The organism is Paenibacillus sp. sgz302115, from assembly GCF_056120445.1.
Window position 1 is genome coordinate 57,672 of the sequence record NZ_JBVYOK010000013.1, and the last position, 57,671, is coordinate 115,342.

A 57,671-nucleotide genomic window follows, 5' to 3' on the forward strand; every position below is an offset into this window, starting at 1 on the left:
CCGACGCTCCCGCAGGCCCGTTTCGCGCGCAGCCAGAGCCGCTGATTACTCTGGATCTGGCGAAGAGGCTTGGGATCGCCATGGGGCAGGCCATTGACCCCTCCATTTATACGGAGGATGACGGCACAGCTTATCTGCTGTTTGGAAATGGACAACCCGCCATCGTGAAGCTCGGCGAAGATATGATAAGCGTCATCGAGAATCCGATGAGAAATCTTGAAGGCCTGTACGACTTCCGGGAGGCAGTTACCGTTCTCAAACGGGACGGGCTGTATCATTTCACTTGGTCCTGTGACGACACCGGCAGCGAGGATTACCATGTAAACTATGGAACGTCGGAGCAGCTATACGGCCCGGTAACTTACCGCTACCCGGTTCTTGCCAAGAATAAGGACAAGGATATGCTCGGTACCGCCCACCATTCGATTCTGCATGAGCCTGACACCGGTCAATATTGGATTGCCTATCACCGGTTTGTTACGCCGCTATCCCGTTTCACAGAAGGAAAAGGCTATCATCGCGAAGTCTGCATTGACCCGCTCTCCTTCGGCGAAGATGGGCTGATGAAGCAGGTTCAACTATAGAAAACTAATTCCGCTCTAAAAGGAAAGGCCCACGCGAGTCGCGTGGGCCTTGTGCATGCTCTTAAATTATAGTTACTCTGGCTTTTACCTTGTGACTGGACGGATCTAGCGTCCAGCCGGGCTTGCCGAAGTATGGCGTACCGTCCGGGTTCCAGAAGAATCGCTGTACCCGGGCGTGGCGGTTAGGATCATACAGCGGCTCTCCGATGATTTCCTTATAGGGACGGGCATGATAGACCAGAAGATCGGCGGAGCCATCCTCCGATACCGTGAAGCTGTTATGCCCGGGTCCGTACTCGGAAGCAGTCTCGTTGCTGACAAATACCGGCTCCTTCGATTTGGTCCATGAAGCAGGATCGAGCAAATCACTTGTCTCAGGTGCCGATAACAGCCCCATGCAATAACGGTCGTCTGTGCCGCTGGCGGAGTAGGCGATAAACACACGCCCATTCCGTTTCAGTACAGCCGCTCCTTCATTCACGCGATAAAGCTGGATCTCCCAGTCGTATTCTGGAGCCGAGAGTTTGACCGAATCGCCTGATATCGACCACGGGTTATCCATCTTAGCGATGTAAAGACAGGAATCCTCGATAATCTGCGCCCATACCAAGTACCTGTGTCCATTATGCTCGAAGGTGGTTGCATCCAGCGAGAAGCTCTCGACCGGGAGCTCGATTCTCCCCCTCTCTACCCACGTTCCGGTAAGAGGGTTGTCATCTGCACACTCCAGAACATACGGACGGATGGCCCATTTGTCTTCCACAGAACCGGCAGCGAAGTGTACGTACCATTTTCCTTCAATGCTATGAAGCTCGGGCGCCCAGATATGGTTGCCCATCTCTCCATGTTCGTGCTTGGTCCAGATAACTGTCTCTTCAGCGGTCGCTAGACCCGCTATCGTGCGGGAGCGCCGAAGCACCAGCCGGTCATACTCCGGTACGGACCCTGTAAAATAATAATATCCGTCCGTATGCTTCACCACATAGGGATCGGCGCGATTCGGAACCAACGGGTTCGGATAATCATCCCTGATCACGGTCCCCTCCACCAAAAAGGTTCCCGGCTGTTCCAGGAGCGACGGGGCGACAGGCTTCCATTCGACCGGAAAACGTCCGGCCCTTCCTTCCGCAAGCCCGACCTCAACCCAGCGGGGGAGCTCCAATGGCTCACCGGCTGTAACGCTAATAGCTAGTTCCTCAATTCCCGTAATTCTCATGATTTATTTTCACCTTTTTAATCGAATAGGATATGTTGATCATGAAAAGTATAGGTCGTTCTTGTAGCGCAATCAATTAACTATCATCGTCAAAAACTGACTTATCGCCCTTTGTTGGACCTTGTTCCCCGCTTAATCGTTGAGCGTGCCGATGTAGTAATGAATGGCTTTGAAATTTTTATCATAGAAAATAATAATATAATCCTCAGGCTGCCCATTCAAAGCTTGGTTGCCTTCAATTAACATCCGGAAGTACGTATCGCTGAAATTGGTCGAATAATAGGGATTAATCTGCTGCACCGCTTGGTCCGCAGTCAAGCTTTTTTTAGCGGCAGCAAGATCAGATCCAGTCGTGAATGAAAAGTAGGCCGCTTCCGGGTGTGCCTTCAGATAATCCTTAAACGTAACATAATCCATTCGCAGACTGTTGTCATATTCCCGCAGCAAGGATACGCCTTCCTTGACCTGAACGGCTGTGCCATCCCATACAGGCGTATTTACAGACATGGTGATCCGCTGAGTAGCATAACGTGCGGGCTGAAGATTCTTATCGTAGAACACTACAGTTACGTAGTAGTCGCCTTTTTTGTCCAGCTTCGGAAGATAGGCCAAATTCGAAAAAGGTTGGATGCCGATCCTATTTGAGTCTTTGATATCCGCCAAGGTAATTGGATTTTCCGTGAGATAGAAAGACATGAATGAAGTATCATTTCTCAAGGTATAAGGATAATCCTGGTTAAACACACTTATAGTTGTCCCATTGAATTCTGAATTGCTTGGCCGAATGTCGGAATAAATCTGCGAAAGACTGCTGCCCAGCGGGCCCGCATGCTTCATTGTCTCCAACTCGTTAAGCGCCTTCTCCAGCTTATCTTTGTCAGTCTGGCTAATCTGCGCCTTCTGTGCATCACTCAGTGCGGAATACGCATTCGAAGCCTTCAGGATGGAGTTCTCTGCCCGCAGCGCGTCCGAGGTGCCCTGAATATCATTAATTCCTCTCTCGGCGGCTTCGATGGCCAGTTGGTCACTGAGATGAACCTTTCCTTCATAATAGCTGATAGCCTGCAAGGTCTTGTCGTAAAAGATAATAGTGTACTCCTGGTCAATATTATTTTTCAGATCCTTTAGCATCTCAACAGCCAACGGGATATCATCTACAGGCTGGGTATAATTATAAGCCTCTGTTACCCGGATGCGCTTTTGGTTATACAGTCTGAGCGAAAAAGAGAGCAGATCGCTCAATTTATGATTGGCTGCAGCAGTGTCCAGGTATTTTGGAGAAATAGTGTAATAAGCCGCCTCTTCATTCTGAGCAAAAACATCCGAAACATCTATAATGTCGGAATATTCTGCGCTTCGGTCAATTATTTGCTTATCCCGCTCAATTGTTACACCGCTTGCAAGCTTTGCAATATTAGCCGCTGAGCTGGTAAGTGACGGGTGCAAATTCACCTTTTGGGTGCTGTAGCCGACTGCCCCATCCTTGCCCCTGAACACAACCGTCACATATTTGTCTCCGCCTGTTCCAATATAATCGCTGATTACTGTCATTTTATAGATCGGATTGGACCGGTACGGAAGGGTGGTCATAGTTAAGATAGCTCTTTTATTGTATAATTCCCAACGCAGATCTCTGTCACTAATAGGTGTGGAAGTAATATAGTAGGAGGCGTTGCCTGCACTTTTGAGAATAGACTCAGGAATCGAACTAAAATCAAACTGCAAATACACGGCATTCGTTACCGTAGCATCTGGAGAAGCAATAATATAGGTTTGAAGCAGCGGGATCTCTTTAACCGGCGTTGTTGGCACTGGTGTGGCCGTTGATGTTGGAACCGGTGTCGCTGTTGATCCCGGGGTTGCCGTTGGCGTTGGAGTTACGGTTGGTGTGGGGGTAGCTACGCTTCCTCCTCCACCGCCGCCTCCGCCAATGATCACTGCCGGTGTTGGCGTGGCAGAAGCCGTCGTAATAACCAAAGAATCTTTTTGCGGACCTTCTATGGTGAGCGGCTTGGTATTAAACGTAGAGCCTTTTGCTCCATCATTTAGCACCGCTGTCTCCACTTGGCCGGCTCCAGTCACTTTGGTGAATGCATCCAGCACGGCTTTTGTTACCTTGGTTCCACTAGTCATATCTACAGAGGAATTACCTGCACCTGTACCGATGCTGAGTGCCGCCACTGAACCTTTAGCCAACTGCATAACGGCTTTAGCGTTAATATTTACAGTATCAAATGCTCCAGACAGAACGAGAGGGCCACTGGAAGTAAAGTCCTGATCAACCGAAACATTGGTGAAACCTGCACCTGTAGCCCCGCTTTCCTCCAGCTTTACCGGGGTCTGCACCTTCACCTGCTTCACAGTAGTTGTGCCCTCAGCCACCAACCGGACTGCTCCGCCGGCTTTGTTCACAACCACATCCCCCAGTTCGGAGTTAATGAAGTGAACAGAGTCACCTCCCCCTCCCTTGATAGTAGTAGTGCCAAGAACGGTTACATTCTTCAAGGTCACGTCTCCATTACCGATTCCGGCATCCAGCAGGAGATCTCCTACGATTCTTATATTCTGGAGTGTAACTCCATCAGCAGAGATAACTACAGTCTCAGAAGTCCTCCGGTTCTGCTCGTCCTCTCCTCCATAGACACCCGCATGATCAAAAATTTCTGCGCCGCCGCTCACTTGAAGCATCGGTTCAATCAGTGTTACCGCTTCCGCCCGGGTCAGTGGCTTCTTGGGTTTAAATGTCCCATCCGGGTACCCTTTCATTAGGTCAGCGTTTATAAGCGCAGTGACACTGCCTGCACTCCATGCCGCAACCTCTCCACGGTCACTGAAGCCCGCCAGAGCCTCTGTTGTATTTTGCGTTAATTCAAACTTCATCAACCTGCTTATAATGACCGCCGCCTCTTGCCGGGTAATCTGAGCATTCGGACGCGCCTCGTTGTTATAGCCCTGAATATAACCTGCCCCAACGGCCATAGCCACCTCTTTGTAGGCCCAACTGGTGGAACTGACATCAGAGAATGTTATTTTAGGGACTTCTTTATTGTCAAATAAACTAGCAATCTCAAAAGAGCGGTTTACAATCGTCATGAACTCCGCTCTGGTTATGGATTGATCAGGTTTTACCGATCCATTTTCAAACCCTTTCAGAAGACCCTTATCCAGCCATTTCTCAATCGTATTCTGCGCCCAGTGGCCCTCATAATCCTTCACCGTTGCAGCCGCTGCTGCACCTGCACGCATCGAGCCAAACAGCATGCCTATTCCCAGCGCACCCGTCAACACTCCTCGAAATATCCTGCCCATTATCTGTCCCTCCTAATTTACGGTTCGTTATGTAGCCCTCATCAAACACAAATGGAAATATTACCATATTATCCTACACAAATATATCAGCCTATTGCAAATTACACAATTAATAGAAAATAGACAGTCATGCCGCTCTTTCGCGGCACTTCAGACGATGAAATTTCATAGAAGGGCCTTGAGTTTGGCTTCTATAACAATGTCCTCTGTACGGACATCGTTATTTCAGGATAGAATTACAGCCAAGCGCCAAAAAAGCCTGCCAAAAGTTAGCAGGCCTGTCCGGTTTATGTTTGATCCGCAAATCCAAAGTCCTTAGTTCAAAAAGCTGCTTAGCCCGCTGTCGGCTTCAGCCTGCTTCAAGGCCTGCGGCTGCGAGGCTTCATTCAAGCCAAGGCGGTTGTTAAGCTGCGTGTTGATGGTCGTCATCTTGGACGTATAATCCTGGCAGCTCTCAATGATGCGGCGGTTGGACTGCTCGGAGGTATCCAGCGCACTCAGCAGATCGCCAATAGCCTGATTGACCGCTTCGAGCGACATGGACGGCTTGGAGAGCAGCTCCGTCGTTTTCTCCGTAGTCGTACGCAGCAGACGTGCATTTTCCTTGAACTGATCTTCAATGGTCTTATTCGTTGCTTCCACCGCAGAAATAACATTCTCCTGATCGGCTAGAGACATCGCAATCATCGCGGATACGGTGATCAGGTTGGAGGTCTTATCAATAGCGTTGTTAACGGAATCAATCAGCTTGTCGTTGTTATCGTTGATAATATCCGTAGCGGCAATCGCCTGGTTGTAGAGCAGAATCATTTCCGTCATGGACTGGATACGCACCATAACCTTGCGCAGTCCGCGCTCCAGATACGCCTTGCGGAACTCATTCTCCGGCTTTGCGATTTCAACCTCGAACAGCTCCTTCAGCTTATTGCCGAAGGCGATTTTGGTCTGGAGATTATAAATCTCCTCCATTGAGGTGCGCTTGAGCTGCCGCATATTGACAATGCTCTCTTCGAGCGTATCGCGGCCATCCCGCAGGCCGGTTACAATGGAGTCGATGTTGGTGCGGACCGACTGATATTTGTAAACGTAATTTTTGAGCGGGCTCTTGCGCAGCATTTTACCGAAAAAGCTGACATTCTTGCTCTGCTGCAAAGTCTCGCACTCATTGCGCAGCTTCATAATCATATTCGGCACTTCCACACGTTTGCCGGACATCAGATCATTCACTGGACGGTCCAGCAGCTTCAGGGTTTGTCCCGCCTTTTCCTGCGTCTTCACCCCAAGCTTGCCGATATCATCCATCAGGGAATCCAGAGCAACGGTATCCGTCTTGGCGACCTTCTCGATCAGTTGCGAGGCTTCCTGGACTACCTTCTGTTCATCTTCTTTTTTAAGCTCAATCAACTGCGTGGACATGGGTTTCCCTCCTCCTATAATTCGGAACTGCTGTACCGCTGATGAATTAGTTCCGCCTTGGTCTGAAGTTCCATCAGGTCTTTATGTTCGATCGTTGAGGCGATTTCCGATATTTTGGAGTCAACATCGCGCAGACCGTTCAGCAGCATTCTCCGGTTTCTTGTCTTGGCTTCTCCTCCCAAGCGCAGGAACGGGTTGATTACTCCATTCAGATCCTTCAGCACCAGCCTGCGGACCGTATGATTAATCTCCGCATTGCCCAGCTCCTGCAGCAGCGGAATCACACGCTGGAGCCTGGCGAAGAGCGCCAGTGACTTCTCGACAATCTCATTGTCCAGTGTATCCTTCTGCCCCTCAGAGATAATCATATCCTCCAAAATGCTCAGATACTCCACCACCGGAGCGAATTCCGCTCCAAGCTTAATCTCGGAGCCACCTCTGCCGGCCAGAGCATGTCCACCTGCGGCGGCGCCTGCATTAGCGGCACGATCCTGTACAGGACTGCCCGCTGCCGGAGCAATGGCCGCAGGCTCCTGGCCGGCGGGAAGAACCTCCGCCGGAATATTAATTTTGTTTCGATTGCCGCCCACAATTGCAGCGCCAGCTCCGGCCACCGGCAGCAGCAGAGAGATCACCTCAGGCACAAAAGCACTTGTCACCAGGGCAACAGCATAACCGGCACCGGCGTACAGCAATACTTTCCATTTCGCTTGCATTGTTCTCACCTCTTGTGAGCGGACTTAAGGACTGTCGCTCAATTCACGGCATCCGTGATCACGGACTCGCCGTTTATTCTCATAATAAGCGGCTGCTCCACATGGCTGGCCAGTACATTGCCCGCGAATTCGGCAGGCTGAACCTCACCGCCGAGCGCGCTTTTGACCGCCAGATAAGGGAAGTTGATCCCGGAGAGACAGGAGATATGCAGTCCGCCGGACATCCGGGGATTGATCTCCAGCAGCTTCGGAACCCCGCCGCTGTATTTCATTTGGATATTGAAATTGAAGGGGATGCGGTAAGTCTCGGCCACCCGGGAAGCGATCTCCTCAAGCTCCGGGATGTGCTCCATCAGCCGCAGGCGCCCGCCGGCTTTACGGCGCGGCACAGCCGCGAGCAGTGCTCCCTTCGCATCCGCCAGACAATCAATACTGTACTCATAGCCCTCCAGCAGCTCCATCACCATCAGGTTCGGAAAGGACTCCACGCTGGCAAGCGTCCGGTGGGCCTCCTCGAAGGAGATCTGCGCCGTAACATGCCCGAACAGCTCCTGTAAGGGACTGCGGCTGTTATTAATAATCCGGAAGCCAAGCCCGCCTTCGGTTTCGGTTGGCTTGAAGCAGACCTGATGCCCTTTGGCAACAAGCTCCTCATAGGCTGCCCGGAATTGCTCCGCTGTACTAACGACATGATAGTCAGGAATCGTCATAATCCCTGTCTGTCTGACACTTTCATAAAATTTGCCCTTGTCCATGATCGTCTCCAGCAGGTCTACGTCGCGGCAGACAAGCACCTTCGTGCCGATGGAATCGAACATTGACGCATGCAGAGCAATATCCAGCATATGAATCCTTGGAATGAAGATATCAATCTCGTTGCGGCGGCAAAAATCAACGCAGAACTGCACATACTCGATCCCGTCGAGCTCCGGCTCCGTTCCCGCAACATCCGCGCCTTGCAGCGACATATGCCGGATATCGGGGTGGGTGGCGAAGATTTGTACCGGGATGCCGTCCTCATTATTGCGGATGAGATTCATATAATGAAAAGCCACGGAAAACCAGCGGTTAAAATATATGTTTACCTTTTTCATTGCGGCCAACTCCCAGTGCCGTTAAATTGTTATAAATCTTCTGCACATATTGCATAATCTCATCCCCGGCAAAAACACCCGACTGCCTCGTAAAGGGATATTCTAATTTTACTAGACCTGCCTGCTGCTCGGCAAATATTTCTCCGTGGCAAGGAGCAATGGCGAAATCAGCGCTTGCAAGCAGGCTCTTGTCCAGCAGGGAATCTCCTGAAGCAACCATTGGCTCGGAATGAACCGTACGGCGCACATGAATAATCGCATCGCTTTTGTTCACAGCCTCCGGCACCACATATAGCTTACGCCCCTGTAAGGAAACCCGCCAGCCCAGCCCATGCAAATGCTCAGCCAGACGCGTAATCTCATCCATAGGTAATAAATCACGATAAACCACAAAGGTATAAAATAGACCGTCGCAATAACGCTCGCTGATGATCCATTCCTCCCGCACGACTGACCGCACCAGACTGCCCGCTTCTTCCGCTGTTGCAGAGCCACGTTCTACCAGCCTGCCAATGGCTGCCCGCCATTCCTCGTCTATTATCCCATTCACAAGTATGTTTCCACCATTGCTGGTAATCGCATAATCAGGAATAATTGTCTCCTGAAAAAGATTAATTCGTCTGTACTGCGCAATGGTGCGCGTAGTTACCGGCATAAAAACAATCTTGGCTGCAAGCTCCTTGAGCAGATCCAGCGCATGCTGCGAAATATAGGAGACCGTCTTGCCGTCCACAATCTCGGCCGGGAGGAGACCCGGGGAATCCTCTGGTACGCCAATCGCACCTGGAGAATAGATCAAAGTACGATCCAGATCGCTCGCATAGATCATTCACTTTCTCCCTTCAGCGGCTTAATGATTCCGCAGCAGGAATAGGTCAGTCCGGGATACACCTCCACCGGAACGCCCCGGTCCTCCGCCAGCAGCAGAATATGGCGCAGATTCGGATTATCTATAGTATCGACGAGAATTTTCCAGGGCACTCTGCGCAGCAGCACACGGGTGGTTTCACCGACTCCGGGCTTGACCAGATTAATATCCTTAATGCCAAACATTTGCTGGATGCTCTCGATATCGCTCAGCCCTTGCCAGGTGATCTCTGGAGGAGCTTTCAGCATTCCTGCCGCGATAGCCTGCGCCTCTTCGATCACTGAAGGATAGTATGGAGTTACCGCATCAATAAACACATTGGAGAGGTCGCTATCCAGCCATTCCTTATAGAATTTTGCCCCGTGGAACTCCTCTGGCCCAATAAGATCATCCCGCAATACGGTACGGCTCATCAGACCCGATACGGTAGAGTTCAGGCAGGCGCTCGGTATCAAATAATCTTCCCTGGTCCCGAAGGTGCCCGAGCAGTTGCCCGGATCGGCGAGAACCGCCAGATCATCATTCAGGAAAATGCCGTATTTTCTATAAAAGCTGCTGCAAGCTTCAATTAATACCCGGCGGATGGCTCCTTTGCCCGTCCAACCGTCGATAAATTGCAGCTCCGCAGCCGCGCCATGCTTCTGGAGCATATAGAGAATCGCATTCTCGTCAATGCCTTTGCCACGGATAATGGAAATGCTGTAATGCGGCAGATCCGCTCCATACCGCTCGGCAATATAACGTTTGATCAATACGCCAATCGGCGTACCGGCTCTGGCCAGAGATACCAGTACTGTATGATCCAGGCCCCGCTTGGCTACAATCATCTCGGAGACAACCGCAACCGCAAGCGCTACCTTTCCGGCAGATTGCCGGAGTGTCTCGTGAAACAGCTCAATATACTGCTCTGTCGGCTGATACTCAACGGGAAGCATTTCCGAATAGTGCACACCGGACTGGATCGCCTCCTCCCGCTCAGCGGTCGCCCGCTCCAGTTGCACATTACTGAGATCCTTAAGCAGGAATGTGACATCGGAAGGGGGATAGCTGCCCAGGGGAACCGGGGGCGTAATTTTTCTGCTCATCATCTCTTCATATCCTGTTCCCTTCATCCGCTCAAGCCTCCATTTCCAGATTCAGCAGCGAGTACAATAAGATGTACCTTGCTCCCTGCCAGCCTTTTCAAAATATCCGTCATCGGCTGAATCCGCCCGCGGGGCACATCACGTTCAAGCAGTACGAAAATATCATCATACTGTCCGGGGTCTACATTGTAGATATAATTTGTAATTCCGGGATCGCCCGCTGAAGGATAAGCAGCCGCGCTGTGTACACCATAATCCGGGCGGCGCTCCGGATGAATCGGGCTGCGGGTGGAAGACTGATAGGACACCCCTTCGCCCATTTCTGCCGCAATCCGCATCGGCAGATACATGAATTCACCCACCCCCAGCACAAGGGTACGGGGCCCTTCACGCAATTCGCGCAGCTTCGCCGCTACCTGTGCCGCTGCCTGATCTATTTTCCCGTTATCACTGGACTCCAGACCAAAGCGGCCGCTGAATTTCACGTAAGGCGATGGATTGATTTCTCCATAAGAATCTGAAGAACTCACCAATAGACGCTCCAGACCATCCTGCACATAAGTCGTGACAACGGGAACTTCAGCAGCCGACTCCTCATATCCTTTAGCTTCAACCGGATTTAAATGAGGGATTCCCTTCACTTCAATACTGCCCTTCAGCAACGATAAAGCTCTGATCCGAATACCCAGCTCCTGCTCCAAGTCATGGTAAGCCTGAATGTTGCCGCTGCTCCGCCAATCGAGAAGAGAGGCCACTACATATTCCTTGCGCGGAAATTTAGACTGGATATCGCGAATCGTATTGAGCGCTGTATTGCCGGTAGTAATCTCATCATCCACCAGCACAATCGGTTCATCCCCGGACAGCAGCTCAGGCTTCAGCGCATAGCATAAATGATCAACCGCATGGGAATGCTCTTCCTCAAAGCTTACCACCGAAGCAAGCTCGGGTATATCCTCACGGGTAGTATGAATATAGGATGTGCCGGCGGCAAACATGTTGTACATACTGTGGCCCAGGGCAGTCGCGGTCTCAGCAAAGCCGATAAACAGAACAGGCTGCGGAAGCACAAGCTGCGCACTAAGCAAATCATGATACGCCTTCTCCGCATGCTCCGGGTGAATCAGACCGTGAACCGCTTGGTCCAAAAGCTTGTCCAGCAGCTCACCGTCTGCTCCCGCTCCACCCATTTCCTGATAGAGCAGCAGCCCCAGAGCGGCTCCACTGAGCAGCGGGGTGTATGGATTGACGGGGATGTGCTTGCCGAGCACCTTGCTGACGAAGAGGAATGAGCGTTTTTTATTAATCCGGGCCGCCATAGCGAATAACGCTTCCACCGGCATATGAAAAGGGTTTGCGGTTTCAGTTACCGTCACCCGCAGATTCTCGACAATATTAAACGTGTGAATATTCGTTTTCGGGAAGTAATCCGACAAAATGCTGTTGTTCATGTAGCACCCCGTATATTTGAGATCGTAGTAAAATACGTTTCGCCCAGTTCAAATGCGGCTTAATTTCATTCATTTTGTTGTAGTAATCGCTTTTGAACACACCGCGGCTGCCATCGTTGCTCTCCACAATCCCCAACGCATCCACATATTCCTCATGCATTACCGTATACATAGCTTGTACGGGTCTGAGGTGGGAAGGATGAATAATCGTTTTGCCTACAATTCCATTTTCCTTATCCAAAAGCACTTCACGGAATAATCCGTCCATAGAGCGGGTAATATATTGGTTGCGTATTTCGATGCCATGCTTGCCGTAAGTATCCTCAAAGGGGGTCTGCCGCAGCTGCGGGCGCAATACCCGGTGTCCTTTGTTCGCGAAATATTCCCACACCGGCCCCGATATTACATACCCTTCTTCCACCCGCCCGAACACGTTGATGATATCGGAGATGCAGTCGCGGATTGGCGTCAGATCATAAATGCTGATATCGGGACTGCGGCGCAGCCCGAACAGACTGGAGAAATCCGTCGCTCCGATCCGCACATTCAGCACATAGTCACGGTATTCGGCAAGTAGATCGCGGATAGCAAGCAGTGTGTCCAGCCGGCTCTCCCGGTAAATGATCGGGGCGCTCTCCAGAATAGGCATGCCATACAGAACAGGGGCGGAATAGCTGCGGGAGCTGTTGTAATCGGCGATAGCCTCGAAATAGTCAGCACCGTTCTCCATAGAAAACTTGGGAAAAACAAAGCCGGTCAGCATTGTAATAAAGGTCCCCAGCCGGAAAATAAGCTGCTGCAGCTGCTCCGGATTGCGCACACGTATGAACAGCAACGGAAGACTGCTTCCCTTATCAGGCTCATTCTCGGTATAAGCAGACAGGAATGCAAGATGTCTTACAATAGACTCTTCAGCATAGTCAACCTCACCGTCGCCAATCGCATCCTCCAGATCCATAATTACCGTTACGAGTCCCGATCCTCTAAGCTTAATAATATCTTCAGCCACACTGCTGCGGGTAGCCGGCATATACAGGGCGGCTCCGACAGCGTAAGCCAGCAGTTCCTTGGGCGTAGAAGGGTCAAACGAAACAGGCGGAGAGTAGAATAAGGACGTTTCTTGTTCTTTGGTCAGGTAATTAAAGTATCTCAAAGCCTTCCCTCCTTGTCGATTTGCAAAGCACACAAAAAGAATAGCCCCTCCTTATAGAGAGCTGTAGAACCGGCTACGCCGTCCTCTCGGGGACGGCAACCGGCTTTCTCAAATACAAGCAAGGGCCATGCTATAGACCTATACGATTACATCTTATGCTTCCGCTTCAGTTATACCTTGCGGTTAGCCTCTCTTCTCTTCTTGCCGTTGCTGTACAGAATCGTTCCCACGAAGACCGCAATCAGGATGGTGAAGAACACCACATGCGGCATTTCATAGCCGAAGGCTCCTGCCAGCATCTTGCCGGCAATAATGGCGATCAGCAGGAACGCCGTTTGCTCGAGTTCAGGGAATCTGCCAATAAGCTTAAGGAACAGCTGTGCCACACCGCGCATCATCAGCACGCCGAGGATACCGCCCATGAAGAGCACCCAGACCTTATCGCTAAGTCCGAAGGCCGCTACAACACTGTCAATACTGAACGCAATATCCATTAACTCTACCATCAGCACCGTTCGCCAAAAAGAGGTGCCTTTGTTCTCCGTGTGATCTTCCTCTCCGCCCTTAAACAACCCTTTATAGGCGATATAGAAGAGGTAGAGCGCACCGAGAACCTTGACGAGCGTAAATTTAATCAGGAACGTTCCGAGGCCAATTGCCAGGAATCTGAATAAATACGCACCAAGAATCCCGTAGAACAACGCCTTTTTCTGCTGCTCCTTCGGCAGATGCTTAACCATGACCGCAAGTACGAGCGCATTATCCGCCGAGAGCAGGCCTTCCAACAGAACCAGACTCCCGATGATTCCCCAGCTTACCGGGTCAGAGAGCGTGCCGACAATGTCGCTCCATGAGAAGAAATGCCCGTAATTCTCACTGATACTCCTAAAAAAATCGCTGAACCAGTTCATTCCAATATGCCTCCGGTAAAATAGTTTATTTGCTGCCTGCTACCCACTGCAGTCCCCAACCAAAAGCCTGATCCATTTCCCGGTGACCGCTGAAATATTGCACAAGCCGCTCAATACTGAACGTTTCATTCCCCACATTCCGGATCATGGCAATCGCGCACATGCCCTTGCGGTTGTTATGCTCGTCCAAATTCACGACAATATCAGGCCCGCCTTCCTGAGTGATGGTAACCACGCCATCCGCTTCGGACCAATGGGTAACGCCCTTATAGATAAAAGCAAAAATCAGAACCCGTTCGATTTCGGCAACCTTACTTCCGTTTATACGCAAGTTCTCTCCGGAGGTTACAGAACCGGTCCGGTCATCGCCATCCAGCATCACATAAGGCGGCTGCTCCAAAAGGCCAAAAGCATTACCAAGCGCCTGAACAACGCCCTTGCGGCCATCCTTCAGCTCATACAGGCAAGCAAGATCCAGGTCCACACCGCTCTTACGGCTGAACAGCCCGCCCTGCTTCTGATTCCAGTTAAGGTTAATCCGCACTTCGCCAATCCCGGAGGCCGATTTCTTCAGATTGATGGAATCGCCTTTTTTCTTCAATTCAATCTTCTTCAGATTAAGATTCAGCGCTGGAGCGGGTGGTGCTTCCTGCACCTGTGGAGGAGGTGGGGCAGGTATAGACGGCGGCCGGACAACAGGGGGCTCCGGTGCTGGCGGTATTGGGGCTGCTGCCTTCTCCTGCTTCTGCCCCGCAGCCGGCTCGTCAGCCACTTCAATTCCGAAGTTGCCGCAGAGCGCCTTCAGCCCGCCGTCAAAGCCGGCCATAACAGCACTGTACTTCCAATCTCCGCCGTATCTATATAATTCTCCTACTACAACAGCCGTTTCCGCAGAGAAATGATTTCCGAGTTTACACCGCAGGATTTCCGAGCCTGTTGCCTGGTCCAGAATCCGGCAATGCGCTTCACTCATTTGCCCGAACATTTGCTTACGGTTTTCGCCGTCATAGAGTGTAAGCGTAAATGCGATTTTCATAACGTCAGAGGGGATTTTACCCAGCTGCACTTCGAAATGCTTGAGGCCCCCGAGGCCATGCCCCGGAACATCCTTATACCGGATATAGGGTGTAGAAGGATTATTGTAAAAGATCAGATCCTCATCCTTGCTTACTTTGCCTTGAGCTCCTAACAGAAAAGCCGAGGCATCAATTTCCATAGAGGAAGGCGCTTGCCAGGCGATCTCCACAATAAGAGATTTAAGTCCGGGGTTGCCCTTCGTCAGGTCAGCCTTCTGCCCTTTTACTACTTCTGTGCTCATGTTTATGCCACCTTTTTCAAGGGATAAGGGTATAAAAAGGGCAGGATCGGTAAGGATCCCGCCTTTGAAGCTTCTATTGCGCGTCCAGTCCGTAGTTCCTGCACAAGGCACTAAGTCCGCCGGCAAAGCCGCTTCCAATCGCCTGGAATTTCCAATCCGCACCGTTGCGGTAGAATTCACAGAAGACAACAGCAGTTTCTGTTGAGAAATCCTCTCCCAGATCAAAGCGGAGAATTTCACGGTCACTTGATGCATCTACGACACGCACAAATGCGTTGGAGACTTGTCCAAAGTTCTGGACCCGGGCTTCGTAATCATAAATAGTTACCGTAATACCAATACGCTGGATATGAGAGGGAACCTTACTGAAATCAACCAGGATCTGCTCATCATCGCCTTCTCCTTCACCAGTACGGTTATCCCCCGTATGGGTTACAGAGCCGGCGCCGCCATTAGGATTATTGTAGAAAACAAAATCATCCTCGCCTTTGGCTTTGCCATCCTCATGGAGCAGGAATGCCGAGGCATCAAGGTCGAAATCCTTGCCGCCGCTATATTTGTTCGTATCCCAGCCGAGTCCCACAACTACCTTCGTCAGACCCGGATTGGTCTTGGTAAGATCAATCCGCTGTCCTTTGGAAAGACTGATCGTCACTGGCAACAACCTTCTTTCATGAATAGTTTCATTTACATCTATTGCAATGCTTATTGCAGGCCGTAATCGCGGGTCAAGCCGGCAAGACCATCCTTGTAGCCGCTGCCGATCGCATTAAATTTCCACTCAGCACCGTTGCGGTACAATTCGCCGACAACTACGCCGGTTTCAATGGAGAAGTCTTCGCCCAGGTCGAAACGGATCAATTCCTCGCTGTTAGCATCATTTACGATGCGCACGTACGAGCGGGAGACTTGTCCGAAGTTCTGGCTTCTGGCTTCTGCTTCATAGATCGTAATGGTGAATGCCACTTTATCCACATCTGCCGGAATGCTGAGCAGGTCCACTTGAATTTGCTCGTCGTCTCCGTCACCTTCGCCTGTGCGGTTGTCACCGGTGTGTACAACGGAACCGTTCTCGTTCTGCTTGTTGTTAAAGAAAATGAAGTTGCTCTCTTTATCAACTTTGCCGCTCGCATTGACCAAAAATACGGAAACGTCCAAGTCAAAATCTTTACCGCCATCATATTTGTTGGTGTCCCAGCCAAGACCTACTGTAATTTTGGACAGGCCTGGATTCGTTTTCGTCAAGTCGATCTTTTGACCCTTGGAAAGATTAATCGCCATGAATAGAAACCTCTTTTCTTATATTGGAATTAGATGTAGCGTTCAGCCAATTGGTTGATATGTGCTGCATGTGCGCCTTCACCGATGGCGGCGAATTTCCATTCCTCGCCATGCCGGTACAGCTCTCCGCAGATTAGCGCCGTGAAGCCTGTGTAGTTGTCCGTCAAATTGAACTTGACCAGCTCACTGTTGCCGGATGCATTAATCACCCGGATGTACGCCGATTTAATCATCCCGAAATCCTGCTTCCGGTTCACGGCATCGTAAATATTGACTACAATCAGAACCTTATGCACATCCCCGGGAATCGCCTTCAGATTCACTTGAATCTGCTCGTCGTCCCCTTCTCCCTCGCCCGTCAGGTTGTCCCCCGAGTGAACAACGGAGTTGTTTGCATTCTGCTTGTTGTGAAAGCACACCAGGTTCAGCTTATTAGTCAGCTTGCCATTCTCATTCAGCAGCAATGCCGAGGCATCACAGTCCACGTTGGCCTGCTTCTTGATCCCGAAGAATCCGCGTGCCGGCTCAGCAGGGTCCCAGCCGAGTCCTACAATGACGCTGGACAGTCCGGCATTTCCTTTGGTTAAATCAATTTTTTGACCTTTTACCAGATTAATACCAGCCAAATTCTTGTACCTCCGTTTCCGAAAAGAATCACAGTCTCTTAGTCATACGACACAAAAACAGATACGTTTCATCTTTCATCCGTTTCAGGGAGAAATTCCTTTTTTGCAATTACAGACTAATTACAGACTGAACTCGCTTGGGCTGAGTCCCAGCACACTGCAAATATTCCGCACAACCGCTTTTTCGTGCTCATCGAAATCACCGTCAGCCGCTCCGATTGCGGAGCATACGCCTACAATTACGCGTCCAATTTCCGGCTTGCTGCTGAATTTGGCGATAGCCTTCAGCGCTTCCTGCTTACCGATCTCCGGGGAGAATTCGAAATTGCTGACATAGAAATTGAACTGGGTAATAACATCTCTCATGTCAAATACCTTCAGCTCATTGCTGAGGTTCATATATCCGGCCATCTTGTTCTTTTCGGCTTCCTCAATTTTTCCATCGGCAGCAGCAACCAGGGCGCAGCCCGCTACTACAGCGTGCATGAAATCTTTGTTTTTAAATTTCTTCACCTGGTCTGTCAGTCCGTTTTTTGTCGTGTTCAACCAATTTTTAAATGTGCTCATCGTATTCTCCTTCTATCACTAAAAATTATGATAAACAAAAGATATCCCCGAGCCTCCTCTCCGTCAATTCGACAGATATTTACTTAATGTTCCATATTCAAACACTTACCCTTCTAATATAACCCATTAAAGCACAAGATTCTACTTTGCCACAATTTCACAGAACTTTGGATAAAAAAGCCTGCGTGCGTTCATGCGACGGATTCCCGAACAGTTGCTCCGGGCTGCCCTCCTCAACCACCACGCCTTGCTCCATGAACAGAACGCGGTCTCCCACCTCACGGGCGAAGCCCATCTCGTGCGTAACCACAACCATAGTCATGCCTTCGCGGGCCAGCTCTTTCATGACTGCCAGCACCTCGCCAACCATCTCGGGATCAAGCGCGGAGGTCGGCTCATCAAACAGCATGATCTTCGGCTCCATCGCCAGCGCCCGGGCAATCGCTACCCGCTGGGCCTGCCCTCCGGACAGCGAGGCCGGATACATCTCCGCCTTGTCCAGCAAGCCGACCTTCTGCAGCAGCTCCAGCGCCTTCTCCCGCGCTTTGTCCTCCGGCCACTTCCGCACCTGGACCGGGGCCAGCATGATGTTCTCGATCACTTTTTTGTGCGGAAACAGGTTGAACTGCTGAAATACCATGCCAAGCTCGGTACGGATATCATTAATCCTTGTGCTTTTGGCCATCAAGGAAGTGCCGTCAATGATAATGTCGCCCTCTTGCGGCTGCTCCAGCAGATTCAAGCAACGCAGAAAGGTCGATTTGCCTGAACCCGAAGGTCCGATCACCACCACAACCTCCCTGCTGCGAATATCAACGTTAATGTCGGTCAGCACCTTATGGGCTCCGAATGATTTATGCAGGTGTCTAACTGAGATAATTGGCTCCATATGAGGCTACACCTTCCGTTCGATATAATTCAGCAGCTTGCTGAGGGAATAGGTAAGAATGAAATAGATAAATGCAGCCGTCAAATACGGCTCCCAAATCCGCAAGTACTGCCCTTTCATCGTGTTGCTCCAGTACATAATCTCCGGTGCGGCAATCAGCGCCAGCAGTGAGGAGTCTTTTACCAGGACAATAAATTCATTCCCAAACGCAGGGATCATCCGCTTGACGGCCTGCGGCAGAATAATAAAACGCATTGCCTGAAATTTCGTCATTCCAAGTGATACTGCGGCTTCCCGCTGACCCAGATCAATCGACTGAATCCCGGCGCGGAAAATCTCGGCGGAGTAAGCGGCTGAGTTCAGCGACAGAGCTACAAATGAAGTCAAGAACACATTGGTAGTGCCGTAAAAGGCCGGAATCACCCCGAAGTGTACGATCAGGATTTGCACATAAAGCGGCGTCCCCCGAAAAAAATTGATATACGAATGAAACGGCCAGCGGAAATACGCCTTCGGAGCCATTTTACCAAAGCCGATGCCCAGCCCCAGTATGGAGCCGAAGATAATCGAGACAATAGATACGCCTATCGTAAACGCCGTTCCCTTTAGCAGCACCGGTAAATAATGAGCGATGATGTCAAATCTGAAATCCATAGAATTCTTCCCTTCTCTTCTGTCTATAAAAAAAGAAGCACGCGCAATAGCAATCATTACGCATGCTTAGTTGTTCGTCCGCTTATTTCGCGTTCAAGAGGGCCCCGGTATCCGGCTCTTCACCAAACCAGTTTTTGTAGATTTCAGCATATTTGCCGTTCTCAATAATTTTCTTGATCGCCGGGTCCAGCTTGGCTTTCCATTTACTGCCCTTAGGATACAGGATGCCGTAATATTCGGAACCAAAGTTCTCTTTGTCGATAATCCCGGTCAGCTTCTCTTTCGGATTGTTCTTGATATATTCGTTGATGATGGCGATATCGGCCACTACCGCATCCGCCCCGCCCTTGTTCAGCTCCAGCAGAGCTACTGCGTTGCTGTCAAAACGTTTCAGGTTGGCGTTATCAACACCCATAATCCCGCTCATCAATTCATCTGCCGTAGTCGCCGCCTGCACTGCAACCTTTTTGTCCTTCAGATCAAGCGCGCTCTTAATGTCGCTGCCTTCTTTAACCATAATCATATTGGTGGATTCAAAATAAGGGATGGAGAAATCATAGGTTTCCTTGCGTTCGTCCGTAATGGATACCGAGGATAATCCGGCTTGATATTCCGTACCTTGCTTGACACTTGTCAGCATCGTATCCCAGCCTGTGTTGGTCACAGTGTAATCAATCCCGGCTTCTTCCATGACCGCCTTGATGAAATCAATGTCAAAGCCCTTGATGGTGTCCGTATCCATGTACTCCATTGGCGCATAGCTCGCGTCACTGGCGAACTTAATGGTCTCACCGCTGGCATTTTTGTCAGAGCCACAGCCTGCCATTGCCAAGATTACAAATGACACCAAAGCTAACATATATAACTTTTTCCCGATCCCCATTTTCCCATCCCCCTACTTATTTGTAAAATAACTTAAAGAGATTTTATCAGATTAAAGTAGTGGTGACAATTAACTTTTCTCATTTGTGTAAAGTTATATTACATAATATCGCTGTATTGTAACATTTCCTGTTTTGTAATCGTAAAAAAAGGCACTGCCGGGAAAAACTCTTCCCTGACAGTGCCTTTTGGCTGTATTCCTGCATTAATTCCGATTCATTTATTATCCCTTAAAATGTCAGATCCCCGTCATAGGATGCAATCATCCGGTACAGCTCCGGCCGCCGGTCGCGGAAAATCCCCCACTCGATCCGCCCCACTTCAAGCGCGTCCAGATCAAATTCGCTGACCAGCACCGTCTGCTCATCCCGTCCGGCTTCGACAATCTTGTTGCCCTGCGGGCCGGCAATAAAGGAGGAGCCATAAAAGTTAATGCTGGAGTCCTCGTCGATTTCTTCGCCGATCCGGTTGGAGGCCACGACAGGAATAAGATTCGCCGCCGCGTGTCCAAGCATGCAGGTCTGCCAGTGGTCCTTGGAGTCAATCGAGCCGTCCTGCGGCTCCGAGCCGATGGCGGTCGGATAGAACAAAATCTCTGCACCCATCAGGCTCATTACGCGGGCAGCCTCAGGATACCATTGATCCCAGCAGACGCCGACGCCAATTTTGGCATAACGGGTGTTCCATACTTTAAAGCCGGTATCACCCGGGTTGAAGTAGAATTTCTCCTCATAGCCCGGACCGTCGGGAATATGGCTTTTGCGGTATTTGCCCAGCACCGTTCCATCGGCGTCAATCACGGCCAGCGAGTTGTAACGGGCGTAGTTCTTTTTCTCATAAAAGCTGATCGGCAGCACCACTTGCAGCTCTTTGGCTACCGCTTTGAAATGATTCACCGCTTTGTTGTGCTCAAGCTCGGTGGCATAAACGTAATAATCGGATTTCTCCTTCTGGCAGAAATACGGAGTCTCGAACAGCTCCTGCAGCAGAATAATCTGCGCGCCCTGGGCTGCAGCCTCTCTCACCAGCGCGTCGGCCTTGCGGATATTCTCATCAATGTCGCCGGTGCAGCTCATTTGCGTCGCGGCTACTTTTACTTTTCTCAAGATTCTGTCCTCCTTCAAGAATTAGCTGATTTCCCCCGCAGGCATCTGCTGGGTGGTGCAATGCACATTGCCGCCTTCGCCGATGACGGCCATCCCGTTCACCGTACGGATTCTGCGGTCCGGGAACAGCTCAGCAAGCTTCTGCTCGGCAAGCCGGTCCGTCTCTGCGGCCGTACCGCCGAACACCGGCAGAATAATGCCGCCGTTTACGAAATAGAAGTTCAAATAGCTCAGCGTCAGACGGCTGTCCTCCACATCCCTGCGCGGGGGCTGCTGAATCCGGACAATCTCCAGCTTCCGTCCTTTGGCATCCACGGCGTTCTCCAGAATCCGCAGATTCTCTAGGGTAATTCCGTAGTTCTCATCCTGCGGGTCGTCGCAGACCTGAATGATCACCTTGCCCGGTGCGGCGAAGCAGGCGATATTGTCCACATGGCCATCGGTTTCATCTCCGCTGAGGCCGCGCTTCAGCCAAATGATAGCTTCTGTACCTGTATATTTACGCACGTATTCTTCAATTTCTTCCCGGCCCAGCTCCGGATTGCGGTTCTTGTTCAGCAGGCATTCCTCTGTGGTCAGGAGCGTGCCTTGCCCATCGGTATGAATTGAGCCGCCCTCCATGACAAGGGGGGCATCGAAGCGTTTGATCTGCACCTGCTCCAGAATCTGCGGAGCCACCTCATCGTCGAGATCCCACGGCGAATATTTGCCGCCCCAGGCATTGAACTTCCAGTTCACACCCGCAAGCGCCCCACCCTTACCCTTAACAAAGGTAGGACCGTTATCGCGCAGCCAGGCATCATTATGCCGGATTGGCAGCAGCGTAACATTATCCCCGAGAGCGAGTGCCTGCACTTGCTCCAGTTCGTCGGGATTCACCACCACGCTTACAGGCTCAAACTCGGCAATAGCCCGGATAATCTCGGCATAACCTGCGCTTACAGCTTCATAATTCTCCGGGAAAACCATGGAAGCCTGGACCGGCCAGGAAATAAAAGTACGCTCATGCGCATCCCACTCCGCCGGCATTGTATAGTTCAAATCTTTAGGATACATTCGTTAGCTACCTCTGCTCGTATATTTTGGAGCTCGCACAACCCTCCAAGCTCCTTACCCATCATACAATAATATAGTGATGTGCTCAATTGCCGCACGCTGAAAATCCCCCTGGGAAAATCCAGGGGGATCGGGGCAGGATTGTATTTTACAGCTTAATTTGTTTCACTACGTTCCCTGCAAAATCCTTAATGATAAACTCCCCGTTATCGAGGATTCCGTAGGAATTAGGGTTATTCTCTTTCGGCAGCGAGATCGAGCCGGGATTCAGCACGGTAATGCCGTCTTTGACTTCAGCCACCGGAAGATGCGTATGTCCCTGGATAAAGACATCCCCCGGCGCGAGCGGTGGCAGATTGTCGATGCTGAAGCCATGCCCGTGAGTGGCATAAATCTTCCGGCCTTCATGAAGAATCAGCACATAATCGCCCATCATTGGAAACTGCAGCAGCATCTGGTCTACCTCGGCATCACAATTTCCGCGCACTGCCACCAGTGATTTGCCATAGGCATTCAGCCTGTCGGCGACTCCCTGCGGGTTGTAACCGTCAGGCAGCGGATTTCTGGGCCCGTGGTACAAAAAATCTCCCAGCAAAACAAGCGTATGCGGCTGCTCCTCCTCCGCTTTAATCAAAACCTGCTCCAGCCAATGCAGTGATCCGTGAATATCAGAAATGAACATTAGTTTCATGTCGCATTCTCCTTTTCTCTTGATATAAGCTGAACTATAGATTTAACAAATCGGCTTTGACCGTGACTGCGGTGAATGTTTGGACTTCCGGCCGCTGTTATGTTTGGATTTCCTGATTTTGTTCCGCTGTCTGCGGTAGAAATTCAAACATAGCCTATGCTTACGATGCGAGCTTTCCTGCGGAAAGCTTTCAGGCGGACGCATTCGCTCCTCCAGTTCCAAACTTCCCCTCCGCCACTTCAGCCTTTTGGTAGTACTTTAGTTCAACTGATATTCGTCAGCTTGTCCTATGTATCTATTTATCTTAACTCGCCTGAGGCTGGAAACGCAAAGTGGACGCCCCGGGGGGCGTCCGTGCTATGCGCTTATATCGGCATGACTTACGGCAGATTCGATGAGCCCATCAGGAAGCGGTCCACCTCACGGGCTGCCTGCCGGCCTTCGTTGATCGCCCATACTACAAGGCTCTGTCCGCGCCGCATATCTCCAGCGGCGAATACGCCTTCGACATTGGTAGCCTGTGCTCCGAATTCTGCCTTGGCGTTAGAGCGCTCGTCACGCTCTACTCCAAGCTGGTTCAGCACCGTTTCTTCCGGTCCGGTGAAGCCCAGAGCCAGCAGCACAAGCTGTGCCTTGATCACTTCTTCACTGCCCGGAACTTCAACCGGAATCATCCGGCCCTGCTCATTTCGGGTCCACTCAATGCGCACAGTGTGCAGCTCCTGCACATGTCCGCCATCGTCCCCGACAAAGCGCTTCGTATTCACAAGGTAACGGCGCGGATCTTCCTTATATAACGCTGCCGCTTCCTGCTGGCCGTAATCGACCTTCAGCACCTTCGGCCATTCCGGCCAAGGGTTGCCCGCCTGGCGGGTAAGCGGGGACTGCGGCATAATCTCCAATTGGATTACGCTGCGGCAGCCGTGGCGGATGGAGGTTGCCACACAGTCGGTGCCTGTGTCCCCGCCGCCGATTACGACGACATCCTTGCCGGCCGCAGAGAGGTATTCCCCGTCCGCGAGGCCGGAATCCAGCAGGCTCTTCGTATTCAGCGTCAGGAACTCCATCGCCTGGTGAATGCCCCGTAGCTCGCGCCCTTCAATCGCAAGATCGCGCGCCTGCGTAGAGCCGCCGCAGAGCACTACTGCATCATGGTCATCCTTCAGTTGCGACGCAGTAATATCCGTGCCGATCTCGGTCCGGGTAACAAAGGTGACCCCTTCCGCCGCCAGCAGATCCACACGGCGCTGCACAGTCTTTTTGTCCAGCTTCATGTTCGGAATTCCATAAGTCAGCAGACCGCCGATCCGGTCGGCCCGTTCATAGACAGTTACACTGTGTCCGGCTTTGTTAAGCTGGGCGGCACAGGCAAGTCCCGCAGGACCGGAGCCGACTACGGCAACCTTCTTGCCCGTACGGCTCAGCGGCGGCTCGGGAACAATCCAGCCCTCGGCAAATCCTCTGTCTACAATAGCCTTCTCAATGGACTTGATTGTTACCGGCTTGCCGTTCATTCCCACCGTACAAGAGCCTTCGCAAGGCGCAGGGCAGACCCGTCCGGTAAACTCCGGAAAATTATTAGTTTTGTGGAGCCGCTTCAGAGCAACCTCCCAGTTGCCGCGGTATACCATATCGTTCCATTCAGGAATCAGATTGTGCAACGGACAGCCCGAGGCCATCCCGGAGAGCAGACGTCCTACGTGGCAGAACGGCGTTCCGCAATCCATGCAGCGCGCCCCTTGCTCCCGCAGCTTCTCCTCATCCATTGGCTGTGAAAATTCATTCCAGTTCTTGATCCGTTCTAGCGGCTCACATTCTGCAGGAGTCTGCCGCTGATACTCCAGAAATCCTGTTGCTTTACCCATACCTGTCATCCTCCGAGTCTCTCTGATTGGCCGCCGAAAAAGATCAAGGGCGGCATTCTTGCCCCATTCGGCTCCAAAAAGACAGTTACTCTCTGTCACCGACTGATTATTTGTCACTGTAAAGCAGCAAAGCAAAAGGCTATAAAGAGGCGGATTTCCGCCTGAAATGATTTTATATTATCATCTATACTCTATAGCCTAAATGAGTAATGTCACATTTTTTAAATAAAATTTCGGAGATGGGCAGAGCCGGTCGGAAGCATTATTTCGCCTTATTTCTTTTCCTTAGAGAACTCGCCTTCCCCAAGCAGGAAGCTGAAGCTTTCTTTGATGCTCCCGTAGTAGATGAACAGGAAGACTGCCAAAGCAACTAACGCAAGCAAGATAACTACACCATAAGCAGTATTGTTATCATTGAACACAGACCAAGCAATAACTGGAACTGGGCTTAGCACACATAAGCATACGCCCATCACCAGAGACAGGTTGTACGTAGAGGCATATGCGCCGCTGCGCTGCCGGATCTCGGTCCGCAACTCATACGGCAGGTCGAAGCCTTTGCGCAAATATTTATATTTCTCCAGCATCGTGCCGCTGAAAATGAACATTCCAACCGCTAAAGCCACCAGTATAAGCAATATGACCACACCAAGGATTGAAGCAGTATCTTCAATAATGATTCCTCTGAGAAAACCGAACTCTGCCAGAGAGCTCAGCAAAATCAGCAATGCGGCGCCGCCAATGCAAAGCGTCACACCAAGCCCCACCAAGAAGCCTGATTTCTTTTTGGCAGCCATATAGCCCCAGGTATCCTCGGGAGCAAGCAGGGGAAGTGGAGGATACGGCGGAAGCGGGCTTTCTGCGCCCTCCACCTGAATATCCAGCTCAGCAATCAATTCATCAATATTGCCGAACTCGGAGATCACGATGCCTATGGCTTCATTTTCAGTTTTGCCCTCCTGCTTCAGTTCATAATATTTCTCTTCCATGCTCGCCAGCAGATCCTGCTTAAGTCCCTGCATTTGTGCAGTCTTAGGCAGAGCGGCAAACATATTGTTTAAATACCCGATGATTGTATCCATCTTATCACAGCTCCTTGATAAATTTGTTTACAACTTCTTGTGTAATAAGCCACTCCGCACATTTCTCATGATAGTAGGCCAGCCCCTCCAGAGTAATACGGTAGTATGTACGGCGTTTCCCCTGAGTCTCATCTTTATAAAAAGAGCAGATATACCCATTCTTCTCCAGCCGGGCGAACGCGGAGTAAAGGGTGGTCTCTTTCATAATATATTTCTCATCCGACAGCCTTCTGATATTCTTCGAGATTTCGTAGCCGTAGGACTCGCCGTTCAGGAGCATATATAGAATAAAAGTATCGTTGTATCCGCGAATCACATCACTGCTGATCAATAATATCCCTCCTTACTTCATCTGTCGTACTACTTCTGTCGTAGTAATTTGTATTGTAGCATGATTACTACGATAGTTGTAGTATTTTTTTAGAAAAAAGTGCCTTTTTTTGCGAGAAATATAAGGATACAGCTGCCATAGCCGTTTGAAAAAATGGATGGATCGCTTCAATGGTGTTGCAACGAAGTATTGTGCGGCAGGTTCGGACTCTAACTGTTTACTTTTCTCATTATTGCAGCTTTTCAACTTCAGCTTATCCGGTTGATTTTTGGCGCAGACGGCAGCATGATAATATGGATGGAAAATCTATGAAATGACAAGCCACAGAGAAAGAGAGGTAGACTGCAATGAATTCTATTTTGCTGGTGGAGGATGATTTGAGCCTGATTGACGGACTGGAGTTTTCCCTGCAAAAAAGCGGGTTTCATGTCGATATCGCCAGAACCGTAAAAGAAACTCTTCCGATCATAGAGCGGCAATGCCACGATCTGCTCCTGCTGGATCTGACCCTGCCTGACGGCAGCGGTTTTGATATATGCAAAAAAGTGCGGCAGTCCTCCGCCGTGCCCATCATCTTCCTGACCGCATCCGACGAGGAGGTCAACGTGGTCATGGGCCTGGATATCGGCGGTGACGATTACATTGCCAAGCCGTTTAAGCTGAACGAGCTGATCTCACGGATCAACGCTCTGCTGCGCCGGTCCGGCCTAAGCCATACACAGCAGACGGTGCTGCAATCCAACGGCGTGACGGTCAGGCTGCTGGAAACCCGCGTGTTCAAGGATGACCGCGAAATCGAGCTGACTCCTGCGGAATACCGGCTGCTGTGCCTGCTGATGCAGCATCCGAATGCGGTGCTGCCCAGAGAAATGCTGCTGGACAAGCTATGGGACAATAACGGCAGCTTTATCGACGACAACACATTGTCCGTCTATGTGCGGCGGCTGCGCAGCAAAACCGAAGACGACCCGGAGAACCCGCAGTTTCTCCTTACCGCACGCGGTCTGGGCTACAAATGGAATGTGACGAAATGAGGGAGCAATTGATGGGGATCATGGCCCACAAAAATATAAAGCTGCTGTTTGCTGCCATCGCGGCCCTCCTGCTCGGCGCGCTGCTTGCCGGGCAAATGACCGTAAAGCTTATGGCCGACGATTACAAGCAGCGCATGCTCGCCCACGATTACGAATTGGCCGGCTATTTGACCGGGAGCGGCCTCCCGCCGCACCGCATCGCCGCCCTATTCACCGCCTCCAAAACCGGGGAACAGGCCGCAGCCGGGCAGCGGCTGCTGAATAGCGCCGCCTATAACCGCGACACTCCAATCAGCCTGCTACCAGAAGTAGCCGGCTTTCAGCAGAAGTACTCGCTGCTGCTACTCGCCCTGTCCGTCTGTTTCGGGCTGGCGCTGCTTACCGTCCTGCTGATGTTCATTCTGCGGCAGAACGCCATGCTGAAACGGGCCAATGCCGCGCTCATCGGCTTTATGGAAGGCGATGTCAAGCTGCGGCTGGACGATCAGGCCGAAGGGAGCTTCTCCCGGCTGTTTACATCCATCAATATGCTGGCCACCTCCCTGACCGCCCATATCAGCAGGGAAAGACAGAACAAGGAGTTTCTGCGCGACATCATTTCCGACATCTCACATCAGCTCAAAACCCCGCTGGCCGCGCTGCTGATGTATGTCGAGATCATTCAGGATGAACGAACCGGAAACGATGTCGTAGACAAGTTTACTTCAAAAAGCCGGCGCGAACTGCTGCGCATAGAGCATTTGATCCAGAGCCTGCTGAAGCTGGCCAGACTCGACGCGGGCGCGATCGCACTAGAGCAGGTTGAACAGCCGCTGCGGGCGGTGCTGGAAGCGGCAATGCAGGGCTTCCGCACCCGCGCGGAGCTGGAAGGCAAGACGGTGGTTCTCACCTGCCGTGAGGACATCCGGCTGAACTGCGACAAGGAATGGCTGCTCGAGGCGGTCAGCAATATTGTCAAAAATGCACTGGATCATACGGAAACCGGGGACAAGCTGGAAATCACCTGCGATGAGACCCCGCTATTTACCGGAATCACGATCACCGACAACGGAATGGGCATTCATCCCGAGGATATTCATTCCGTCTTCAAGCGCTTTTACCGGAGCCGATTCTCCAAAGACAAGCAAGGCGCCGGCATCGGGCTGACGTTGTCCAGGTCGATTGTGGAAAAACACGGAGGGACCATTACCGTAGAAAGCAAGCTCAGCAAAGGAACGGTTTTTCGCATCGTTTTCCCCAAGCTTACAATTCTGTAAGCCGCCGTTCACCGGGGTGTAAGGCAGCCATGCTATCATCTCATTAAATCAAGCGAATGAGGTGTTTATGTTGGATATACTGGTAACCGAACGGTTATGCAAAACCTACGGCAAAGCCGAGACCAGGGTCGATGCCCTGAAGGAAACTTCCTTTACGGTAGCCAAAGGAGAATTTGTTTCGATTGTCGGGCCGTCCGGCTCAGGCAAAAGCACACTGCTGAACCTGCTCGGCGCGTTGGATGTACCGACATCCGGCAAGGTGCTTCTGGATGGCCGCGACATTTATGCGATGAATGAAAATGAATTGTCGGTGTTTCGCAGACGCAACATCGGATTTATTTTTCAGGCCTACAATCTGGTACCGGAATTGAACGTGGAGGAAAATATAGCTCTGCCGCTGCTGCTCGATTATCAGAAGCCGGATAAACGGCATATCGGTGAGCTGCTTGATATTCTCGGGCTGGCGGAGCGCAGGCATCATCTGCCGAACCAGCTGTCCGGCGGCCAGCAGCAGCGGGTGGCTATCGGGCGGGCGCTGGCCACAAAGCCGGCGCTCATCCTGGCTGATGAGCCGACGGGCAACCTTGACAGCAAGAACAGCAGTGAAGTCATGAATCTGCTGCGGCTGTCCGTTGCCAAATATCGCCAGACCTTGATTATGATCACCCATAATTCCAATTACGCCACCTTTGCCGACCGTGTGCTCGATGTAGAGGATGGGGTCGTAACCGAGCTTGGAGGCGAACGATGATCGGCCATTACCTGGGCCTGGCCCCCAGGTATCTTGCCGCCCACCGGAAGAAGACCCGCCTAACCATCACCAGTGTGGCCATTGCTGTTGCACTCGTGACTGGTATTTTCTCCATGCTGGAGGTATTCCTTCAATTTTCCAAAACCCAGATCATCCATGATAGAGGCAACTACCACATTGCGATTATTCAGCCTTCCGAACAAGAAATCAATATGCTGTCCAGCCGTAAGGATGTCAACAACGCCGGAAGATGGCTGGACTTCGGACAAGTGAAGGCGAACGAAATAAACGGCTCGGCAGGTGCGATAGACACCTCTTTTGCCAAAAATATGAACATCACTCTGGTTGAAGGCCGCTACCCGGCCAGGGACAACGAAATCATAATTGAACAGTGGGCAGCAGACAAGCTGTACCTGAATACCAAGCTGAACGGGACGGTCAACATCGCTTTTTCCGACAGGATCGTGCGGAAATTCACCGTAAGCGGAATATACAAAGATTTCGGCAACATGAAGGCGAGCGGCAATCCGGGCATCTTTATGTCTATGGCGGGAGCGGATAAGCTGAAAAAAAGCCTTCCTACTATTGAGATGTACATGATCGAATTCAAAAACCGGGTCAATATTGCTGCTGCAGAAAAAAACATCACCGAGACACTCGGAATCGACAAAGGCAGAATCGGCCGCAACAACCGTCTCCTGGCCGCGATCGGTCAGAGCAAAGGCGGGGCGGCAACACAGCTTTACGTGACCGGCGGTATTTTATTCTGCATCGTCCTGATCGCCGGAGTCATGATGATCTACAATGCGTTCAACATCTCGGTGATGGAGCGGATACGACAGTTCGGCCTTCTGAGATGTATCGGCGCTTCTCCAGCCCAGATCAGAAAGCTGGTCAGACGGGAAGGGCTGGCCATCACCGTCAGGGCCATTCCCATCGGAGTGCTCACCGGAATGCTGCTCACTTTGGGCTGCTCGGCCCTCCTGAAATATTACAATGCCCGTCTGTTCGCCGATATTCCGTTGTTCACATTCAGCGTTATTGGTATCGCCACTGGTACCGCTGTCGGGTTCCTGACCGTGTTCTCAGCCATTCTGCTGCCCGCCCGCAAAGCCGCCCGCGTCGCTCCAGTCCGTGCTGTAACGGGCAGCAACGACCTGAAAATTTCCACCCGCAGAAAAAGAGGCTGGTTGACCAAACTGTTCAAGGCGGAGATCGCAATGGGCATTGGCAATGTTGCCGCCAAAAAGAAAACCTTTATCCTGATGGTCTGCTCCATCACGGTCAGCATCGTTATGTTCATGGGATTCCAGGTCTTTGTTGATTTACTCCATTCTCAACTGTCAACGACCAAGCCGTACACATCCGACATTTCGCTGGTTGCCAAGCAGGGCGATCTGGACGGCGCGCTGTACGGCAAGCTGCAACAGCTGGAAGGCATAAAAAAAGTATACGGAAGAATGTTAGATGATGTTGCCGCCAGTTTTGACGCCTCAAAGCTGAGTGAAGCCTATAAGAAGGAAATGGGCGGGATCGATGTTACAGCGGATGGACGTTTTGTTCCGCCTGAGAAGTCCTGGCTGATTTCCTACGATCAGGCGCAGCTGGATTGGGCCAAGGAGGAATTGCTGGAAGGCGAACTGTCGGAGGAACAGCTTAACGCCCGGAACGGAATCATTGCGGTATCTCTTCATTACAGGAATGGACGCAGTGCAAATACGGCGGATTCGACTAGCTTAAAGCTCGGCGACAAAGTAACCATTGAGACTAAGGCTGGCTTAAAGGAAATGACCGTGCTGGGAATTGTGCGCTCACTCCCTTTCAACAACAAGGAAAAAACATTGACCAGTTTCATTACGACCGAAAAGCTGTTCCGCGAGCTGACCGGAAAATCGGCCTACCAGGTGATTGATATCCAGTTGAAGAAGTCTGGCCAGGAGCAGTCTGTGAATGAAATCAAAGCGGTGCTGGACAGCGGCACTACTTTTCATGACTATCGCCAGCGAAACGCTGAGCTGAATCAGACCTTTTTTACGATGGCCGTGTTTATTTACGGATTTGTAGCAGTCATCGGCTTGATTAGCGTGCTGAACATCATCAACACCATGAACACCAGCATCGCCGCCAAAACCAAATATTTGGGCGTTATGCGGGCGGTAGGCATGTCCGGCGCCCAGCTTAGCCGGATGGCACTGGCCGAAGCCGCCGCCTACAGCCTGACCGGCGGGATCGCCGGCTGCCTGCTCGGCACCGCCTTGCAAAAGGCACTGATTGAAAGCCAGCTCTCCTGGTTCCAGATTATCTGGGAGATTCCTTACCTGCAGATCGGCCTCATCCTCCTACTCGTCCTGGCAGCAGCGGCAGTTTCCGTCATCACCCCGTTGAAACGGGTGAAAAAACAGGGCATCGCCGAGGTGATCGGCTCGCTTTAAGGAAATGATAACCTGATTCGACTTGGGTTATTAGGTCAGGATCCTTTTTGCTGGAAATGTGAATGGTAAAAACCCAATAAATTTTAACCTTTCAGACTCCCATTCTGCATTTCAGCCTAATGCACAAAGTCATATAAATTATGAGTTGGCGTGTTATACTTTGGTCATAAATCAACAATCTAATTTAACATAGCCATTATTAAAAAAAGACCGTCCTGCAGGCAGAAGGCTCTACCCGCAAGACAGTCCAATTATTGACTTACCCTCATCTTTTCTGCGTTAGTCCGGCTAAGCTTGGATCGCCAGTACCACCATGCCGATGCCCTGAACCGTCAGCCGTCCATCTGCTTCCATTAACGCCAGCTCTTCACCCAGCAGCGGCTCCCATGCTCCGAGCGCAGGCAGCTTAAGCGTTGATCCAGACGGATTAGAGTTGTATACCACGTACAGATGCTCGGCTGAATCGCCTCCGGCATGGCCGCGCAGGGTATATGCGAGCGCGCCGGCCGGAGCCTTCTCGAAGATCAGGTTCGCACGGATTTCCTCCGCGCTGTGCATACGGAAGGCCGGATGCTCCCGGCGGAGGGCGATCAGTCTTTTCATATAAGCTACATCATCCGCATGCCCGGCACAGCGCTCCCAATCGAGCCAATTGATCTCAGTCTTTGATTTGAAGCTGTTGTCCACACCGTTCTTAGTACGCATAAACTCTTGTCCTGCATGAAGGAAAGGAATTCCCTGGCTCGTCAGCACCATCGCCGAAGCCAAGCGGTGCATCGCTCTGCGCTGTTTGTCGCTTTGTCCCGGGGAGGACAGGACGATTTTATCCCATAAGGTATGGTTATCATGGCATTCCACATAGTTCACGCACTGCTGCGGCTCATCGGCGAATTGGCCGCTGGTCTGTCCGAACACCACTCCCCCGGTAATGCCTGTCTTGACCCACGGCTCCAGACCTGATCCTCCGCCGACAAACCCCGGCTCCTCAAAGCGGAAAATATTGCCCTTCACCGCATCGCGGAAGCCGTCGTTGAACTGCCCGATCCCCGGCAGCACATCTGCGTTACTCTGATTGGCAAGCCTTTCCGGGGCAAGCTCCGTCTCCATAATCCAGCCCTCACCGATGGTTATAATTGAGGAGTCAAGCTCATCCAGACGGCGGCGGATTTCCGCCATCGTATCTACATCCATAAGCCCCATTAAGTCGAAGCGGAAGCCGTCGAGATGATATTCCTTGGCCCAGTAAAGCACCGAATCCACAATGAAGCGGGACATCATCAGACGCTCGGTGGCAGCGTCATTGCCGCAGCCGGAGCCGTTGGACAGGCTGCCGTCCCGCTTATAGCGGAGGTAATAGCCGGGAACCAGCTTGGTGAAATTAACGCGGTAACCGTCATACACATGATTGTAGACAACATCCATGATCACACGCAGGCCGCGGTCATGCAGCGCTTGAATCATTGTCTTCAGCTCTGTAATGCGTACTCCCGGGATGAATGGATCAGTAGCATAAGAACCCTCCGGCGCATTGTAATTCTTCGGATCGTAACCCCAGTTATACTGGGGCTGGTCCAGCCTGGTCTCATCCACGCTCTCGGTCGCATAGTCGTAAACTGGCATCAGTTGAACATGCGTGACTCCAAGATCGGCAATATGATCGAGCCCGGTCAGAATCCCCCCCGGACCGCGCGTGCCTTCTTCGGCCAGGCCGAGGAACTGGCCTTTGTGAGCAATTCCGCTGGCTGGATGAATGGACAAATCACGCAGATGAAGCTCATAGATAACTGCATCCACAGGATTGCCGAAAGGCGGCTTATCCCCGGTCCACCGCTCGGGATCGGTCTTGCGCAGATCAATAATTGCGGCTCTGTCCCCATTCACTCCAACAGCCCGCGCATAAGGATCAGCCGCCTCATTCCACTGATCCTCAATTCGCACACGGTACGTGTAGAGTTTTCCTTCCAAATCACCCGGAATCGTCAGTCTCCAGGTCCCCCGGACGTCACGAGCCATCGGCAAGCGGCGTCCTTCAGCCTGCTGCCACGAATCATAGAGCACAACCTCCGCCTCCAGAGCGGTCGGCGCCCATAGACAAAATGCAGAAGAAACAGGTGTATAAATAATGCCCAGATCATCGCCGTCATAGCTGAACAGCTCGTCAAAATCCTGCTCGAATACAGAGATGCCATTTGTAGCCGCAGGATCGCCATAATAAATGGCTTCTTCCATTTCCCTTTGTACGGACAACGCAATCGGTCTCCTTTACCCTTTAATAATTGGATATTATAACTTTATTTCCGGATTTGTGCAAACGTTTGAATTGGATTAGACTGATGATATTCTAGGCACTTCAGCTATATTCAGCGCTACCATCGTGATAATATCCTGATTGGGCTGATAAGGGATACGGCGTTCTTTCCCGGGTGTAAAGCCGCCGGTCTTATGGCGTATCCCATTGTCTTGAACAATAAGCACCGGTCCGGTACCTTTATCCGTCTCATCATAACCGATGCCCAGCACCCAATGATAATCATAGGCATATCTCTCCCGCCACCGGAAGCTGAACCATTTGTCGAATTTGACTGCTACGGGACGTGCCGCATCAATTTCGGCCTTATACCTCTCCATCCCGTTAAAAGCGGATACCCGAACCGGCTTATGCCTGCGTTCTTCATACGGAAGAGCTGCCTTGAGGTAAGCCTCCACTCCCCGGGTAAAGCTGCGTACACTCATGCCCCAAGGAGCTCCGCCATGATGGCTGTATATATAATTAATATGCGCTGCCTTGGAGTCAAAATGACCTGTGCCCGGGATGAACCCACGGCCGTTATGCGTATGCCAATATTCCATTAATGCGGCCATAGTAGCCGGTCCGCAGGCGGAGCCTGGAGAGGATACTCCCGGTTCCCACTGCGTGTACGGCTCCACCTTCAACTGATGCTTAGACTGTATCGTTCTCATGAGGGTTCTAACCAAGCCTCCTCCAGCGTGATCCGGCGCTGCTCCAGACTCTCCGGTGTCCTGTGATCACAGTATACGACAAGTGACGGAGGGAAAGAAAATGAACAAGCCTTTTCCAGCAAAAAAATTAAAATGAAAATATTGACTTATATAGGAAGGATCATCTATAGTTTAAATAAATATTTTATTCGTAACCTGTTACGACGGAAGCACCCGTAATAAAGGCTTATTTGCCTTTACTGCGGGTGCTTTTTTTGTTGTCTTCAGCGCTGCGGATAACAGAAGGAGGAGAATAATGAATATACTTAAGACCGCTGCGCTGACACTGCTGTCGCTGCTGCTCATGCTGCCGCTGTCAGCCGTTCCTGCAAGAGCTTCCGGGACGGAGCTGACCCCTTCTATTCAGGCCGCTTTTGAGCTGACCGCCGCAGTCGCGGATTCTTCCGCAAGAGCAAACCTGAAGAGCCAATACAGTGATCTAGCGGCCTTGTCAGCGCAATACGACAGCAGAGAAGAGCAGCTTCGCAAGCTTCATGACAGCAACGCACAGTCACTCCTTGTGGTGAAGGAACAGATCAAGACCATTGATCAGGCCACTGTGACCAAGCTTACCGCTGTCGTTGCCAGCACCAAGAACCGCTATCAGCCGCTTTTTGATCAATACAGTGCGCTTAATAACCGTATTTCCCTGCTTAAAGGAATGAAGGACAAGACACTGAATTCCGTACTGCGGACCCAGGCAGATGCAATGAAAATTCTCGTCCAGCTCGCACGGCAGGATATCCGCGACAAAGAGGCGCAGCTTAAGGCCGCCAAGGAGACCCGGACTAAGAAGATGGCTGCAGTACGCAAGACATTGGCCGGGATTGAAAGTCCGCAGGCGGCAATCAAATCCCAGAAAAGTGTTGCCTCGGCCCTGAACAAGCGATTGTCTGCAGATTGGAGCGGCTTCAAAACCGCCATCCGCAAGAAGAATCCTGTCCTGGCCGGACCGTCCTTGTCTGCACTTGTCTCCGGCCACCGGCAAATTGCGGCCAGCAAGCAAAAGCTCATTGAGCTTGAACAAAAGGTTGCCGGGATCATCGCTGCCTCCGCTAAGCAAATCGCCGCCTGATTCCACTAGCGGCTGTGTCTTCCTCCTGCCGGCTGGCATATGGTAGGTAAAGAGCAGACCAAGCGGACGGAGGAGGCTTGTACCATGCATATCTGTATTGTTGCGCCGGAGAAGTTCCCGGTGCCGGGAGACGGCTCAGTAGAAATCTGCATTTGGGCGATTGCCCGAAAGCTGGCCCGCCAGCATAAGGTCACTGTATTGAGCAGAAAGTCACCCGGACTGCCTGAATCCGCAGAATTAGAGCAGGTACGCATCATCCGTCTGTCTTCAGGCAGTCCTGCGCGTTATCTCGCCTCCGTTCTGGGCTTTCTGGAAGAAGAGCGCTTCGATGTGATTCAGGTGGATAACCGCCCGCTGCTGATGGCCGCCCTAAAGCGGCGGCATCCGCACACGCCGGTGCTCCTGTTCCTCCACTCCCTGACCTTTGTCCCGGCGGACTCCAGAATCGCCCGCAGCTTGACCAAAGCCGATCTTATTGCCGCCAACAGCCGCTCTTTGCAGCAGCGGCTCTCCCGGCGCTTCTCCGGCCTAAGCAAGCGCATTCGCGTTGTGCCGCTGGGTGCCGACCTGACCCGCTTCTCCCCTCTGGAGACTTCAGAGAAGCTGCATATCCGTAACTTGTGCCAGCTTCCTCCTGTGTTCACCGTACTTTTCGTCGGCAGGGTGATTCCCCGCAAGGGGGTCCCTGTGCTGATTAGAGCTGTGCGCCTGTTGAACACAAAATTACCGGCCCAGCTGGTAATTGCAGGCGAAGGCAAACCGCCGTATATCCGGCGGCTTAAGCTATTGGCACGCCTGCTGGGGGTTTCCGTGTATTTTACGGGAAACATTGCCCACGAAGAGATTCACCGCCTGTATCAGGCTGCCGACTGCTTCGTCTGCCCGTCCCAAAGACATGAATCCTTTGGGCTGGTGAACGTGGAGGCGATGGCCTCTGGTCTGCCGGTCATAGCCTCTAATATTGGCGGCATCCGGGAGATCATTGTATCCGGCCACAACGGATATTTGGTGGATCGCTATCGCGAGGCGGCACCCTTCGCCAGACGTCTGCTGCAGCTTGGCCGCGAACCGCAGCGCGCAGCCGGGATCGGACTGCAGGGGCGCAGCGATGCGCTGCAGACCTTCGGGTGGGAGCATACGGCGGCGGCGCTGGAGGAGCTGTACCGTTCTCTTTTGCCGCAATCGCAATAGCAGGTGGTTGTTCCTCCTTCAGCCGCCTCCCTGCTATGCGACAATCTGTAACAAGGAATTTGTGATTCTTATCGCTGGATACAGCCTCAGTTAAGCTTATACTCGAAATGTAAGCGTTGCCATAAAGGCAACCCCCTACAACACATAATTCGCTGTAGAAAGGGTGCATCATTATGTTAATGATCAAAGCTATAGTCAGACCCGAGAAAGCGGATGAAGTCATGGCTGAATTGCTCCTCGCCGGCTTCCCCTCCATCAGCAAAATGGATCTGCTCGGCCGCGGGAAGCAAAGAGGGATTCAGGTGGGAACCAATCATTACAACCAAATTTCCAAGAAGCTGCTGATGATTGTCATCAATGATGATGAGAAGGACGATGTAATCAGCATTATTATGAGAACAGCAAGAACCGGTGAGCAGGGGTCGTTCGGAGACGGTAAAATATTCGTGCTGCCTGTACAGGAAGCCCACACAATCAGCAACGGCAAAAATCAATTATAAGCTCGCACTGCAAATAATAATAAAGAGGCAGCAAGTTGCCTGCCCGGATACAGGATTCCTGTCCAGCGGTGCAGCTTGCTGCCTCTTCATGTTCTAATCAATCTTCAAAACATCTGAATAACGGTAAGCACAAGCCCCACGACAAAGCCGCATACCGCACCGTTGACCCGAATCCACTGCAGATCCTTGCCCACCTTCTCCTCCAGCATCTTCACGAGACTGGCATCATCCATCTGATCCAGATTCTCCTTAACCAGAAGTCCCAGCCGGTAGTGGTTAGCCTCTACGAAGGCGATTAGGGACGCGCGAATCCGCTCCTCCCAGCCCTGAATCCATTGCTGCTCCTTGGCGACACGGCGGGCCAGCTTGGCATATAACCCAAACAGCTTGCGTCCGCCAGCAGCTTGCTCCTCTTCCAGCAGACTAGCGGCCTTGCCGCGCAAATGCTCAAGCTGCTCCTGCAGAAATGCTGTGACGGCCTCGCCCTGAAGCTCGTTCAGCGCCCACTCTTTAATCTTTGCAATCCGCGCCTCATCATTTACCAGTTGGAAGATGGCGACGCGGATTTCCCGGATAATCTCATCGCGGTACGGGCTGTCCTCTTCGCGGAAATCGCGGATGCCGGACTGCAGCATGCCCTGCAGCATTTCCCCCAGCATATCGGCATCCACAAATCCGACAAAAGCTTGAAAAGCCATACCCTTAAGTCCACCGAGCTTCACCTCGGCCAGCTTCTCGCTGGCGATCTTGCCGAGCATGGCCCGTGTGGCGGGACGGGCGGCCCAGCCGGAGATCCCTTCGAGCGCATAATCCAGAGCGGCGAGATCCTTGCCGTCGTTCATGAGTCTGGTGGTTATTTTATCAGCGGTAACCCCTAGCTCAGCTTCGCGGATATAATCGGCCACAGCCGTCTGAAGATACGGAACAGCCTGTTCTACCGGAAGCTTCCGTACGAAGCCGCTAAGCTGCTCCAGCAGCTCGGCCCGCGCTTTTTTTCTGGCGAACAGCCGGGTCAGCATCTTGCCGCCCAGTGATACAATGCGGACTTTGCGCAGCTTGTTCTCGATACTCGCCTTGTTCAGCAGCTCATTTTCCATCGCGGAAATCAATGACTGAATAATTTTATCCCGGTTCTTCAGCAGCAGAGAGGTATGAGGAATCGGCAGACCGAGCGGGTGGCGGAACAGCGCAGTAACCGCGAACCAGTCGGCAATCCCCCCTACAAGCCCGGCCTCAAAGCCGCCCCTAAGCAGCACAACCGCCAAATTTTCCGGCAAAAACAGTGTAATCAGAAAACCGCAGGCCATCACAGCCAGCGAGATTGTGGCTAAATTCCTGGATTTCATTCGTTGTTCCCCCTTGCTTAATAACGTGAGACCATAATCCAATATAATCAGTACTTCAAGCCTACCTCTCATTGTACCACGACTGAACTCCTTTCTGAAAATCGCCCGCAGCCTTTGTCACGCCGGGGCAAAAGTCCCTTTCATGAAAATGGATTTTTAACTTTCAGAGATAAAATGATAAAATACAGACAACTCTAGTACAGGAAAAGGAGAACAACAACATGCTGATTGCACTGGATATGGACGGAACACTGCTGAATGAGGAAGGCATCATTAGCCCGGAGAACCGCGAGGCCATCGTGCACGCCCAAAGCCTAGGTCACATTGTGATGATCGCTACCGGACGCTCGTATATGGACGCTGAACGGCAGCTGCGGCTCGCGGATCTGGAATGCCCGGTGGTCAGTCTGAACGGCGCGGCTGTTATACTGCCGGACCGTACACTGGCGGGAAGCACACCGCTGGACAAGGAGGACATTATTCCCGCCATGCGCTGGATGAATGAAATTCCTGAATTGTATTATGAAGTATACACACAGGATACCGTGTATGTTGAGCTAGACAAGCGGGTGTACCTGGAGAAGCTCGCGACGCTTAAGGATGAGGAGGTCCCGGAAGATCTGCGCTGGCTGCTGAAGGCAATAGTGGGCAAACAGTTCCGGCAGGCTGCGGTAACCTATGTGGAGAAGATGGAGGAGGTCTGGAGCAAGGAGGAGAACGTGATCTATAAAACGTTGGCTTTTTCTCTGAACCTTGATCTGCTGAAGGAAGCCTCTACGCGATTTGCAGCGATTCCCGGGCTGATCATTACCGCTTCACATGAGAATAATATTGAAATTAACCATAAGGATGCCAATAAAGGCGCTGGTGTCGGTATGCTGGCGGCGTATTACGGTATTCCTGCTGATCAAGTGGCGGTCATGGGCGACAGCTACAATGATCTGCCGATGTTCGAGATGGCCGGCTATAGAATTGCCATGGAGAATGCCGCACCGATTCTCAAGGAAACGGCCGACTTTGTTACGCGGAGCAATGCGGAGAATGGTGTGGCTGTGGGGATAAGACATCTTTTGGAGAGGAAATAGTTCAAACAGTTCAGCGGCGTCCGGCGCGGCTGCGGCCGATGTAATAGATCCCGCCTAAATTTACTGCCAGGAAAACAAGAACAGCTACTTTTTCATCCATTGTCAGGGCATCAAGTATGGGAATAAACACGTGATTCCTCCAAATCTCTTTACGATGGGTAACCTGCCGCAATCAGCAGATATTTATTTTTATACAAATTAATGCTTTGTGTAATATTTTAGAACAAACTGTCAAAAAAATGAATATGCAATATATCGCGCGCAGCTTGTTTTATTTAAGTTTGAAAGTTTTTACGATTTTGGGGACATCGTCATTCACCATACTTGAGAGTATGCGAATGGGTCTGCCGTATTTTTTATAATCGTAGTCATACCCCGTTTTATCGAGAAACTCTTCAGGAAGCTCTTCAGGAACCGTATAGGCAAAAATCCGCCCATTGCGCGCAGCCAGCCGGGTGATGGGAGATTCATCATACCCCTGATCACGCCACTGCTTCAGAGTCATGTGGTACACAAGAAAAGTGAGTGCTGATTCGTACACCTTGCCTTTATACTTAAAAAGGAAAAAGACGCCGTATTCCGCATCGCTCAGCCGTGTTCTTCTTTTGATGACAGTGTAGCATTTCCACCTGCGGGGCAGCCTGATGCTGAACCCGTACTTCGGATCGCTGTACAAAAAAGATTTCTGCGGACCCGCAAGCGGGACAGAACGGTTCATTTTTGCTGCCGGTTTCCTGTTCCTGACGATATTGCCCATCACGATCGCTCATTTCCAAATATTGGATTTCTGATCACAAGGATAATAGTTAGACTATTCAATGAACCCAGGGTGTGACACCACATCTTATTTGAAAAAGTGCAGACCTGCCGCAAGCTTCGGGATGCATACATAAACGAAGGTGAATAGAATGAACAAGCTTTTATTTCATAACATACCGCTGGGCGCTACCGGCGAGCGGATTCCGCAGGCGAAAATCGCCTCCGCCCGGACAAGCCGGGAGACGGTGAAGCCGGGGGATAGCGATGCTGCTTACTTCCGCAGGCTGGAGGAGGGCGGAATTCTGCTCAACCTCCCGCAGATCGCTGCCGTGCGGCATCATCAGGGGCCGCTGCTGACGCTGGCCGGGGCAGGCTCAGGCAAAACCTCGGTGCTGATTTGCCGTGCCGGGTACTTGATGTCAGTGCGGGGGATCTCCCCGAGCCAACTGCTGCTGCTGACCTTCTCCAATAAAGCGGCTGCGGAAATGCGCGAACGGATTGCCCTGCTGCCGGGAGTCAGCGAGAGTGATGCCGCCCGCCTGCAGACCCGCACGTTCCACTCTTTTTGCCTCTATTTCCTGCGCCGCCAGGGAGTCCAGCAGGAGATCTTCAATGAAACGCGCCGCCAGCATATTCTGCTGAAGCAGATCATGCGTGAGCTGGGGCTGCCGAAGGATGCCTATCCGCCGGAAACACTGCTCGCCCTGCTCTCCTCCTGCAAGATGAACCTGAGCGAGCCGGATGCTCTCCCGGAAACGTCAACAGCCGAGAAGGAGATGAAAGCTGTACTGCTGCTCTACGAGCAGTGGAAGACCGACAATTTCAAAATCGACTTCGACGATGTGCTGCTGATCGCCTACCGGATGCTGCGGGAGAAGCCGGCGCTGCTGCAGGAGCTGCAGATGAGATTTCTGTACGTGATGGTCGATGAGTTCCAGGATACCAATGCGCTGCAGTATGAGCTTGTCAAAATGATTGCCTATCCGCAGCATAATCTGATGGTCGTCGGCGATGATGACCAGACGATCTATTCCTTCAACGGAGCACGCAGCGAGTTCATTCTTGAGTTCGAGAAGCTGTATCCGAATGCCAAGGTGATTACGCTCGATATCAATTACCGCTCCGGCCCCGCGATTGTCGGCCTCGGCAACGGAATTATCCGGCACAATTCGCGCCGGAGATCCAAAACGCTGCAAGCCGCCAAAGGCAGCGGCAGCCAGCCCCGCTATCTGCGCCCGCAGACGGCGGACGAGGAGGCCGAGCAAATCGTGGACCATATTGTGAGCGAGGTCGGGAGCGGAGCAAGGGAATACAGCGATTTCGCCTTGCTGTACCGCGCTTCAAGCAGCAACCGGGCTCTGCTGGAGCTGCTGCTCCTGCGGGATATTCCCTACGTTGATTACGGTGAAGGCCAGCTGCTCTATGAGCATTGGCTGATCTCTCCGGTGCTGGACCATCTGCGGCTGTCGGTCAACCGGCGCAATTTCGCCGCGATGGAGAATATCCTGCCAACCCTCTATTTGAACCGGGAAAAGGGGATGAACCACATCCGCCGGCTGGAAGCCATTCAGCCGAAGCAGGGACCGCTGATTCATCTTTTGTCGCTGCCGGGCATGGAGGATTTCAAGGCCGTTAAGCTGCGGGAACGGCTGGAACTGATCCGTGGTCTCATTCAGTTAACCCCCGTCCAGGCCATCCGGCAGATCCGTACAGTCTTCTATGACTACTTCATTGAAGCCAACGAACGGCATCAGGCCACTCTGCACAGGGAGATGCTGAAAGAAATGCTCGATGAGCTTGAAGCCTCTGCCGAACGGTTCGACAGTGTCCCTGTGTTTCTTGAGTTCATTGATAATGTTGCCGAACGCAATGAGCAGAGCCGCCAGCCCGGGATTAAGGAGCAGGGCAACCGGATTGCGCTGATGACTATCCACAAGTCGAAGGGGCTGGAATTCCCGGTGGTCTTCCTGATCGGCGCATCGGAGGGCATTCTTCCCCACAGCTCCGCCCTGGAGGGCGACCGGCTGAAGGACCGGAAGACAGCCAAGACACCTGGCAGCGGAAGCAGCACGGTAATCGTAGGCAACGCAGCCGGTCACGCCGCGCTTGAAGAGGAGCGGCGACTGGCCTATGTGGCCGTGACCAGAGCCCGCGAGGAGCTGTTCATCAGCTCGCCCGCAAAACACCGGGGTAAGAAAGCGGAGGTCTCCCGCTTCATGCTGTCCGCCTTCCGCTCTGCTGTCTCCGCTTCTCCGGCCCCGGCCTCAGCCGCCATAAGCCGAACACCGGCGGCAAGATTCCAATCCTCCGGCGCAGCGGCAGGAGGAAGGACACACACCGTTCCCGTCTGGAATTGCACCGGCAGCAGCTGTCCGGGCTGGACGCGGATGAAGGCTGGCGGCTTGGAGGATCATTTGTCCTCCAAGCCCTGCCCGCTCTGCAGCTCCCCTATGGAAAAAAGCAGCCGTGTAGTTCCGGTGTAACAGGAGCTATATGGCTGCCGGTTGGAGTATTGAGAAAGGGATCGACTGCTCGGGGACCAGCAGCCTGCGGCGGCTCCAGCAACGGCATTTCTGCCGTTGTTTCACGCCCGGCAGCCCGCGGCGGAACCAACAACGGCATTTCTGCCGTTGTTTCACGCCCAGCAGCCCGCGGCGGGACCAACAACGGCATTTCTGCCGTTGTTTCACGCCCGGCAGCTCGCGGCGGGACCAGCAACGGCATTTCTGCTGTTGTTTCACGTCCAGCAGCCCGCAGCGGGACCAGCAACGGCATTTCTGCTGTTGTTTCACGTCCAGCAGCCCGCAGCGGCTCCAGCAACGGCATTTCTGCCGTTGTTTCATGCTCAGCAGCCCGCAGCGGCTACAGCAACGGCATTTCTGCCGTTGTTTCACGCCCAGTAGCCCGCGGCGGCTTCAACAACAAAAAAAGTGACCGCCAGCTATCACAGCAGCGGTCACTTTTATTAAGCACATTTATGCATTCGGAGTCACTAATAGCCACCTGGGCTGACCCAGGAGTCCAAGCAGCGCAGGGGAATCTCAGGTCCAGGCCCACAGAAAGCCGTCGCGGTCCCAGGCTATTCTTCCCGCGTGCAGCTTGCGGAAAGCCTTCTTTACATCCTTGGACAAAGAGGCATTTCCGTTCTCATTCACAAATACAAATTGCTCGCCGAAATTGGCCTTCACGTATTCAATCGCAGCGGTCTGGTACAGGGTTCCCGTAAAGCGGATTTCCTTGACCATCCACTCCGCTACCTCTTGTGCAGTTGCTTCCATCCGGGTACTGCTCCTTCCAGCAAAATCTTCTAAAATGCTTTCCCATTATAACATGAATATAACCCGATTCGGGAAACAACCGAATCGGGTTATAAGTCGAGCAGGTCCGGGCTATTACCGCTCCTTAACCTTGGTATGTATTAAAATGGTCTGTCTGGCGTGGCTTCTGTGCTGCAGTTACCATAAGCAGAACGCCGGTGATCAGATGCAGGACCCAGCCCAAAAATGGAATCCATGCGAGCACCGAGGTTATGATTCCGAGCACTGAGCCGTAGAACGGTTCCCTATTCTTCGATGATAACACCAGCGTTATGATGTGAAGAATGAAGGTTAACCCGAGTACAGTGTACCCGCTTCCGATTACAATCGCAGCACCAAGAAGCGGAATTGCCAAAATAATTTCAAACGAACCCGTAATCCATTTCAAAGCTCTCGAACTACTCACAAACAAGCCCTCCTATACGTTAATGTACTAAAAATTATACAAAATCATCCTGTAAATAGATATGCATTTTCTTGTATCAACCTATTAAAAATAGCAGTTATTCCAAACTATTTTGTTTTATATTTTCCGCAGCTTCCCCTTCTGCTTGGTGCGGGTCCGCCGGCACGAAAGGCGGCAGCCCTTCCGTAGTCATCGCCGCAGATGGCTGAATTCCGAGACAGTGGCACATTAGCGGGGCGAGCCGTAGCTGGGGGAGCGCCTGGACCTCTTTTTCCAGGGATAACACCTCTTCACCAAAGGTATAGAGCGGCACATGCCGCTCCGCCGGAGTGCCCCCGCCATGAAATCCGTTTGCGTTCATTCCGTGGTCGGCTGTAACCAGCACCCTGTAGCCCTGCTCCATCCACTGCGGCAGCACGGTAGCGAGCAATCCGTCCACCCTGCGGACCGCAAGCTCGTATTCCTTGCTTTCGCCGCCAAAGCGGTGTCCGGCATCATCAATATTCATCGTATGAATATACAGAAAATGCGGGTCATAGGCCACCCGCAAATATTCAGCGTCTGCGAATACATGGCTATCCGGGTAATGATCCTCGAAGTAGAGGCTACCGTGCTGAATCGGCTTCAGGACATTATGCTGGTGCCGGTCCGACACAGGGTCAAAAGGCGCCGAGCTGTACAGCTCGCTGACCCAGTGGTACGCGGCTGCGGCTGTACGCAGGTTAGCGGCGACAGCCAGATGGAACACACTCATCTCACGGCTCAGCCGGACGATATGATTGGCGGTAATTCCGTTTCGCGACACCGGTGTGCCTGTCAGCAGCACCTCATACAGCGGACGCGACAGGCTGGGCAGCTCCGACTGTACCTTGTAGCACGACAACTGCCCCTGCTCCACCAGATGCTCCATATAGCCCATATACTTGCGGGCTGCGTCATACCGCAGTCCATCGAGCACAACCACGATAAGCTTGTTAGCTGATTCCGTCATAAGTCTCCCGCCTCCCATGAACAACCAGCCCTAACAAAGTGCTCCCGCACAAGATCGGGCATGATTGAGTCTACAGATCAGATTATTCTTCCCTCTTGACCGCTCCTGCCGCGCAAGCCGCGCTTCTTATGCCCCTTCCTGCTCCAGATGCAGCAGCTGGGACGGATCAAGCAGCAGAATGACGTTATCGCCTTCCCTTACCCGCAGCCAACGGCCGTCGTTGAGCAGATCTACCGTGAGCTGGATTCCTTCCGCCAAAACAACCGTACGAATAATATTGCCCAGCACAGACACAGACTCAACCCTTCCTCTCACATCCATCATGCCGTCTGCATCATCTTGAATCGCTTCACCTTCTGCCAGCAGCGTCACCGCTTCGGGACGGATGGCGAAGCTGTCCGCCCTGCTGTCAATTCTGCGGAACAGCGCCAGCGCCTCGCTGCGGCTCAAAACATTATAGCTGCCCATGAACCTGGCAGCAAATTCTGTACGCGGCGCAGTGTAGAGCTGCTCCGGGGAGCCCTCCTGAACAATCCGCCCCTTGTTCATGATGCAAATCCAGTCCGACAGAATCAGCGCTTCCTCCTGGTCGTGGGTGACGAACAGCGTCGTCATGCCCAGCCGCCGCTGAATGTCGCGGATTTCCGCGCGCAGATTCTTGCGGATTTTGGCGTCGAGCGCGCTGAGCGGTTCGTCCAGCAGCAGCAGCTTGGGCTGGACGGCCAGCGAGCGGGCCAGCGCCACCCGCTGCTGCTGTCCGCCGGACAGCGACTGCGGGTAGACATCGCGCTTGTCCTCGAGATCGACCATCGCGAGCAGCTCCCCGCAGCGGGTGCGCCGCGCTGCCGGGGCAACCCCGCGCATGCGCATCCCGTATTCCACATTCTGGCTTACGGTCAGATTGGGGAACAGCGCATAGGATTGGAACACCATGCCTACATCCCTGCTGCGCGGCGGCAGCTTCGTCAGCTCCTTGTCCGCAAGCAGGATGCTGCCGCTGTCCAGTTCGGTGAGCCCTGCGATGCAGCGCAGGAGCGTGCTTTTGCCGCATCCCGACGGACCCAGCAGGGTTACAAGCTCCCCTTCGGCGATGTTCAGATCCACTCCGGCCAGCACAGGGGCATCGTCAAAAACTTTGCGGACCCCCTGCAGCCTCAAATAATCCTTCTTCATTCCGTGTCCCTCCCAGTCATTACTTCGCTTGGCCGCCAATCTTTTTGCCCAGCTTCATCAGCACCGCCGACAGCAGCAGGATAAACACAAAATAGGAGATCGCAATCGCACTGGCCAAATGCCCGCTTTCGCCGACCCGCTGATACAAATAGACCTGAATCGTCTGGATATGCCCTCCAACCAGCATGTTCGTCAGTACGAATTCCCCGAACAGCACGGAGAACGACAGCAGCGCGGAGACGATCACCCCGGGCCAAATATTCGGTAGAATAACATTTACAAAGGCGGTCCGTCTCCGTGCCCCAAGCAGCTCAGCGGCATTCAGCAGCTCCACGGCGGATACGCTGAGCAGACTATTGCGGATGCCCTGATACATATATGGCAGAATGACCACAAAATAAGCCCCGACCAGCATATAAGCGGTCCCGGAAATGTCGAACGGACCAGACGAATAGGCACGGATTAAGCCGACGGCGGCGACCACACCCGGCACAGCGTAAGGCAGAACAACGATCCCTTTCATAAAGCTCTCCCAGCGCGGAAAATAGACCGTAATGACAAACACAGCGGGCAGCATCACGGCTAAACTGAGCAGAACGCTGATCACACACAGATACAGTGAGGTCCACAGCGCATCCAAAAAGCGTAAATCCTTGAACATATCACTGAACCAGCTCAATGTCCAGGTGCGGGGCAGCAGTGTATTCTGCCAATCCTGGGCAAAAGCATACAGCCCCGTAGCCAGCAGCGGCAGCAGCAGATATACCATGAGCAGGAGCATGAAGGTACGCGGGGCAACGCCCGCCTTGCGTGTATTCATTGGCCCGCCTCCTCCCGCACGGCTGCCCAGCGGCGTCTGAACAGGCTGCTGCTCTGCTCCCGTGCGGCTGTTCTTTTGCCGCTGAAGCCCTCCATGCGGCGCACCATCCGCTGATTGAGAAATACCGCAAGCAGTGTACTAAGCGCGAGCAGAACCGCTAAGGTGCTGCCCATTTGCGGCTGAGTCACCACATCGCCGGCAACCAGCGAGCCAATGCGGACAGCGAGCAGATTGTAATTCCCGCCAACCAGCGCATAAGCGGTGGCATACGCCCCCATCGCATTGGCAAAGAGAATGCCAAGTGTGCCGAAGATCGCCGGGGACAGCACCGGCAGACCGACGGTCTTCCAGAACTGCCAGGGTCCGGCTCCCAGCAGAGCCGCCGCCTCTCTCCACTGCTCCCTGATGCCGTAGAACGCCGGATACAGCAGCAATAAAGCCAGCGGAATCTGGAAATACACATACACCAGAATCAGGCCGGACCAACTGTACAGGTTGAAGCCGTCGAACACGCTCCAGCCCCATTGCTTAAACAGCAGTGTGAACACCCCATTGTTCCCCAGCAGAATAATGTAGGCAAAAGCCAGCGGGACTCCGGCGAAATTCGAGGTCATGTTGGACAACATTAGCAGCCGGTCACGTACGGCTGGTGCAAAACGCGTGATACAATACGCGCATACAAGCCCCACAGCCAGCCCAAGCAGGCTGGAGAAGACTGAGATCAGCAGGCTGTTCTTGATCGCCTGCATATAATAGGCGCTGGTCAGCGCATGCTGATAGTTGCCCAGGGTGAAGCCTTTTCCATCCGCATCCCGGAAGCTGCCCGACAGCATCGACACTACGGGCACCACCTGAAACGCCAGCACCATCAGCACAAACGGAGCCAGGGCCAGAATCACACCGCGCTTCCTCTGTTTCATCTCGGGTGCTCCTCTCGCATAGAATACAAAGCGGGCGCCTCAGGCATACAGCAAAGGCGCCCTTACTCTCTTATATGAAGCCGGCCCGCAGGGGACCCGACTAGTTCAAGTGTACAAGCACACGTTCCTGCCATAGCTGCGGAAGGCTCTTTGCAGTCTCTTCCCATACTTTATAGTCGCCAACCGGCTTGGCGTTGACATATTCCTCTTTCGGAAGCAGCTTGGCAGCCACATCCTCCGGCAGCTTCACGCTGTCGCGGATCGGACGGGCATAGCCTTTTGCCAGATTAATCTGGCCTTCGTCGCTGAGAATGTACTCACGCGTCAGCTTGGCAGCATTCGGGTGCGGAGCCCATTTGTTGATGACCGTCGCATAACCGCTCACTACACTGCCCTCCTTCGGAATCGCCACGTCAAATCCACTCTTGTCGATCTGATCCTTATAGTTCAGCGCGTTGAAATCCCACAGCAGCGTTACTTCCACTTCGCCCTTCTCAATGTTCGCGAGTGAAGCCTCGGCATTGGAGAGACGGCCCTTCTTCGCAAGATCCTCAAAGAATGCAATCCCCGGCTCAATATTCGACTCATCTCCGCCAAAAGCAATCGCTGCAGCAAGCACAGCCATCTGCGCCTGCGCCGCCTTAGTGACATCGCCAACAATGATTTTATAGTTGCCGTTCTTCAGATCCTCCCAGCTTTTTGGCGGGTTAGCCACAAGCTTCGTATTGGTCAGGAAGGAGATGCTGCCCTGGTAGCCTACAATCCAGTTGCCGTCCTTATCCTTGGCCCAATCCGGGATCTCATCCCAATAAGAGGTTTTATAGGGCTGGGTTACCCCCTTCTCCACCGCAACCGGACCGAAAGCGATACCCACATCGCCAATATCTGCCGTCGGCTTATCCTTCTCCGCTTCGAACTTGGCGATTTCCTCCGCGCTCGACATATCGGTATCTGTATGCTTAATTTCATACTTGCTCGTAATATCATTCCAGGTATCCTTCCAGTTCGCCCAGGTATCCGGCATACCCACACTAACCACAGAGCCTTCTTTGGTAGCCTCTGCTTCAATTTCGGACAGGCTCAGCTCTTTCACTCCGGCATTTCCATTTCCTTCATCAGCTTTGGCTTCCGAGTTGGCACAACCGGCAAGCAACAGGACGAGCAAGGACAACAGCAGACCCATGGACATGATTTGCGTAAATCTTTTTTTCATGATTTCCCTATCACTCCTATTTCTGATTTGCGGGCGTTCTCTCTGATCCAAGCTGTACGCTGCCCAACTGAAGTATAGGGGGCCATTATTCGCCCGGAATTAAGTGAAATGACAGCATTTGTAAACAAAAAAAAGCTCCGCATAGCGGAGCCTTGCTTCGAAGCCTATTCCAAGAGCTTCTTCATCTGCATTCTTAATTGTTTCGCTTCCTCTTTAATATTGGAGTGGGAGACATCTACATTGGCATCGTAAAAGTGCATGATTTCAGTAAACAGCTCATAGAAGCTATTTTTGATTTCAAAATTTCTGCTCAGCGGAATCTTCGACCGGTAATTATCCAGCAGCCCAAAATATTTGCCGTTGGCATTACTGAGCTGGTACAGATCCAATTCGGCATCCGCCCAGCAGCAGTTAAACGGGTCAATGACCGCTGCAGCAGCTGACTGGTCTTGTTCGAGCATAACATTCCACATATTATAATCACCGTGGATCAGCCGCGCATGCTCTACCTTCTCCCCAAAGATTTTCTCATAATTCTCATAGGCGGATTGTACAGTCTCATAGACCTCATCATCCAGCTGCTTGTTCTTATGCATTTTCGCTGCTTTTTCAAATATGAGATCAACCTTTGGCTTGTAATACTCGTTCCAATCTTTCGTGTAGGTGCCCGAGTTCAGTTCGCCGAATCCCTCCGGATGGATCACACTGTGATAGGCAATAAGGTTGTCGATAATTTGATCAGCGATTCTTTTTCTGTTTTCCTCAGGCATATCATAAATCTCACCCGCATTGATACCTTCTATGTATTCCATACCCAAGACATCAAGAGGGATTGTATCACTCTTGTGATGCACAAAATACACCTTGGGCATAGGGAGCGTCGAATACTCGCCAAGTGTGGTTAATTGGGCTTGCTCACGGGTGTTAAGTCCAGTCCGGTTGTATACTTTTATAACCAGCCGGTATGGCGGCGCATCCATCTCAACCAAAAACACCCTGCCGTAAAATCCGCCTCCGATGTCCTTGATTGAACCTAATGCTGCATGAAATTCTGCCTTGACTAATTCACTAATATTCGTAATGAACTGCTGATCCATCGCTCTGCCTCCTCTTGGGATTTGAGCTTATTTTAGGATACCTGCATTGAAAAATATATATAATATCCTTTCCCTATATAAGAATAAAGAACTGCCCGGTTATCCAGCCAGCTCTTTACCTTGTCTATAGGCGTTGTTCGGGGCTGAGCTACATGCGCAGCTGCTTCTTGAACCAGTCCAGAATTTCCGGGAAGACTTCATCCAGATAATTCATCGTACAATGCTCGGCATCCTCCATGTATCTCAGTGTGGTTTCTCCCTTGGCCCAGTTCACCATTTTATCTGCATGGGTCTTGGGCGCAGGCATCACCTCATCACGACCCGCATGGAAAAAAAGCAGCGGTGAGCGCAGAGCAGGTGCATCATCAATATCATAATTGAACTGGGAAAGTGCCTCCTCCAGCGTCTTAACTCCCGTCATATACGTAACCCCGCGCTGCCAGATCGGATTCAATTTCCCCAGCCCCTGGATTCCGCCGATATAGACCAGCCCGCTATTGCCGGCCGTACATTTCACCCGGGGATCACGGGCTGCGGCCTCAGGCGCCAAATAACCGCCCAGGCTGAAGCCGACGAGGCCGATTCTCTCCAGATCAATCCCGCAGGGCGGCTGCTGTTCAAACCAGTCTATCACTGCTGAAACTGCTGAATGGTAATCACGGGAATCAAATTTCATTGTACGCCACATCTCGCCCTGGCCCGGTCCGTCAAACGTGAAGAAATTAAAGCCCTGCCGGTTAAACACTTCGCTGAAATGATGTCCCTCCGCCTCCTTAATATTGTCCATGCCATTCACAAAAATAATCAGCGGTCTGCCTTCAGTGTCCGCTTTCCTTAAATAGCCCGGGATGTTGACCCCACGATACGGGATATCCACTCTTACAGGCTTCTCCGCTTCGCTGTATAAGGAGAGCGCCCGGACATAGCTTTTTCTTGCCTTGTCCTGCGTAGCCTCCTTCTGCCCGCTGTCGATAAAAAAGATATGCTGTCCCGCATGGTAGCAGGCCACAGCTTGATGGAATAGGGCCTTGGCTGTACCCAGACTGCCTTCGGCCAGTGCCCGCTCCGCTTTGCGGTACACCTCATCGCCCTCCTTGGTCCAGACCTGACACCACTGACGCCAATCGCCAACTCTCGCCACCACTCTCCGGAGCCTTCCATAATCCAGCCCGAACATTAAAAACCGGCCATACCAGCGCTGATACACTCTCTTTTCATTAAAAACAAACCGGAACGCAAACCGCTCCTTCACCGTTAACTCTATCATGATTGCCATCCCCTTCACTAATAGTAGTTATATATATAATAGCTATAGCAACTATATGAGTAAAAAAAACTTATTGTGCGTTCCGGCAAATTTTCTCTAAAGTATGAATGAACTGCGCCAACTCCTCATCAGGGATATCTTTCCTGAATTGTTCGTTAAACTGCTGCACATGAGGGATAAGATCAGCGAACATTTTCTCTCCCGCTGCCGTCAGATAAATCTGATAGCTCCGGCGGTCCTTGCCATGCGCTTCGCGGGCCACGTAGCCCTTCTTAGCAAGCACATCCAGAATACGCGTAACATTGGTCTTGTCCTTGAAGGTTCTGACGGCAATCTCGCTCTGATTGATTCCAGGCTCCGCATAAAGCACATTCAGCACGGTCCATTGCTCAAAGGTAAGATCATAACCCCTCTCCATAAAAACGCTTAGCATCTTGCGCTTGATCAGCACCTCGCCCTTGATAATCTGATATCCAAGCAGTTCTGTATAATCGTACCCGCTATCCAAAGTTCCACCCGCCCCAACAAGTTGTTATAACTATAGTAGTTCCAACAACTTGTGTTGTCAAGGGCTTTTGCCGGCATACTGTAAGAAGCTCTTCCTACTACCAGCTTTATCTTCTCCGCGCCGCCACACTGACCACGCCGTAGCGGAAGAGCACTTTGCGGCCAAACCAGCCGAACAGCCGGTCCGTAGCAAAGCCCATGAACCCCAGGCAGAATAGCCCGACAAAAATCCAGTCCGTGCGGAAGAACAACCGCGAATTCCAGATGAGATAGCCAACCCCTTCGTTTGAGGCAATCATTTCTGCGCCGATGATGGCCATGTAGGAGGTTCCCATCGCCAGCCGCACCCCCGTGAAGATATACGGAATCGTAGCCGGTACAATGACATGCAGCAGAATCTGCCACTCGCCTGCCCCCATGCTGCGGGCGGAACGGATTTTGTCCTCCTCCACCGACATTACACCCGTTAAGGTATTCAGCACCACAATGAAAAAGGTCGCATACATAATCAGCGCAATCTTCGACTGCTCCCCGATGCCGAACCAGACCAGGAACAGCGTGATGAAGGCAATCGGCGGAATAAAGCGGATGAAATTCAGGAACGGCTCGGCAAAAATGCGGATGATATTTACTTTTCCAATAATCAGCCCCACAGGAATAGCCAGCAGACTGCCGAGCACCCAGCCAACCAGCACCCGGTAAAAGCTGATGCCGATATACTGCAGCAAGGTACCGTCCGCAATCAGCTCCTGCCCACCCTTAAGGGTGCTCCAGGGGCCGGGGATCACATCAGGACCATACACCCAAGCGCCCAACTGCCAGATGCACAATGCTGCAATCCACAGCAGGGAGACGGACACCCATTTTTTCTCCACCCATTTCATCATGTATCACACCCTATCCTATTCTTCGAAGTGGCTCTGAATTTGATGGTACAGCGAGTAGAATTCCGGCGAAGCCACATCCCGCGGGAAGGGCAGCGAATTATCGTAAATGTCAGTGATATTAGAAGAGGGGCCAACAGACATAATACCGATCCGCTCGCCCAGCAGCAGGGCCTCCTGAATATCATGCGTCACAAAAATAACGGTTTTATGCGTCTCGCGCCAGATGTGGACCAGTTCCTTCTGCATCGTCCGCCGGGTCATCGCATCCAACGCGCCGAAGGGTTCATCCATCAGCAGAATGGCCGGATCATTTGCCAGCACCCGGGCGAGCTGCACCCGCTGCTTCATGCCGCCTGACAGCTCCTTCGGGAACTTCTCCTCATGCCCGTTCAGCCCAACCAGCCCGATATAGCGGTCCGAGATGGCCCGGCGCTCCAATTTGGGCATCTTCTTCATCCGCAGTCCGAATTCCACATTCTCCCGGACGGTCAACCAAGGGAATAGGGACGAGTCCGCCTGCTGGAACACAACCGCCCGGTCTCTGCCCGGCTTATTCACCTCTACATTGTCCACTCTCAGATTGCCGCCGGATTTGGAGACAAACCCGGCAATCATATTCAGGAGTGTCGATTTCCCGCAGCCGCTCGGCCCAAGCAGCACGAAGAATTCACCGCCTTTGATCACCAGATTCACATCTTTGATAATGTAATGCACGTCACCGGCGGCAGGCTCACTGTAGCTTTTGCGGAGCTGCTCGATATAAATGGCATGCTGTTTGGCAGATAAGGACATGGGGCACCTCCTGAAAATTTGGTTATTTCGAATATGTCACCTTATCCGGCAGCGCCTTTTTAAGCGGCTCCAGATTCAGCTTGCTGTTCAGGTCAAAGTCCTGCTTAATGATACCCGTATCGACCATATATTTCTTTTGTCCCGCGAGACTGTCATACGCAGCCTGTGTAAATCCAACCTTCCAGGGGCTCTTCGGCAGGTCCTTCAGCGTAGCTTCTTTCGGCTGCTTCACATCCTTGAACATCAGGTCAGCCACTTCTTCAGGATGCTCCTGGGCATAGGTCGAAGCTTCATCCACCGCTGCCAGGAATTCCCCGATTCCACCCGGATTGGCCTGCACGAACGTATTCCCGGCTACTATCCCCATCCCCAGCCGAACCGGGGTCTTGGACATGTCGGTCAGCTCATGCACGCCTTCAAGCGCGGCAAGTTTGCCGGTCAGCGCTGAGCCGCTGAACCAGGCGGCATCTACATCACCTTGCTTCAGTGCAATGAAGGCTTCGTCAAAAGCGCCTTGTCCCGTCAACGTTACATCACTTAACGCGAGGCCCTGTTCCTTCAAATATTCATCCCACAGGTACGGCAGAAAAGTGCCGCGCATGAAGCTTAGTTTTTTACCCTTCAAATCAGCCGCCGACTTGATATCATCCTTTACGAACAGCTTCCATACCGCCGCAGCCTGATCTGTGGCCTGACCGGCGGAAGCAATAATCGAATACTCCCCTTTGGCAACGGCATTAAGCACCGGGAAGTCGGCGCCGAAAGCTATGTCCACCTGCTTGATGAAGAGCGCATTCACACCCTCCGCCGGAGTCCCGAAGTTGACGATTTCCGCCTCAATGCCGTGTTTGGCAAAGATTCCTTTATCCACGGCCACCCGGAAGGTCGGGTTCGTATTGATGTCGGCAATTTTAATCTTCAAGGTGGATGCCGCCGCATCCCCCTTGGAGCTGCAACCGGACAGCACCAGCACTATAGACAAAGATAAGAGCAGAACTGCTGAGTGATACCATGATTTTTTCAAAATTATGCACCTCTTCGTTTATGAATTTCGCTAGCTGTTTCTCCGGCCGCCGCCCTCATCCGCAGTAGCCACACAAGCAGCTCCCTCCATGAACGGCAGCGTTGTTGCTACATTAACCACAGAATCTGAGCCTTTTGGCGCGGCTCCCGGCACTCTGAAGGTGGATACCTCTATCGGCTCAATGGCATTTTCCTGCGGCTTCGCCAGTTGCGGTACCCAGGCATAAGGCACGCGGTAGGAACGGTAGACCATATTCGTATTTCTGCGGTCGGTGTAAGGGGAGATATACTCCCACACTAGCTCATGCTCTGCCGTCACTTCGAACAAGCGGCCATTCGAGCCTTCGGTAATCAGCGTATTGCCGTTCGGAAGCCGCTGGGCCGAGCTGATATATGGACTGTAGAATTTATAGGAATCGGTCGGAACAGAGAACCCTGCCTCTGCAGAGGTATACTGCCATTCAATATCCAGCGTTACCGGATTGATTTCCAGCACCCGGGAGTGGTCGCGAAGCGCATTCTTTTGCCCAAAAGGTGAAGAAGGATTCGGCAGGCCATACCCGCCCCAGCCGCCGTTGTCGAACACCAGCAGATTGCCTTCGCCCGGCAGCCCCTTCGGAATAATGTGCGCGTGATGCTGGCCGATAATCCAGTCGATATGCTTTACTTCAGGCAGCGAGTAGTCCGGTCCCAGCCGCCAGACAATAGCCCCGGTCCGCTTGTCAGTGATGGCGATAATATTCGCCTCCCGGGCGTCCCAGATAATGTTGTCGGGATGGAAACGCTCATCTCCGTTATCATAGAATTTGTTCGGTCCCACATACGAAGCCGAATTAATATGCAGCCAGTCGCCTACACCGCCGCCCAGATCACCGAAGGAGCGGGTGTTCGGATCGCGGAACAGGACATTGCGCGCCGCCTCGTCAAAACCCAGCTCATCAAAATGGTCACTAGCCGCCCACTCCCAGATAATATTGCCCTCCCAGTCCACTTCAATAATCGTGTCATCCAGCAGCTGCTTGTCGGAAATCTGGTGATTATGCAAATTCTTATGGGCTAGAATCAATGTTTTACCACTGTTAGCTGAAGGTTCAAGGCCGGGAGTATAGTAACCGACCGGATTGCCCTCCCGCTGGTAATCATGATGCTGGCGCGCATACCATAGCGGCTCATAGCCGGGGTCCTCGATATGCTCGTAGCTGTTATATTTCCAGACCACATTGCCTTCCCAATCAACTTGCACCAGATCGACATTATCCTGAATCCCAAACTTCGGATCTCTTCGTCCCGTGCTGCCGAGCACGTAGCCGCCAGGAAGGATTTTGGCCGGAAACCCGATCAGCCCCTGCCACAAATGCACCTCCTTGCCGCTCATATCAATCAGCACAACCCCCTCGTCGCCCGCCTGGAATACGGTGTAGCCGCTCCACGCTTTGCCGGGATTGTATACCGTTGCTCCTGTTGGATATACGGTTGAATGTCCCATGATTCATCCTCCTCAAAGTTTTGTAAGCATAGGCTTCCTTGATCTCACTTCGTACAAAACTCGCTTCGGAAGCTACGCATAAGTTTTGTAAGCATAAGCTTCCATTTTCAGTAGCTGAGATAGTTCTTCTTCACACTTGCGCGTGGCTTCTGTTCACGGGTCTGCAGAAGGGGCGGCTCGGCATTTTGCTCCGCCAGCTTGAGCAGCGTCTCCGAGAATCCTTCCAGATTGCCGATAATCCGCTCATAAAAGCGGGCCTGCTGCTCCAGTTCCTCTGCCGTAAATCCCTCGAACAGAAGCGTAATACATCGGGCCCCGATGTTGCCGTTGCGCGCAACCATCTCCCGCCCTTTCGCCGTAATATCGAGCAGCACCGTGCGCCGGTCATTCTCCTTGCGTCTGCGCACCGTGTATCCACCCGACTCCAGCTTATCGCTCAGCGCTGTTATGGCGCCTGAGGTGAAATCCAGCTGCTCCGCGAGATCGCCGAGACGCTGTTCACCGTCACGGATAATTTTTTGCAGAATCAGCATGCCCGGTAGAGCAATACCCTCCACGCTTACCCGGTCACGCTCCTTCACGAATCTCCGCACCATTCTGCGGAACAGATCATCCGCTTCCTCCAATCGCTCCCACTGCTTATCATCCATTCGTTTCCCCTGCTTTCCAGTAATCAGATACCCTATACAACAAGGCGTAACACCTTTGAACCACAAAAAGACCCCCGGAACATCCCCTTATGCGGGATATACTCGGGAGCCTTTGGCGGTCCAATCAGCTCAGTCATTATTTTCACGGTTATTATTTCACTGTTCATTTAATTAGCAGTGAAGGATTGCAGTAATCATATATCCTTTTATTCCTACCTGTCAAGTAAGTATTTATAATTTAGAGGCCGTCCCTCAGCATTTTCGCTCAGGAACAGCCTCACTCACTTCTCACATCGCTTTTTCTGTCAAATCGCTAACTAAATTTCGTATCCACTTGCGGGAGTATATCCGGGCGTAGCCGAAGCCAAAGCGGACAACCTCCTCAAGCGATATGACGAGATATACAAGGTACACAGGCTGCTTCCAAACGTACGACAGCAACAGCCCGGATGGGACACCTATCAGCCATGTTGCGGTTGATTCCATAACGAACACGAACTTGCTGTCTCCCCCGCTGTTCAGAATGCCGCCGGCTATAATCA

General features: G+C 52.2%; 55 protein-coding genes (2 of these 55 cut by a window edge). 11 read left to right on the forward strand and 44 right to left on the reverse strand.

Annotation, left to right across the window (positions count from 1 at the left end):
- Positions 1-584: the end of a glycoside hydrolase family 43 protein gene (locus AC0LWN_RS21765; protein WP_474669003.1), read on the forward strand. The gene continues 1,231 nt to the left of window position 1, outside the view; only the last 584 of its 1,815 coding nucleotides appear in the window; its start codon lies off the left edge, out of view; the stop codon is at positions 582-584.
- 61 nt (positions 585-645) lie between these two features.
- Here AC0LWN_RS21765 and AC0LWN_RS21770 read toward each other — a convergent pair whose 3' ends face one another.
- From AC0LWN_RS21770 to AC0LWN_RS21885, 24 genes are all read right to left on the reverse strand, one after another.
- Positions 646-1,800 (reverse strand): family 43 glycosylhydrolase, encoded by a 1,155-nt coding sequence (locus tag AC0LWN_RS21770; protein WP_474669005.1) that lies wholly within the window; start codon positions 1,798-1,800, stop codon positions 646-648.
- A gap of 132 nt (positions 1,801-1,932) precedes the next feature.
- The gene (locus tag AC0LWN_RS21775) at positions 1,933-5,109 is read right to left on the reverse strand and encodes an S-layer homology domain-containing protein (protein WP_474669007.1); all 3,177 of its coding nucleotides are present in this window, start codon (positions 5,107-5,109) and stop codon (positions 1,933-1,935) included.
- Between the two features lie 315 nt (positions 5,110-5,424).
- Positions 5,425-6,525: a toxic anion resistance protein gene (locus tag AC0LWN_RS21780; RefSeq protein WP_019914042.1), complete on the reverse strand. Its 1,101-nt coding sequence runs from the start codon at positions 6,523-6,525 to the stop codon at positions 5,425-5,427.
- A gap of 14 nt (positions 6,526-6,539) precedes the next feature.
- A complete protein-coding gene (locus tag AC0LWN_RS21785) occupies positions 6,540-7,241 on the reverse strand; it encodes a hypothetical protein (protein ID WP_474669009.1) in 702 nt (233 codons plus the stop codon).
- A gap of 38 nt (positions 7,242-7,279) precedes the next feature.
- A complete protein-coding gene (locus AC0LWN_RS21790; RefSeq protein WP_474669011.1) occupies positions 7,280-8,335 on the reverse strand; it encodes an ATP-grasp domain-containing protein in 1,056 nt (351 codons plus the stop codon).
- Positions 8,310-9,164: an HAD family hydrolase gene (locus AC0LWN_RS21795; protein WP_474669013.1), complete on the reverse strand. Its 855-nt coding sequence runs from the start codon at positions 9,162-9,164 to the stop codon at positions 8,310-8,312. Before AC0LWN_RS21795 ends, AC0LWN_RS21790 begins: the two co-directional genes overlap by 26 nt.
- On the reverse strand, positions 9,161-10,315 hold the full coding sequence (locus AC0LWN_RS21800; protein ID WP_474669015.1) for a cysteine protease StiP family protein: 1,155 nt from the start codon (positions 10,313-10,315) through the stop codon (positions 9,161-9,163). Before AC0LWN_RS21800 ends, AC0LWN_RS21795 begins: the two co-directional genes overlap by 4 nt.
- The gene (locus tag AC0LWN_RS21805; RefSeq protein WP_474669238.1) at positions 10,312-11,607 is read right to left on the reverse strand and encodes a phosphoribosyltransferase family protein; all 1,296 of its coding nucleotides are present in this window, start codon (positions 11,605-11,607) and stop codon (positions 10,312-10,314) included. Before AC0LWN_RS21805 ends, AC0LWN_RS21800 begins: the two co-directional genes overlap by 4 nt.
- 76 nt (positions 11,608-11,683) lie before the next feature.
- The gene (locus tag AC0LWN_RS21810) at positions 11,684-12,892 is read right to left on the reverse strand and encodes an HpcH/HpaI aldolase/citrate lyase family protein (RefSeq protein WP_474669017.1); all 1,209 of its coding nucleotides are present in this window, start codon (positions 12,890-12,892) and stop codon (positions 11,684-11,686) included.
- 170 nt (positions 12,893-13,062) lie between these two features.
- Positions 13,063-13,803: a TerC family protein gene (locus tag AC0LWN_RS21815; RefSeq protein WP_458965543.1), complete on the reverse strand. Its 741-nt coding sequence runs from the start codon at positions 13,801-13,803 to the stop codon at positions 13,063-13,065.
- 25 nt (positions 13,804-13,828) lie between these two features.
- Complete coding sequence (locus AC0LWN_RS21820; protein ID WP_474669019.1) at positions 13,829-15,121, reverse strand: TerD family protein; 1,293 nt, start codon at positions 15,119-15,121, stop codon at positions 13,829-13,831.
- 73 nt (positions 15,122-15,194) lie between these two features.
- Positions 15,195-15,776: a TerD family protein gene (locus AC0LWN_RS21825; protein WP_474669021.1), complete on the reverse strand. Its 582-nt coding sequence runs from the start codon at positions 15,774-15,776 to the stop codon at positions 15,195-15,197.
- A 50-nt stretch (positions 15,777-15,826) separates the two neighbouring features.
- Positions 15,827-16,402, reverse strand: a complete 576-nt coding sequence (locus AC0LWN_RS21830) for a TerD family protein (protein ID WP_458965540.1) — start codon at positions 16,400-16,402, stop codon at positions 15,827-15,829.
- 29 nt (positions 16,403-16,431) lie between these two features.
- Positions 16,432-17,028, reverse strand: coding sequence for a TerD family protein (locus AC0LWN_RS21835; protein WP_474669024.1), 597 nt, complete (start codon positions 17,026-17,028; stop codon positions 16,432-16,434).
- Between the two features lie 120 nt (positions 17,029-17,148).
- Positions 17,149-17,595: a tellurite resistance TerB family protein gene (locus AC0LWN_RS21840; RefSeq protein ID WP_474669026.1), complete on the reverse strand. Its 447-nt coding sequence runs from the start codon at positions 17,593-17,595 to the stop codon at positions 17,149-17,151.
- Positions 17,596-17,752: 157 nt separating this feature from the next.
- Positions 17,753-18,475 carry an amino acid ABC transporter ATP-binding protein gene (locus tag AC0LWN_RS21845; RefSeq protein ID WP_474669241.1) on the reverse strand — a complete coding sequence of 241 codons (723 nt, stop codon included), beginning with the start codon at positions 18,473-18,475 and terminating at the stop codon, positions 17,753-17,755.
- A gap of 15 nt (positions 18,476-18,490) precedes the next feature.
- Positions 18,491-19,138 carry an amino acid ABC transporter permease gene (locus AC0LWN_RS21850; protein ID WP_474669028.1) on the reverse strand — a complete coding sequence of 216 codons (648 nt, stop codon included), beginning with the start codon at positions 19,136-19,138 and terminating at the stop codon, positions 18,491-18,493.
- Positions 19,139-19,220: 82 nt separating this feature from the next.
- Positions 19,221-20,021 carry a transporter substrate-binding domain-containing protein gene (locus tag AC0LWN_RS21855; protein WP_474669030.1) on the reverse strand — a complete coding sequence of 267 codons (801 nt, stop codon included), beginning with the start codon at positions 20,019-20,021 and terminating at the stop codon, positions 19,221-19,223.
- 229 nt (positions 20,022-20,250) lie between these two features.
- Entirely contained in the window at positions 20,251-21,126 is an 876-nt protein-coding gene (gene aguB, locus AC0LWN_RS21860) for an N-carbamoylputrescine amidase (RefSeq protein ID WP_474669032.1), read from the reverse strand.
- Between the two features lie 21 nt (positions 21,127-21,147).
- Positions 21,148-22,182 (reverse strand): agmatine deiminase family protein, encoded by a 1,035-nt coding sequence (locus AC0LWN_RS21865; protein WP_474669034.1) that lies wholly within the window; start codon positions 22,180-22,182, stop codon positions 21,148-21,150.
- 148 nt (positions 22,183-22,330) lie between these two features.
- On the reverse strand, positions 22,331-22,873 hold the full coding sequence (gene yfcE, locus AC0LWN_RS21870) for a phosphodiesterase (RefSeq protein ID WP_474669036.1): 543 nt from the start codon (positions 22,871-22,873) through the stop codon (positions 22,331-22,333).
- A gap of 380 nt (positions 22,874-23,253) precedes the next feature.
- Positions 23,254-24,738: a glutamate synthase subunit beta gene (locus tag AC0LWN_RS21875; protein ID WP_474669038.1), complete on the reverse strand. Its 1,485-nt coding sequence runs from the start codon at positions 24,736-24,738 to the stop codon at positions 23,254-23,256.
- A 272-nt stretch (positions 24,739-25,010) separates the two neighbouring features.
- Positions 25,011-25,820 carry a permease prefix domain 1-containing protein gene (locus AC0LWN_RS21880; RefSeq protein WP_474669041.1) on the reverse strand — a complete coding sequence of 270 codons (810 nt, stop codon included), beginning with the start codon at positions 25,818-25,820 and terminating at the stop codon, positions 25,011-25,013.
- A gap of 4 nt (positions 25,821-25,824) precedes the next feature.
- Positions 25,825-26,151, reverse strand: a complete 327-nt coding sequence (locus AC0LWN_RS21885; RefSeq protein WP_474669043.1) for a PadR family transcriptional regulator — start codon at positions 26,149-26,151, stop codon at positions 25,825-25,827.
- A 347-nt stretch (positions 26,152-26,498) separates the two neighbouring features.
- Between AC0LWN_RS21885 and AC0LWN_RS21890 the strand changes: the two genes are divergently transcribed.
- From AC0LWN_RS21890 to AC0LWN_RS21905, 4 genes are all read left to right on the forward strand, one after another.
- Positions 26,499-27,185, forward strand: coding sequence for a response regulator transcription factor (locus AC0LWN_RS21890; protein ID WP_474669045.1), 687 nt, complete (start codon positions 26,499-26,501; stop codon positions 27,183-27,185).
- Positions 27,182-28,441, forward strand: a complete 1,260-nt coding sequence (locus AC0LWN_RS21895) for a sensor histidine kinase (RefSeq protein WP_474669047.1) — start codon at positions 27,182-27,184, stop codon at positions 28,439-28,441. Before AC0LWN_RS21890 ends, AC0LWN_RS21895 begins: the two co-directional genes overlap by 4 nt.
- A gap of 70 nt (positions 28,442-28,511) precedes the next feature.
- Complete coding sequence (locus AC0LWN_RS21900) at positions 28,512-29,192, forward strand: ABC transporter ATP-binding protein (RefSeq protein WP_474669243.1); 681 nt, start codon at positions 28,512-28,514, stop codon at positions 29,190-29,192.
- Entirely contained in the window at positions 29,189-31,624 is a 2,436-nt protein-coding gene (locus tag AC0LWN_RS21905; RefSeq protein ID WP_474669050.1) for an ABC transporter permease, read from the forward strand. The genes AC0LWN_RS21900 and AC0LWN_RS21905 overlap by 4 nt, the downstream gene beginning before the upstream one ends.
- A gap of 288 nt (positions 31,625-31,912) precedes the next feature.
- Here AC0LWN_RS21905 and pulA read toward each other — a convergent pair whose 3' ends face one another.
- A complete protein-coding gene (gene pulA, locus AC0LWN_RS21910; RefSeq protein ID WP_474669053.1) occupies positions 31,913-33,871 on the reverse strand; it encodes a type I pullulanase in 1,959 nt (652 codons plus the stop codon).
- 78 nt (positions 33,872-33,949) lie between these two features.
- On the reverse strand, positions 33,950-34,585 hold the full coding sequence (locus AC0LWN_RS21915) for a C39 family peptidase (RefSeq protein ID WP_474669055.1): 636 nt from the start codon (positions 34,583-34,585) through the stop codon (positions 33,950-33,952).
- A 295-nt stretch (positions 34,586-34,880) separates the two neighbouring features.
- Here AC0LWN_RS21915 and AC0LWN_RS21920 point away from each other — a divergent pair, with 295 nt between their 5' ends.
- The 3 genes from AC0LWN_RS21920 (at position 34,881) to AC0LWN_RS21930 (ending at position 37,390) form a co-directional block, all read left to right on the forward strand.
- Positions 34,881-35,699, forward strand: a complete 819-nt coding sequence (locus AC0LWN_RS21920; RefSeq protein ID WP_474669057.1) for a hypothetical protein — start codon at positions 34,881-34,883, stop codon at positions 35,697-35,699.
- An 84-nt stretch (positions 35,700-35,783) separates the two neighbouring features.
- Positions 35,784-36,890: a glycosyltransferase family 4 protein gene (locus AC0LWN_RS21925; RefSeq protein ID WP_474669059.1), complete on the forward strand. Its 1,107-nt coding sequence runs from the start codon at positions 35,784-35,786 to the stop codon at positions 36,888-36,890.
- Between the two features lie 173 nt (positions 36,891-37,063).
- Positions 37,064-37,390, forward strand: a complete 327-nt coding sequence (locus tag AC0LWN_RS21930; RefSeq protein ID WP_458965525.1) for a P-II family nitrogen regulator — start codon at positions 37,064-37,066, stop codon at positions 37,388-37,390.
- A gap of 104 nt (positions 37,391-37,494) precedes the next feature.
- Here the strand turns inward: AC0LWN_RS21930 and AC0LWN_RS21935 are convergent, their stop codons facing one another.
- Positions 37,495-38,736, reverse strand: coding sequence for a DUF445 domain-containing protein (locus tag AC0LWN_RS21935; RefSeq protein ID WP_474669061.1), 1,242 nt, complete (start codon positions 38,734-38,736; stop codon positions 37,495-37,497).
- Between the two features lie 221 nt (positions 38,737-38,957).
- On the opposite strand from AC0LWN_RS21935, the gene AC0LWN_RS21940 reads away from it, so the two are divergent.
- Positions 38,958-39,821, forward strand: a complete 864-nt coding sequence (locus AC0LWN_RS21940) for a Cof-type HAD-IIB family hydrolase (RefSeq protein WP_474669064.1) — start codon at positions 38,958-38,960, stop codon at positions 39,819-39,821.
- A 271-nt stretch (positions 39,822-40,092) separates the two neighbouring features.
- Here AC0LWN_RS21940 and AC0LWN_RS21945 read toward each other — a convergent pair whose 3' ends face one another.
- Positions 40,093-40,539: a hypothetical protein gene (locus tag AC0LWN_RS21945; protein ID WP_474669066.1), complete on the reverse strand. Its 447-nt coding sequence runs from the start codon at positions 40,537-40,539 to the stop codon at positions 40,093-40,095.
- A 190-nt stretch (positions 40,540-40,729) separates the two neighbouring features.
- On the opposite strand from AC0LWN_RS21945, the gene AC0LWN_RS21950 reads away from it, so the two are divergent.
- A complete protein-coding gene (locus AC0LWN_RS21950) occupies positions 40,730-43,063 on the forward strand; it encodes a UvrD-helicase domain-containing protein (protein ID WP_474669069.1) in 2,334 nt (777 codons plus the stop codon).
- 96 nt (positions 43,064-43,159) lie between these two features.
- Positions 43,160-43,483, forward strand: coding sequence for a hypothetical protein (locus AC0LWN_RS21955; protein WP_474669071.1), 324 nt, complete (start codon positions 43,160-43,162; stop codon positions 43,481-43,483).
- A 138-nt stretch (positions 43,484-43,621) separates the two neighbouring features.
- Here the strand turns inward: AC0LWN_RS21955 and AC0LWN_RS21960 are convergent, their stop codons facing one another.
- The 16 genes from AC0LWN_RS21960 to AC0LWN_RS22035 form a co-directional block, all read right to left on the reverse strand.
- On the reverse strand, positions 43,622-43,858 hold the full coding sequence (locus AC0LWN_RS21960) for a DUF6953 family protein (RefSeq protein ID WP_019914084.1): 237 nt from the start codon (positions 43,856-43,858) through the stop codon (positions 43,622-43,624).
- Positions 43,859-43,982: 124 nt separating this feature from the next.
- Complete coding sequence (locus AC0LWN_RS21965; protein ID WP_458965520.1) at positions 43,983-44,303, reverse strand: hypothetical protein; 321 nt, start codon at positions 44,301-44,303, stop codon at positions 43,983-43,985.
- A gap of 97 nt (positions 44,304-44,400) precedes the next feature.
- Positions 44,401-45,294 carry an alkaline phosphatase family protein gene (locus tag AC0LWN_RS21970; RefSeq protein WP_474669073.1) on the reverse strand — a complete coding sequence of 298 codons (894 nt, stop codon included), beginning with the start codon at positions 45,292-45,294 and terminating at the stop codon, positions 44,401-44,403.
- A 126-nt stretch (positions 45,295-45,420) separates the two neighbouring features.
- Positions 45,421-46,467 carry an ABC transporter ATP-binding protein gene (locus AC0LWN_RS21975; protein ID WP_474669075.1) on the reverse strand — a complete coding sequence of 349 codons (1,047 nt, stop codon included), beginning with the start codon at positions 46,465-46,467 and terminating at the stop codon, positions 45,421-45,423.
- 19 nt (positions 46,468-46,486) lie between these two features.
- On the reverse strand, positions 46,487-47,287 hold the full coding sequence (locus AC0LWN_RS21980) for an ABC transporter permease (RefSeq protein WP_474669077.1): 801 nt from the start codon (positions 47,285-47,287) through the stop codon (positions 46,487-46,489).
- Positions 47,284-48,207 (reverse strand): ABC transporter permease, encoded by a 924-nt coding sequence (locus AC0LWN_RS21985; RefSeq protein ID WP_474669079.1) that lies wholly within the window; start codon positions 48,205-48,207, stop codon positions 47,284-47,286. Before AC0LWN_RS21985 ends, AC0LWN_RS21980 begins: the two co-directional genes overlap by 4 nt.
- A 100-nt stretch (positions 48,208-48,307) precedes the next feature.
- A complete protein-coding gene (locus AC0LWN_RS21990; RefSeq protein ID WP_474669081.1) occupies positions 48,308-49,420 on the reverse strand; it encodes an ABC transporter substrate-binding protein in 1,113 nt (370 codons plus the stop codon).
- Between the two features lie 164 nt (positions 49,421-49,584).
- Complete coding sequence (locus AC0LWN_RS21995) at positions 49,585-50,517, reverse strand: phosphotransferase (protein ID WP_474669083.1); 933 nt, start codon at positions 50,515-50,517, stop codon at positions 49,585-49,587.
- A 148-nt stretch (positions 50,518-50,665) separates the two neighbouring features.
- Positions 50,666-51,784, reverse strand: coding sequence for an alpha/beta hydrolase family protein (locus AC0LWN_RS22000; protein ID WP_474669085.1), 1,119 nt, complete (start codon positions 51,782-51,784; stop codon positions 50,666-50,668).
- Between the two features lie 70 nt (positions 51,785-51,854).
- A complete protein-coding gene (locus tag AC0LWN_RS22005) occupies positions 51,855-52,292 on the reverse strand; it encodes a MarR family winged helix-turn-helix transcriptional regulator (RefSeq protein WP_474669087.1) in 438 nt (145 codons plus the stop codon).
- A gap of 106 nt (positions 52,293-52,398) precedes the next feature.
- Positions 52,399-53,175, reverse strand: coding sequence for an ABC transporter permease (locus AC0LWN_RS22010; RefSeq protein WP_474669245.1), 777 nt, complete (start codon positions 53,173-53,175; stop codon positions 52,399-52,401).
- An 18-nt stretch (positions 53,176-53,193) separates the two neighbouring features.
- Positions 53,194-53,970, reverse strand: a complete 777-nt coding sequence (locus AC0LWN_RS22015) for an ABC transporter ATP-binding protein (RefSeq protein ID WP_474669090.1) — start codon at positions 53,968-53,970, stop codon at positions 53,194-53,196.
- Between the two features lie 22 nt (positions 53,971-53,992).
- Positions 53,993-54,994 (reverse strand): ABC transporter substrate-binding protein, encoded by a 1,002-nt coding sequence (locus AC0LWN_RS22020; RefSeq protein WP_474669092.1) that lies wholly within the window; start codon positions 54,992-54,994, stop codon positions 53,993-53,995.
- A gap of 30 nt (positions 54,995-55,024) precedes the next feature.
- Entirely contained in the window at positions 55,025-56,479 is a 1,455-nt protein-coding gene (locus tag AC0LWN_RS22025) for an aryl-sulfate sulfotransferase (protein WP_474669094.1), read from the reverse strand.
- A 107-nt stretch (positions 56,480-56,586) separates the two neighbouring features.
- On the reverse strand, positions 56,587-57,129 hold the full coding sequence (locus AC0LWN_RS22030; protein WP_474669096.1) for a MarR family winged helix-turn-helix transcriptional regulator: 543 nt from the start codon (positions 57,127-57,129) through the stop codon (positions 56,587-56,589).
- 288 nt (positions 57,130-57,417) lie between these two features.
- Positions 57,418-57,671 carry the final stretch of an MATE family efflux transporter gene (locus AC0LWN_RS22035; RefSeq protein ID WP_474669098.1) on the reverse strand. It continues 1,111 nt past the right edge of the window, so only the last 254 of its 1,365 coding nucleotides appear in the window; its start codon lies off the right edge, out of view; it ends in the stop codon at positions 57,418-57,420.

Coding starts and splice junctions, on each gene's coding strand:
- AC0LWN_RS21770 (WP_474669005.1), bottom strand. CDS start 1,800: ATGAGAATTACGGGAATTGAGGAACTAGCTATTAGCGTTACAGCCGGT.
- AC0LWN_RS21775 (WP_474669007.1), bottom strand. CDS start 5,109: ATGGGCAGGATATTTCGAGGAGTGTTGACGGGTGCGCTGGGAATAGGC.
- AC0LWN_RS21780 (WP_019914042.1), bottom strand. CDS start 6,525: ATGTCCACGCAGTTGATTGAGCTTAAAAAAGAAGATGAACAGAAGGTA.
- AC0LWN_RS21785 (WP_474669009.1), bottom strand. CDS start 7,241: ATGCAAGCGAAATGGAAAGTATTGCTGTACGCCGGTGCCGGTTATGCT.
- AC0LWN_RS21790 (WP_474669011.1), bottom strand. CDS start 8,335: ATGAAAAAGGTAAACATATATTTTAACCGCTGGTTTTCCGTGGCTTTT.
- AC0LWN_RS21795 (WP_474669013.1), bottom strand. CDS start 9,164: ATGATCTATGCGAGCGATCTGGATCGTACTTTGATCTATTCTCCAGGT.
- AC0LWN_RS21800 (WP_474669015.1), bottom strand. CDS start 10,315: ATGAAGGGAACAGGATATGAAGAGATGATGAGCAGAAAAATTACGCCC.
- AC0LWN_RS21805 (WP_474669238.1), bottom strand. CDS start 11,607: ATGGCGGCCCGGATTAATAAAAAACGCTCATTCCTCTTCGTCAGCAAG.
- AC0LWN_RS21815 (WP_458965543.1), bottom strand. CDS start 13,803: ATGAACTGGTTCAGCGATTTTTTTAGGAGTATCAGTGAGAATTACGGG.
- AC0LWN_RS21820 (WP_474669019.1), bottom strand. CDS start 15,121: ATGAGCACAGAAGTAGTAAAAGGGCAGAAGGCTGACCTGACGAAGGGC.
- AC0LWN_RS21830 (WP_458965540.1), bottom strand. CDS start 16,402: ATGGCGATTAATCTTTCCAAGGGTCAAAAGATCGACTTGACGAAAACG.
- AC0LWN_RS21840 (WP_474669026.1), bottom strand. CDS start 17,595: ATGAGCACATTTAAAAATTGGTTGAACACGACAAAAAACGGACTGACA.
- AC0LWN_RS21850 (WP_474669028.1), bottom strand. CDS start 19,138: ATGGATTTCAGATTTGACATCATCGCTCATTATTTACCGGTGCTGCTA.
- AC0LWN_RS21855 (WP_474669030.1), bottom strand. CDS start 20,021: ATGGGGATCGGGAAAAAGTTATATATGTTAGCTTTGGTGTCATTTGTA.
- AC0LWN_RS21865 (WP_474669034.1), bottom strand. CDS start 22,182: ATGTATCCTAAAGATTTGAACTATACAATGCCGGCGGAGTGGGATGCG.
- yfcE (WP_474669036.1), bottom strand. CDS start 22,873: ATGAAACTAATGTTCATTTCTGATATTCACGGATCACTGCATTGGCTG.
- AC0LWN_RS21875 (WP_474669038.1), bottom strand. CDS start 24,738: ATGGGTAAAGCAACAGGATTTCTGGAGTATCAGCGGCAGACTCCTGCA.
- AC0LWN_RS21880 (WP_474669041.1), bottom strand. CDS start 25,820: ATGGATACAATCATCGGGTATTTAAACAATATGTTTGCCGCTCTGCCT.
- AC0LWN_RS21890 (WP_474669045.1), top strand. CDS start 26,499: ATGAATTCTATTTTGCTGGTGGAGGATGATTTGAGCCTGATTGACGGA.
- AC0LWN_RS21895 (WP_474669047.1), top strand. CDS start 27,182: ATGAGGGAGCAATTGATGGGGATCATGGCCCACAAAAATATAAAGCTG.
- AC0LWN_RS21905 (WP_474669050.1), top strand. CDS start 29,189: ATGATCGGCCATTACCTGGGCCTGGCCCCCAGGTATCTTGCCGCCCAC.
- AC0LWN_RS21915 (WP_474669055.1), bottom strand. CDS start 34,585: ATGAGAACGATACAGTCTAAGCATCAGTTGAAGGTGGAGCCGTACACG.
- AC0LWN_RS21920 (WP_474669057.1), top strand. CDS start 34,881: ATGAATATACTTAAGACCGCTGCGCTGACACTGCTGTCGCTGCTGCTC.
- AC0LWN_RS21925 (WP_474669059.1), top strand. CDS start 35,784: ATGCATATCTGTATTGTTGCGCCGGAGAAGTTCCCGGTGCCGGGAGAC.
- AC0LWN_RS21930 (WP_458965525.1), top strand. CDS start 37,064: ATGTTAATGATCAAAGCTATAGTCAGACCCGAGAAAGCGGATGAAGTC.
- AC0LWN_RS21935 (WP_474669061.1), bottom strand. CDS start 38,736: ATGAAATCCAGGAATTTAGCCACAATCTCGCTGGCTGTGATGGCCTGC.
- AC0LWN_RS21940 (WP_474669064.1), top strand. CDS start 38,958: ATGCTGATTGCACTGGATATGGACGGAACACTGCTGAATGAGGAAGGC.
- AC0LWN_RS21945 (WP_474669066.1), bottom strand. CDS start 40,539: ATGAACCGTTCTGTCCCGCTTGCGGGTCCGCAGAAATCTTTTTTGTAC.
- AC0LWN_RS21950 (WP_474669069.1), top strand. CDS start 40,730: ATGAACAAGCTTTTATTTCATAACATACCGCTGGGCGCTACCGGCGAG.
- AC0LWN_RS21960 (WP_019914084.1), bottom strand. CDS start 43,858: ATGGAAGCAACTGCACAAGAGGTAGCGGAGTGGATGGTCAAGGAAATC.
- AC0LWN_RS21970 (WP_474669073.1), bottom strand. CDS start 45,294: ATGACGGAATCAGCTAACAAGCTTATCGTGGTTGTGCTCGATGGACTG.
- AC0LWN_RS21975 (WP_474669075.1), bottom strand. CDS start 46,467: ATGAAGAAGGATTATTTGAGGCTGCAGGGGGTCCGCAAAGTTTTTGAC.
- AC0LWN_RS21980 (WP_474669077.1), bottom strand. CDS start 47,287: ATGAATACACGCAAGGCGGGCGTTGCCCCGCGTACCTTCATGCTCCTG.
- AC0LWN_RS21985 (WP_474669079.1), bottom strand. CDS start 48,207: ATGAAACAGAGGAAGCGCGGTGTGATTCTGGCCCTGGCTCCGTTTGTG.
- AC0LWN_RS21990 (WP_474669081.1), bottom strand. CDS start 49,420: ATGAAAAAAAGATTTACGCAAATCATGTCCATGGGTCTGCTGTTGTCC.
- AC0LWN_RS21995 (WP_474669083.1), bottom strand. CDS start 50,517: ATGGATCAGCAGTTCATTACGAATATTAGTGAATTAGTCAAGGCAGAA.
- AC0LWN_RS22000 (WP_474669085.1), bottom strand. CDS start 51,784: ATGATAGAGTTAACGGTGAAGGAGCGGTTTGCGTTCCGGTTTGTTTTT.
- AC0LWN_RS22010 (WP_474669245.1), bottom strand. CDS start 53,175: ATGAAATGGGTGGAGAAAAAATGGGTGTCCGTCTCCCTGCTGTGGATT.
- AC0LWN_RS22015 (WP_474669090.1), bottom strand. CDS start 53,970: ATGTCCTTATCTGCCAAACAGCATGCCATTTATATCGAGCAGCTCCGC.
- AC0LWN_RS22025 (WP_474669094.1), bottom strand. CDS start 56,479: ATGGGACATTCAACCGTATATCCAACAGGAGCAACGGTATACAATCCC.
- AC0LWN_RS22030 (WP_474669096.1), bottom strand. CDS start 57,129: ATGGATGATAAGCAGTGGGAGCGATTGGAGGAAGCGGATGATCTGTTC.